45 protein-coding genes (1 of these 45 cut by a window edge) are annotated in these 54,860 nt (G+C 66.8%); 25 read left to right on the top strand and 20 right to left on the bottom strand.

Translation table 11 applies throughout. From position 1 onward, the window contains the following. The 4 genes in view from D7T59_RS08245 to D7T59_RS08260 are tightly spaced (at most 40 nt apart) and all read right to left on the bottom strand, a layout consistent with a single transcriptional unit that may run on beyond the window. Nucleotides 1-1,294, bottom strand: the 5' portion of a protein-coding gene (locus D7T59_RS08245) for an ABC transporter transmembrane domain-containing protein (RefSeq protein ID WP_180851987.1). It extends 479 nt beyond the left edge of the window; 1,294 of the gene's 1,773 nt are visible here — the first part of the coding sequence; its start codon is at nt 1,292-1,294; the stop codon falls past the left edge of the window. Further along, entirely contained in the window at nt 1,287-1,883 is a 597-nt protein-coding gene (locus D7T59_RS08250) for an IMPACT family protein (RefSeq protein WP_180851985.1), read from the bottom strand. Before D7T59_RS08250 ends, D7T59_RS08245 begins: the two co-directional genes overlap by 8 nt. 40 nt (nt 1,884-1,923) lie before the next feature. Continuing rightward, entirely contained in the window at nt 1,924-2,949 is a 1,026-nt protein-coding gene (locus tag D7T59_RS08255) for a hypothetical protein (RefSeq protein ID WP_180851983.1), read from the bottom strand. Next, complete coding sequence (locus D7T59_RS08260) at nt 2,946-3,464, bottom strand: RNA polymerase sigma factor (RefSeq protein ID WP_238378638.1); 519 nt, start codon at nt 3,462-3,464, stop codon at nt 2,946-2,948. Before D7T59_RS08260 ends, D7T59_RS08255 begins: the two co-directional genes overlap by 4 nt. A 247-nt stretch (nt 3,465-3,711) precedes the next feature. Here D7T59_RS08260 and D7T59_RS08265 point away from each other — a divergent pair, with 247 nt between their 5' ends. Beyond that, nucleotides 3,712-6,555 (top strand): bifunctional diguanylate cyclase/phosphodiesterase, encoded by a 2,844-nt coding sequence (locus D7T59_RS08265; protein ID WP_219629798.1) that lies wholly within the window; start codon nt 3,712-3,714, stop codon nt 6,553-6,555. Between the two features lie 19 nt (nt 6,556-6,574). Here D7T59_RS08265 and D7T59_RS08270 read toward each other — a convergent pair whose 3' ends face one another. Together D7T59_RS08270 and D7T59_RS08275 are read right to left on the bottom strand one after the other, a co-directional pair. Then, nucleotides 6,575-7,168 carry an LOG family protein gene (locus tag D7T59_RS08270; protein WP_049428514.1) on the bottom strand — a complete coding sequence of 198 codons (594 nt, stop codon included), beginning with the start codon at nt 7,166-7,168 and terminating at the stop codon, nt 6,575-6,577. A gap of 195 nt (nt 7,169-7,363) precedes the next feature. Continuing rightward, the gene (locus tag D7T59_RS08275) at nt 7,364-8,860 is read right to left on the bottom strand and encodes an aminotransferase class III-fold pyridoxal phosphate-dependent enzyme (protein ID WP_164138997.1); all 1,497 of its coding nucleotides are present in this window, start codon (nt 8,858-8,860) and stop codon (nt 7,364-7,366) included. A 210-nt stretch (nt 8,861-9,070) separates the two neighbouring features. Between D7T59_RS08275 and queA the strand changes: the two genes are divergently transcribed. The 6 genes from queA (at nt 9,071) to fabV (ending at nt 16,758) form a co-directional block, all read left to right on the top strand. Next, the gene (queA, locus tag D7T59_RS08280) at nt 9,071-10,138 is read left to right on the top strand and encodes a tRNA preQ1(34) S-adenosylmethionine ribosyltransferase-isomerase QueA (RefSeq protein ID WP_180851980.1); all 1,068 of its coding nucleotides are present in this window, start codon (nt 9,071-9,073) and stop codon (nt 10,136-10,138) included. Nucleotides 10,139-10,275: 137 nt separating this feature from the next. Next, on the top strand, nt 10,276-11,406 hold the full coding sequence (tgt, locus tag D7T59_RS08285; RefSeq protein ID WP_006434331.1) for a tRNA guanosine(34) transglycosylase Tgt: 1,131 nt from the start codon (nt 10,276-10,278) through the stop codon (nt 11,404-11,406). 134 nt (nt 11,407-11,540) lie between these two features. Next, the gene (gene yajC, locus D7T59_RS08290; protein ID WP_180851978.1) at nt 11,541-11,885 is read left to right on the top strand and encodes a preprotein translocase subunit YajC; all 345 of its coding nucleotides are present in this window, start codon (nt 11,541-11,543) and stop codon (nt 11,883-11,885) included. Between the two features lie 61 nt (nt 11,886-11,946). Then, nucleotides 11,947-13,803: a protein translocase subunit SecD gene (gene secD, locus D7T59_RS08295; RefSeq protein ID WP_180851976.1), complete on the top strand. Its 1,857-nt coding sequence runs from the start codon at nt 11,947-11,949 to the stop codon at nt 13,801-13,803. 16 nt (nt 13,804-13,819) lie between these two features. Continuing rightward, nucleotides 13,820-14,800: a protein translocase subunit SecF gene (gene secF, locus D7T59_RS08300; RefSeq protein ID WP_033834415.1), complete on the top strand. Its 981-nt coding sequence runs from the start codon at nt 13,820-13,822 to the stop codon at nt 14,798-14,800. A gap of 698 nt (nt 14,801-15,498) precedes the next feature. Then, nucleotides 15,499-16,758 (top strand): enoyl-ACP reductase FabV, encoded by a 1,260-nt coding sequence (fabV, locus tag D7T59_RS08305; protein WP_164139171.1) that lies wholly within the window; start codon nt 15,499-15,501, stop codon nt 16,756-16,758. A 60-nt stretch (nt 16,759-16,818) separates the two neighbouring features. On the opposite strand, the gene D7T59_RS08310 is transcribed toward fabV, so the two are convergent. From D7T59_RS08310 to D7T59_RS08320, 3 genes are all read right to left on the bottom strand, one after another. Then, nucleotides 16,819-18,888, bottom strand: coding sequence for an EAL domain-containing response regulator (locus D7T59_RS08310; RefSeq protein WP_164139173.1), 2,070 nt, complete (start codon nt 18,886-18,888; stop codon nt 16,819-16,821). 91 nt (nt 18,889-18,979) lie between these two features. Further along, nucleotides 18,980-20,164: a BaiN/RdsA family NAD(P)/FAD-dependent oxidoreductase gene (locus D7T59_RS08315; protein WP_180851974.1), complete on the bottom strand. Its 1,185-nt coding sequence runs from the start codon at nt 20,162-20,164 to the stop codon at nt 18,980-18,982. After that, nucleotides 20,161-20,709: a YaeQ family protein gene (locus tag D7T59_RS08320; RefSeq protein WP_180851972.1), complete on the bottom strand. Its 549-nt coding sequence runs from the start codon at nt 20,707-20,709 to the stop codon at nt 20,161-20,163. Before D7T59_RS08320 ends, D7T59_RS08315 begins: the two co-directional genes overlap by 4 nt. Before the next feature lie 123 nt (nt 20,710-20,832). On the opposite strand from D7T59_RS08320, the gene D7T59_RS08325 reads away from it, so the two are divergent. Continuing rightward, a complete protein-coding gene (locus D7T59_RS08325) occupies nt 20,833-21,711 on the top strand; it encodes a pseudouridine synthase (RefSeq protein WP_180851970.1) in 879 nt (292 codons plus the stop codon). 6 nt (nt 21,712-21,717) lie between these two features. Here D7T59_RS08325 and D7T59_RS08330 read toward each other — a convergent pair whose 3' ends face one another. Next, entirely contained in the window at nt 21,718-22,206 is a 489-nt protein-coding gene (locus tag D7T59_RS08330; protein ID WP_010484520.1) for a YaiI/YqxD family protein, read from the bottom strand. A gap of 301 nt (nt 22,207-22,507) precedes the next feature. On the opposite strand from D7T59_RS08330, the gene D7T59_RS08335 reads away from it, so the two are divergent. The 4 genes from D7T59_RS08335 to D7T59_RS08350 all read left to right on the top strand — a co-directional run bounded on the left by D7T59_RS08335 (nt 22,508) and on the right by D7T59_RS08350 (nt 26,264). Beyond that, a complete protein-coding gene (locus D7T59_RS08335; RefSeq protein WP_004153307.1) occupies nt 22,508-22,717 on the top strand; it encodes a cold-shock protein in 210 nt (69 codons plus the stop codon). A gap of 140 nt (nt 22,718-22,857) precedes the next feature. Further along, the gene (locus D7T59_RS08340; protein WP_057500523.1) at nt 22,858-23,547 is read left to right on the top strand and encodes a glutathione S-transferase family protein; all 690 of its coding nucleotides are present in this window, start codon (nt 22,858-22,860) and stop codon (nt 23,545-23,547) included. Between the two features lie 32 nt (nt 23,548-23,579). Next, on the top strand, nt 23,580-25,145 hold the full coding sequence (locus tag D7T59_RS08345) for a protein adenylyltransferase SelO (protein ID WP_180851969.1): 1,566 nt from the start codon (nt 23,580-23,582) through the stop codon (nt 25,143-25,145). A 582-nt stretch (nt 25,146-25,727) separates the two neighbouring features. After that, entirely contained in the window at nt 25,728-26,264 is a 537-nt protein-coding gene (locus D7T59_RS08350) for an adenine phosphoribosyltransferase (protein WP_049457836.1), read from the top strand. A 139-nt stretch (nt 26,265-26,403) separates the two neighbouring features. Here the strand turns inward: D7T59_RS08350 and dbpA are convergent, their stop codons facing one another. After that, the gene (gene dbpA / locus D7T59_RS08355; protein ID WP_049448316.1) at nt 26,404-27,780 is read right to left on the bottom strand and encodes an ATP-dependent RNA helicase DbpA; all 1,377 of its coding nucleotides are present in this window, start codon (nt 27,778-27,780) and stop codon (nt 26,404-26,406) included. A 154-nt stretch (nt 27,781-27,934) separates the two neighbouring features. Further along, a complete protein-coding gene (locus tag D7T59_RS08360) occupies nt 27,935-29,014 on the bottom strand; it encodes a YeiH family protein (RefSeq protein ID WP_180851968.1) in 1,080 nt (359 codons plus the stop codon). Between the two features lie 101 nt (nt 29,015-29,115). Between D7T59_RS08360 and D7T59_RS08365 the strand changes: the two genes are divergently transcribed. Both D7T59_RS08365 and D7T59_RS08370 read left to right on the top strand, forming a co-directional pair. Continuing rightward, nucleotides 29,116-29,991 (top strand): LysR family transcriptional regulator, encoded by an 876-nt coding sequence (locus D7T59_RS08365; RefSeq protein ID WP_180851966.1) that lies wholly within the window; start codon nt 29,116-29,118, stop codon nt 29,989-29,991. Between the two features lie 391 nt (nt 29,992-30,382). After that, on the top strand, nt 30,383-32,263 hold the full coding sequence (locus D7T59_RS08370; protein WP_180851964.1) for an ATP-binding cassette domain-containing protein: 1,881 nt from the start codon (nt 30,383-30,385) through the stop codon (nt 32,261-32,263). A 233-nt stretch (nt 32,264-32,496) separates the two neighbouring features. On the opposite strand, the gene D7T59_RS08375 is transcribed toward D7T59_RS08370, so the two are convergent. Together D7T59_RS08375 and D7T59_RS08380 are read right to left on the bottom strand one after the other, a co-directional pair. Then, entirely contained in the window at nt 32,497-32,958 is a 462-nt protein-coding gene (locus tag D7T59_RS08375) for a c-type cytochrome (protein WP_180851962.1), read from the bottom strand. Nucleotides 32,959-32,967: 9 nt separating this feature from the next. After that, a complete protein-coding gene (locus tag D7T59_RS08380) occupies nt 32,968-33,357 on the bottom strand; it encodes a c-type cytochrome (protein ID WP_180851960.1) in 390 nt (129 codons plus the stop codon). 205 nt (nt 33,358-33,562) lie between these two features. Here D7T59_RS08380 and D7T59_RS08385 point away from each other — a divergent pair, with 205 nt between their 5' ends. From D7T59_RS08385 to D7T59_RS08395, 3 genes are read left to right on the top strand one after another with little or no spacing between them, the layout of a single operon-like run. Continuing rightward, nucleotides 33,563-34,714 (top strand): efflux RND transporter periplasmic adaptor subunit, encoded by a 1,152-nt coding sequence (locus D7T59_RS08385; RefSeq protein WP_180851958.1) that lies wholly within the window; start codon nt 33,563-33,565, stop codon nt 34,712-34,714. Continuing rightward, the gene (locus D7T59_RS08390) at nt 34,711-38,232 is read left to right on the top strand and encodes an efflux RND transporter permease subunit (RefSeq protein WP_180851956.1); all 3,522 of its coding nucleotides are present in this window, start codon (nt 34,711-34,713) and stop codon (nt 38,230-38,232) included. The genes D7T59_RS08385 and D7T59_RS08390 overlap by 4 nt, the downstream gene beginning before the upstream one ends. Beyond that, the gene (locus tag D7T59_RS08395; protein ID WP_180851954.1) at nt 38,229-41,315 is read left to right on the top strand and encodes an efflux RND transporter permease subunit; all 3,087 of its coding nucleotides are present in this window, start codon (nt 38,229-38,231) and stop codon (nt 41,313-41,315) included. The genes D7T59_RS08390 and D7T59_RS08395 overlap by 4 nt, the downstream gene beginning before the upstream one ends. 125 nt (nt 41,316-41,440) lie before the next feature. Here the strand turns inward: D7T59_RS08395 and D7T59_RS08400 are convergent, their stop codons facing one another. The 6 genes from D7T59_RS08400 to ykgO all read right to left on the bottom strand — a co-directional run bounded on the left by D7T59_RS08400 (nt 41,441) and on the right by ykgO (nt 45,934). Continuing rightward, complete coding sequence (locus D7T59_RS08400; protein WP_126560901.1) at nt 41,441-42,661, bottom strand: TraB/GumN family protein; 1,221 nt, start codon at nt 42,659-42,661, stop codon at nt 41,441-41,443. A gap of 4 nt (nt 42,662-42,665) precedes the next feature. After that, entirely contained in the window at nt 42,666-43,196 is a 531-nt protein-coding gene (locus D7T59_RS08405; protein ID WP_164138599.1) for a GNAT family N-acetyltransferase, read from the bottom strand. 13 nt (nt 43,197-43,209) lie between these two features. Further along, nucleotides 43,210-44,097, bottom strand: a complete 888-nt coding sequence (locus D7T59_RS08410; protein WP_164138597.1) for a carbon-nitrogen hydrolase — start codon at nt 44,095-44,097, stop codon at nt 43,210-43,212. A 158-nt stretch (nt 44,098-44,255) separates the two neighbouring features. Then, nucleotides 44,256-45,293 carry an agmatine deiminase family protein gene (locus D7T59_RS08415; RefSeq protein ID WP_180853500.1) on the bottom strand — a complete coding sequence of 346 codons (1,038 nt, stop codon included), beginning with the start codon at nt 45,291-45,293 and terminating at the stop codon, nt 44,256-44,258. Nucleotides 45,294-45,332: 39 nt separating this feature from the next. Next, on the bottom strand, nt 45,333-45,662 hold the full coding sequence (locus D7T59_RS08420; RefSeq protein WP_180853499.1) for a hypothetical protein: 330 nt from the start codon (nt 45,660-45,662) through the stop codon (nt 45,333-45,335). A 146-nt stretch (nt 45,663-45,808) separates the two neighbouring features. Further along, nucleotides 45,809-45,934 carry a type B 50S ribosomal protein L36 gene (gene ykgO / locus D7T59_RS08425; protein WP_005409283.1) on the bottom strand — a complete coding sequence of 42 codons (126 nt, stop codon included), beginning with the start codon at nt 45,932-45,934 and terminating at the stop codon, nt 45,809-45,811. Between the two features lie 197 nt (nt 45,935-46,131). On the opposite strand from ykgO, the gene cmk reads away from it, so the two are divergent. The 8 genes from cmk to galU all read left to right on the top strand — a co-directional run bounded on the left by cmk (nt 46,132) and on the right by galU (nt 54,415). After that, on the top strand, nt 46,132-46,809 hold the full coding sequence (cmk, locus tag D7T59_RS08430) for a (d)CMP kinase (RefSeq protein ID WP_008265652.1): 678 nt from the start codon (nt 46,132-46,134) through the stop codon (nt 46,807-46,809). 198 nt (nt 46,810-47,007) lie between these two features. Then, nucleotides 47,008-48,693: a 30S ribosomal protein S1 gene (gene rpsA, locus D7T59_RS08435; RefSeq protein ID WP_005416230.1), complete on the top strand. Its 1,686-nt coding sequence runs from the start codon at nt 47,008-47,010 to the stop codon at nt 48,691-48,693. Between the two features lie 88 nt (nt 48,694-48,781). After that, nucleotides 48,782-49,087 carry an integration host factor subunit beta gene (locus tag D7T59_RS08440; RefSeq protein WP_005409286.1) on the top strand — a complete coding sequence of 102 codons (306 nt, stop codon included), beginning with the start codon at nt 48,782-48,784 and terminating at the stop codon, nt 49,085-49,087. A 76-nt stretch (nt 49,088-49,163) separates the two neighbouring features. Next, nucleotides 49,164-49,445 carry a LapA family protein gene (locus D7T59_RS08445; protein ID WP_180853498.1) on the top strand — a complete coding sequence of 94 codons (282 nt, stop codon included), beginning with the start codon at nt 49,164-49,166 and terminating at the stop codon, nt 49,443-49,445. A gap of 6 nt (nt 49,446-49,451) precedes the next feature. Continuing rightward, entirely contained in the window at nt 49,452-50,630 is a 1,179-nt protein-coding gene (lapB, locus tag D7T59_RS08450) for a lipopolysaccharide assembly protein LapB (RefSeq protein ID WP_049428020.1), read from the top strand. Nucleotides 50,631-50,633: 3 nt separating this feature from the next. Further along, complete coding sequence (locus D7T59_RS08455; protein ID WP_180853497.1) at nt 50,634-51,623, top strand: MraY family glycosyltransferase; 990 nt, start codon at nt 50,634-50,636, stop codon at nt 51,621-51,623. A 3-nt stretch (nt 51,624-51,626) separates the two neighbouring features. Continuing rightward, nucleotides 51,627-53,540, top strand: coding sequence for a polysaccharide biosynthesis protein (locus D7T59_RS08460; protein WP_180853496.1), 1,914 nt, complete (start codon nt 51,627-51,629; stop codon nt 53,538-53,540). Beyond that, nucleotides 53,537-54,415: a UTP--glucose-1-phosphate uridylyltransferase GalU gene (gene galU, locus D7T59_RS08465; protein ID WP_164138586.1), complete on the top strand. Its 879-nt coding sequence runs from the start codon at nt 53,537-53,539 to the stop codon at nt 54,413-54,415. Before D7T59_RS08460 ends, galU begins: the two co-directional genes overlap by 4 nt. Nucleotides 54,416-54,860: the final 445 nt, after the last annotated feature.

A 54,860-nucleotide genomic window follows, 5' to 3' on the forward strand; every position in this document is an offset into this window, starting at 1 on the left:
GCACCAGCGCCAGCTGTCCACGCAGCTCGGCCGGGTCGGCCTGGCGCACGTCGATGCCATCCACGCAGATGCGGCCACCGGCCGGATCGTGGAAGCGCAGCAGCATCGACAGCACCGTGCTCTTGCCCGCGCCTGACGGGCCGACCAGGGCCACGGTCTCGCCCGGGCGCACGTGCAGGTTGAAATGGTCCAGCGCGGCCTGGTCCGGTCGCTGCGGGTAGTGGAACACCACGTCGTCGAACTGGATCTCGCCACGCAGCGGCTGCGGCAGCACGTGCGGCTGCGCCGGCGCGCGGATCTCGATGTCTTCCTGCAGCAGTTCGCCGATGCGGCCCATGCCGCCGGCCGCGCGCTGCAGTTCGTTCCAGACTTCGGCCAGCGCACCGACCGAGCCACCGCCGATCAGTGCATACAGCACGAACTGGCCCAGGGTGCCTGCGCTGAGGCGACCGTCGATGACATCGTGCGCGCCCAGCCACAGCACGCCGACGATGGCGCCGAACACCAGCAGGATGGCGCTGGCGGTGACCAGCGACTGCGCGCCGATGCGGCGCCGCGCGGCCTTGATGGCATCGCCCAGCGCGTGGTCGAAGCGGCCACGCTCGTAGGGCTCGCGTGCATGCGCCTGCACCGTCCGTACGGCGCCCAGGGTCTCGCTGGCCAGGCTGTTGGCATCGGCGATGCGGTCCTGGCTGCTGCGCGCGACGGTGCGCAGCTTGCGTGCACCGATGATGATCGGCAGTACCGCAAGCGGAATGCCCAGCAGCGACCAGGCCGCCAGCCGCGGGCTGGTGACGAACAGCATCGCCAGGCTGCCGACCACCGTGACGCTGCTGCGCAATGCCACCGACATGGTGGAGCCGACCACGCTGCGCAGCAGTTCACTGTCGGCGGTCAGGCGCGAGACCAGTTCACCACTGCGGCTGCGGTCATGGAACCCGGCACCGAGCTGGATCAGGTGCGCGTACAGGCGGCTGCGCAGGTCAGCCACGACCTTTTCGCCCAGCAGCGACACGAAGTAGAAGCGCGCGGCGGTGGCCAAGGCCAGCACCACGGCCACCAGCATCAGCAGGGCGAAGGCGCGGTTGATCTGGCCACCGCTGCTGAAGCCATGGTCGATCATCTGCTTGACCGCCGGCGGCAGGCTCAGCGTAGCCGCCGAAGACACCGCCAGGGCCAGCAGCCACGCGGTGAACAGCCCACTGTGGCGCCGCACGAAAGGCCATAGCGTGCGCAGGCTGCCGAGGCGGCGCAGTGGCGGGGGCGAGGCGGGGGCGCCGTCCTTGTCAGTCATCCTGGTGGTCGTCTTCTATGCGGATACGGTCACGAGTGGCGTCGCGCAGGCGGATTTTCAATGCGTCGACCTGATCGGCCGGCAATTCAACGCGCAGGCACACCCCGTTCGCGTCGAACTGTTCATCGCGCTTCTCCGCGCCGAATGCCGGCAGGGCCGCATGCAGGGTGCCCAGGTCTTCGAAGCCGGCCTGCAGCTGCAGCCGTGCCATGGCGACCAGCGCCAGCCGCGGCGCGGTGCGCAGGCATTCTGCGGCGGCGCCGCCGTAGGCCCGCACCAGGCCGCCGGCACCGAGCTTGATGCCACCGTACCAGCGCGTCACCACCACCATCACCCGGTCGAAGCCCTGTCCGTCGATCGCGGCCAGGATCGGCCGCCCGGCGGTGCCTGCCGGCTCGCCATCATCGCTGGAGCGGTAGTCCTGGCCATGCCGGTAGGCCCAGCAGTTGTGCGTGGCGTCGGCCACGCCAACCTGTTGCAGGAACGCCAACGCTGCGGGGGCGCCGTCGATCGGCGCGGCATGGGCGATGAAGCGGCTGTGTTTGACTTCCAGCGTGTGGCTGACGGGCTGGGCGAGAGTATCGAGCATTCCCCCCATTCTACGGTGTTGCCGGGGAGCCCCGTCCGTTTCAGTCGTACAGCAGCGGGCGCAGGTCGCGCGGCAGGCGCGCTTCCGGATACTGCTGGATGTAGCGTTCCAGGCTGGCGCGGGCGAGGTCGCGCTGGCCCTGGTCACGGCGCTCGCGGATCTTCTGCAGCCATTGCCGGCGTGGCAGGCGTGCGTCTGCGTCTACTTCGGCCTGCACCGTGTCCGCACTCAGTCCGGCTTCGCTGCCGCGGCGCATGACGCCGGGTGCCGAGCGGTTGGCGCTGACGCGCTTGCTCGAAGTGACCTGGACCCGATCGAGTGCCGGCGCCGGCTCGGCATCGGCTGTGCTGGCTGCAACTGGCGCAGCGCTGCGCTCCTGCATGGCGCCGACCGGAGCCGGTGCGGATGCTGGAGCGGGCGCGGCGTAGGCGACCGGTACCGGTGGCGCGGGTGCCGGCGGCGGAGGGGGCAACGCCGCGAAGGCGGTATCGGCGACAGGCTCTGCGACGCGTGCGCGTGCCACCTCCGCCTTCGCCGAGGCGGGGGCTGGCGCTTCAGCAGGCGCTGCCGGGGCTGGCACCGGGGCACGGGCGAGGGCGGGTGCCGGAGCGGCGGCGGGCGCCGCCTGGGAAGCGGTGGGGGGCACCGTCTGAGGTGCGGCGAGTGGCGCCGCCTCTGGCGCGGGCGGAGCGGGAGCCATCGCAGTCTCGGCAGCATTGCCTTGGGCGGTCTGGTCGGCCACGGCGTCGTCAGCGGCAGGCGCGGCGGCGACCTGCGCTTCACTGGCCGGAATCGGCGGCGGCTCCGGGCGCAGCTGCCAGGCGATGCCGATGGCGAACACCATCGAGGCGGCGATGCCGAACACTGCCGGCCAGCGTGGGCGTGCTTGCCGTGCGCGCGGTGCGTCCGCAGAGGCAGCGGCGCCAGCGGCCGGAGCATCCACGGCGGCACGCGCCGCGGCCAGGATGGCAGCATCCAGCGCGGGCGGCGGTGCCTGCTCGGCGCGGCGGCCAAGCAGGCGCGCCAGCTCGCGTTCTTCCGGCGTCAGCGGTTCGTCTCGGTTCATGCGTTCAGTCCCGCACGCAGCTTGTCCATCGCATAGCGCAGCCGCGATTTCACGGTTTCCCGGCCTACGCCGGTGATCTGGCCGATCTCCTCCAGGCTCAGTTCCTGATCCAGCCGCAGCTGCAGCACTTCGCGCTGCTCGGGCGGCAGTTGCTCCATCGCCAGCTGGATGCGGCGACGTTGTTCGAATTCAGAGAGCTCCGCTTCCGGGGTCTGCCCATCCTCGATCGCCGCCAGGCGCAGATCGGCGTCGGCCGGTGCAGCCGGGCGATGGCGGGCCGCGCGCCAATGGTCGTTCAGGCGGTTGTGGGCGATGCGGAACAGCCAGGTGCTGAACGCCGCCTCGGGTTGCCAGCCGGCACGCGCGCTGATCACCCGCTGCCACACGTCCTGGAAGATCTCTTCGGCCAGCGCGGTGTCGCGCAGCTGCCGCAGCAGGAAGCCGAACAGGCGCTTGCGATGGCGCGCATACAGGCTTTCGAACGCGCGCAGGTCGCCACCGGCCCAGGCCAGCATCAAGGCTTCATCGGTTGGCAGTGCGCTGGCTTCCACGGCGTACAGGGTAAGGCCTGCAGGCGGTGGCGCATAGCCGGTGACAGGGACGGGCAGGGCGAGGTTCATGGCATGGAAGCGGCTACGGACAGCACGAAAAACGTACGGGCGCACGATTCGGGGTTTACGGGCTTCCATTGCCCCCCGGGTGGCGCGCTATGCTCGGCGGCTCAGGGGAGGCGACGCACAGACGGCGCCAAGAGATTGTCATTTGTCCACGCATGCTGAATCGGCGGAAGAGCCATCACACGAGGCCGTGTTGAGCACGGCGCTGGTGCGCGCGTTGCATGCGCTGTTGCCGGAGACGGCGATGGTCCGCGTCGGTTGGGACGACCCGCAGCTGGGATGTGGCCAGGGGGGCTGGCCCTTGCTTGCGAGGGACAGCGCTGCATCCATGGAGCCCGGCACCGGCCATGGCCAGCACGGCTGGGAGTATGACGGTGCGCGGCTGCTGCTGTCGGTTGCAGGCGCGGCGCCTTCACCCGCGTGGTGGGGGCTGGCCCGGCAGGCGATGGAGCTGGCCCTGCAGCGCGGCCGCCAGGCCGGCCAGATCAAGGCACTGGAAGAAGCCGAGCGGCTCCAGCAGGCGCTGTTCCAGATCGCCGACCTGGCCGGTGCCGACCTGGAGATGGGCGAGATGCTGCGCCACGTGCACGGTGTGCTGGGCACGCTGATGTACGCGGAGAACTGCTACATCGTCGAGTACGACGATGTGCGTGAACAGATCCGCTTCCTGTACTTCGCCGACCAGGTGGATGACTTCGTTGCTGATCCGTCGCAGAGCCATGACGCCAACGAGATGCCGCGCAGCCTGACCGTGGCGCTGCTGCGCCATGGCAAGCCGCTCAGTGGCCCGTCGCGCGAACTGCTGGCGCGGGTGGTTGAACAGGAGCATGACCCGCAGCGCGGTCCGGAAAGCCTTGACTGGCTGGGCGTGCCGATGCTGCGCGATGGCCGTGTCTGCGGCGCCATCGTGGTGCAGAGCTACGAGCATGCCGCCCGCTATGGCGAGGCGGAGCGGGCCCTGCTGGGCTTCGTTGCCCAGCACGTCCAGACTGCGATGGACCGGCGCCAGGCGCAGGTGCGGCTGGAACAGCAGGTGGAGCGGCGCACGCTCGAGCTGCAGCGCGCCAACCGCAGCCTGCAGGATGAGGTGGCCGAGCGTCGCCGCGCCGAACAGCTGCAGACCGCGCTGTACAACATCGCCGAGATGGCGATGTCGGCCGACAGCCTGGCCCAGTTCTACGGCCAGGTGCACGGTGTGGTCGGGCGCCTGCTCGATGCCCGCAATTTCTACATCGCGCTGGTCAACCCGGCTGGCAACGGGCTGGACTTCGTCTATTCGGTGGACGAGCACAATGCCAGCCGCGCGCCACGGCCGTTCAGCCGCGGCCTGACCGAGTACGTGGTGCGCAACCGGCGCCCGCTGCTGGCGTCACGCGCGCAGATCGATGCGCTGCTGGCCAGTGGTGAAGTGCGCGAGTCCGGCGCGCGCTCGCATTGCTGGCTGGGCGTGCCGCTGCTGCGCGACGATGAGGTGGTGGGTGCGATCGTGGTGCAGAGCTACAGCGAGAACAGCACGTTCAGCGTGCATGACCAGCGCCTGCTGATCTTTGTCGCGCAGAACATCGGCACCGGGCTGGCCCGGCAGCGCGACCAGCAACGGCTGCGTTCGGCGCATGCCGAGCTGGAAAAGCGCGTGGAAGAGCGTACCCGCGAGCTGGCCGAAGTGAACGAGAAGCTGCTCGGCCAGATCGGCGAGCGCCTGCGCGCCGAGCAGCGCCTGACCCACCAGGCCATGCACGATGCGCTGACCGGCCTGCCCAACCGCCTGCACCTGCTGGATCGCCTGCAGGATGCCCTGGCATTGGCCAGGCGCGAGGGCGGGCCGGTATTTGCCGTTCTGTTCCTCGACCTTGATCGCTTCAAGCTGGTCAACGACAGCATCGGCCACGCCGCCGGTGACCGCATGCTGGTGGAAGTGGCCAAGCGCATCGTGTCGATGGCCGGTACCGAAGATGTGGTGGCACGGCTCGGCGGTGATGAGTTTGCCGTGCTGCTGCAGTGCCCGCAGGGCCTGGCGCAGGCACTGGATTTCGGCCAGCGGCTGCTGCTGGCGTTGCAGGAATCGATGTGGATCGCCGGGCGCGAACTGTTTCCGTCCGGCAGCCTGGGCATTGCCCTGTGGAATCCACGCTACCGCACCGGTGAAGAGTTGCTGCGTGATGCGGACGCAGCGATGTACCGGGCCAAGGCGCAGGGTCATGACCGTTGTGCGATCTTCGACGAGGACATGCGCGAAGAAGCCATGCGCAGCCTGGACCTGGAAGCCGATCTGCGCCGTGCGATCAACAACCGCGACTTCCTGCCGTTCTACCAGCCGATCGTGCGCTTGTCCGACGGCGAAGTGGTCGGGCACGAGGCGCTGCTTCGCTGGCAGCATGAGCGTCGTGGCCTGCTGCTGCCCGGCGCGTTCCTGGAACTGGGCGAAGAGAGCGGCCTGATCGAACAGGTGGACTGGCTGATCTACGAGCAGGTCATCGCGGGGCTGGCACGGGGGGGCGAAGGCTACGTCTCGGTGAACGTGTCGCCCCGGCATTTCCGCTCGGCGGAGTTCAGTGATCGCCTGTTCGGCCTGCTCGACAGCTGCGGTGCCGATCCGCGCCGGCTGCGCCTGGAAATCACCGAGGTGGCGTTGCTGGACGACGGTCCGCACACGCTGCGCATCCTGCAGGGCCTGCGCGAGCGCGGCATCCAGGTGCAGCTGGATGATTTCGGCACCGGCTTCTCCGCGTTGTCCTACCTGCATCGCTTCCCGATCAGTACGCTGAAGATCGACCAGAGCTTCATCGCCGGCCTGCATGGCCCGGAAGTGCAGAGTACGCGCGCGCTGGTCGAGGGCGTGCTGTCGCTGGCGCGCACGCTGGGCATCGAAACCATCGGCGAAGGCATCGAGACCGACGCGCAGCGGCAGACCCTGCGTGAACTGGGCTGCGACTACGGCCAGGGCTACCTGTTGGGGCGGCCCGCCCCGTGGGCGCACGCGGCGGCCTGAGCCACCGCGTGCAGCTGGATCATCGCAGGGCGGCGCGGCGCTTCTCGTCGATCCACTTCGAGGCCTGCGCCGGCTGGTAGTTCTTCATCCACTCCAGCATCTCTTCGATGTCCGAGCCGTACCACAGGTCCTGGCGCTGGTCCGGGTGCAGGAAGCGCTCTTCCACCATGCGGTCGATCATGCCGATCAACGGGGCGTAGAAACCTTCCACGTCGAGGAACGCGCATGGCTTGTTGCCGATGCCCAGCTGGCGCCAGGTCAGCATCTCGAAGATCTCTTCCATGGTGCCGAAGCCGCCGGGCAGGGTGACGAAGCCGTCGGCGAGGTCGAACATGCGTGACTTGCGTTCATGCATCGAACCGACGATTTCCAGTTCGGTCAGGCCACGGTGGGCCACTTCCCAATCGGCCAGCTGGCGCGGGATCACGCCGGTCACCTCGCCGCCGGCGGCGAGCACGGCATTGGCCACGGTTCCCATCAGGCCGACGTTGCCGCCGCCATACACCAGGCGCAGGCCATCGCGGGCGATGCGGTCACCCAGGGCAATGGCGCGTTCGGTGTAGGCCGGCTTGCTGCCAGCGTTGGAACCGCAGTACACACAGATCGATTTCATGGATCTTCCTGTCTCTTGGCCGGAAACGAAAACGCCCCATCGCCGACCGCAGAGCGGTCAGGGACGGGGTGTCGTTGGATTATGGACCTTCGTTGTTGCCGTCTGTAGAGCCGAGCCATGCTCGGCTGATCTTCGTTCAGATCGCGGCAAGCCCTGAGTCGAGCATGGCTCGACTCTACAGAGGGCAAGCCAGGCTTACGCCGCCGCGGCCTGCTCGCGGCGCGGGCCTTCACGCAGGGCGCGGCCGACCATGCCCACCAGCAGGTCCAGCTCCTCGCTGTCCATGCCGAAGTGCGGGGTGAAGCGCAGCGAGTTCTCGCCACCGTGGATCACGTTGATGCCGTGCTGGCGCAGCCATTCCTCGGTGGAGTTGGCGCCGTAGCACTTGAACTGCGGGGCCAGCTCGCAGGAGAACAGCAGGCCAGTGCCCTGCACCTTGGTGATCAGGCCACCCAGCTCACCCTTGAGCTGCTCCAGCTTGCGCACGGCCTCGGCACCGCGCTCGGCGATGTTGGCACGCACCTGCGGGGTCAGCTGGGCCAGGGTGGCGCAGGCCACGTCCAGCGCGCGCGGGTTGCTGGTCATGGTGTTGCCGTAGATGCCCTTGCGGTACAGCTGCGCGGCATGCTCGGTCACCGCCAGCACCGACAGCGGGTACTGCGCCGCGTTGAGCGCCTTGGAGTAGGTCTCCATGTCCGGCGGGTCCAGGCCTTCGAAGCCAGGGTAATCGACCACCGACAGCACGCCATGCGCGCGCAGGCCGGCCTGGATCGAGTCCAGCAGCAACAGGCTGCCATGCGCACGGGTCAGCTCGCGCGCAACGGCATAGAACGACGGCGGCACCGAGCGGCCGGGGTCGCCTTCGCCCATCACCGGCTCCAGGAACACCGCCTCGATGAACCACTGGTTGCGCGCGGCATCCTCGAACACCTTGCGCAGGCCGGCCTCGTCATAAGGCGCCACGGTGATCACCGAATCCTCGCCACGGTAGCTGGCCAGGTGCTGCATGTAGCTCTTGCGGCTGGAATCGGAGTACAGCGCCGGGCGGTCGGTGCGACCATGGAAGCTGCCCTTGACCACCACGCGCTTGATCGCGGCACCGGCGTGTCGGGCACCCGGGTCGGTCTGCAGCTTGGCGTTGACGTCGGCGATGCGGGCGGCCAGGCCGACCGCTTCGGAGCCGGAATTCAGGCACATGAAACGGGTGAACGGGCAGCCGCCACGACGGTGGCCGATCTCGGCGCGCAGGGCAGTGATGAAGCGCTGCTGCGACAGGCTCGGGGTCATGATGTTGGCCATCACCTGCGGGCGGGCCATCGCTTCCAGCACGGCGTCCGGGGTATGCCCGAAACCGAGCATGCCGTAACCGCCGGCGTCGTACAGCACGGCGCCCTTCAGCGTGACCACCCACGGGCCGCGCGCGGCCAGTGCCACATACGGGGTCACCGCGTCATCGGCATAGAAATTGACGAAACCGTCCTGCATCGCGTCGATCTGCGCCTGTTCGTCCTGCGCCAGCAGCGGCCCCAGGTCGGCCTGCACGCGCGCGAATTCCTCGGCGGCGGCGTCCACCGCGGCGACCAGCTGCGGGTGGCGGGCGGACAGGGCGGTCAGGGTGGCATCGTCCAGGCCGGTGGTGAGGCGGGTGCCGGGCTGGCTGCGCAGGGGGGCGAGGCGTTCGATGAAGCTCATTGCAGATCTCCTGAAACAATGGGTCGCACGGGTCTTCAAAAGCAAAACGCGCGTCATCACGCGCGCTTGGGGCAGGCTCGTGCAGCGGACTTCCGGCTCGATGCTAGCACTTGTTTTTTTGCGCGATAACCCCGCAGAAACCTGCTGCATAGCAGCATTTTGCGCGACGTTCGCCGCGAAGCGCGCCGGCTCGCAGACGCTGGACGTACAATGCGCGCCATTGTCGACCTGTTGCCGCCCACTGCCTTGAAGAAGTCCGATTTCCATTACGACCTGCCCGCTGAACTGATCGCGCAGGCTCCTCTGGCCGAGCGCTCCGCCAGCCGCTTGATGCTGGTGCCGCCGGCGCCTGCAGACTTCACCGATGTGCAGGTGCGCGACCTGCCGTCGCTGCTGCAGCCGGGCGACCTGCTGGTGTTCAACGACACCCGGGTGATCCCGGCGCGCCTGTTCGGGCAGAAGGCCAGTGGTGGCCGCGTGGAGATCCTGATCGAGCGCTTGCTTGGTGGCCAGCAGGCCCGCGCACAGGTCGGTGCCAGCAAGTCGCCGAAGGCGGGCAGCCGCATCGCGCTGGATGCCGGCGGTGAAGCGGAAGTGCTGGGCCGTGACGGCGAGTTCTACGTGCTGCAGTTCCATGTACCCGAGTCGCTGGAGCAGTGGCTGCTGCACGCCGGCCGCCTGCCGCTGCCGCCCTACATCCAGCGCGAGCCGGGCGTGGACGACCGCGAGCGCTACCAGACGGTCTTCGCACGCGAAGTGGGTGCGGTGGCCGCGCCGACCGCCGGCCTGCATTTCGACGAACCGCTGCTGACGGCGCTGAAGGACAAGGGCGTGGACTTCGGCCACGTCACCCTGCACGTGGGCGCGGGCACCTTCCAGCCGGTGCGTGCCGATGACCTGAAGGACCACGTGATGCACCGCGAGTGGCTGAACGTGGGCGCCGAACTGGTGCAGCAGGTGCGGCGCACGCGCGCCGCCGGCGGCCGCGTGATCGGCGTCGGCACCACCGTGGTGCGCGCGCTGGAAAGCGCGATGCGCGATGGCGAATTGTTGCCGTTCGCCGGCGAGACGCAGATCTTCATCACCCCCGGATACCGCATCCGCAGCGTCGACGCGATGGTGACCAACTTCCACCTGCCGGAAAGCACGCTGCTGATGATGATCTCGGCCTTTGCCGGCAAGGAGCGCGTGTTCGAGGCCTACCGGCACGCGATCGAACAGCGCTACCGCTTCTTCAGCTACGGCGACGCGATGCTGCTGTTCCCGCAGGCGGGCTGACCACGAATCCGGTAGCGCCGGGCCATGCCCGGCGAGGCGACGTTGCCGGTCATCCGCCGGGCATGGCCCGGCGCCACCGGAGCAGGGAAGGCGGTTTTGGGAGACAATAGGCGACTATTTGCCTGAATGACCGCTCCATGTCCCGACTGCAGTTCCAGCTCAAGACCCGCGACGGCCGTGCCCGCCGTGGCCGCCTGACCTTCCCGCGCGGCACGGTGGAAACGCCGGCCTTCATGCCGGTGGGGACCTATGGCTCGGTCAAGGGCATCCTGCCGGACCAGGTGCGTGCGCTGGGCGCCGAGATCATCCTCGGCAATACCTTCCACCTGTACCTGCGCCCGGGCCTGGACATCATCGCCGACCACGGCGGGCTGCACGGCTTCTGCCGCTGGGACGGCCCGATCCTGACCGACTCCGGCGGCTTCCAGGTGTTCTCGCTGGCCCATCGCCGCAAGATCACCGAGCAGGGCGTGACCTTCGCCTCGCCCACCGACGGCGCCCGCGTCTTCCTGGGGCCGGAGGAGAGCATGAAGATCCAGAAGGTGCTCGATTCGGACGTGGTGATGATCTTCGACGAGTGCACACCGTACCCGGCCACCGAGGACGTCGCCCGCCGTTCGATGGAACTGAGCCTGCGCTGGGCCCAGCGCAGCCGCAACGCGCATGACGAGCTGGGCAACGACGCGGCCCTGTTCGGCATCGTCCAGGGCGGCGTGCACACCGACCTGCGCAGCCGCTCGGCCGAGGCCCTGCAGGCCATCGGCTTTGACGGCTATGCCATCGGCGGCCTGGCTGTGGGCGAGCCCGAGCACGAGCGCAATGCCATGCTCGACCACCTGGACCCCGAGCTGCCCGGCGACCGCCCGCGCTACCTGATGGGCGTGGGCCGGCCGGAAGACCTGGTCGAGGGTGTCGCACGTGGCGTGGACATGTTCGATTGCGTGATGCCGACCCGCAATGCCCGCAACGGCCATTATTTCACCTCGTTCGGCACCGTCCGCATCCGAAACTCGCAGTACGCGCGGGACATGGACCCGATCGAGCCGGGCTGCGGCTGCGTGGCCTGCACCGGCGGATACACCCGGTCCTACCTGCGCCACCTGGACCGCTGCAACGAGATGCTGGCGCCGATGCTGGGCACCCTGCACAACCTGTTCTATTACGAAAAGCTGATGGCCGACATCCGCGCGGCGATCGAGGCGGGAACCTTCCTGGCCTTCCGTGAGTCTTTCTACGCGGCACGCGGGGCGGTCGCGCCGCCCCTGTAACCCGGACGCCCCCTGCCAAACGGCCCAAGGACGAACGCCCGGGGCCGTGGCATACTTCAAGGCTGACCCAGATCCGCGGTCGACACGCCGTGCCCGTGAAAGGGCCGGAGCGCCGCCCAACCAAAGGACCAACGATGAACCTGCTTGCCTTCCTGATTCCCGCCGCCCACGCCCAGGCCGCCGGCGGCCAACCGCAGGGCATGAGCCTGACCACCCTGCTGTTCCCGGTCATCCTGATCGCCATCATGTACTTCCTGATGATCCGCCCGCAGATGAAGCGGCAGAAGGAGCACAAGGCCATGCTGGAGAAGATCAAGCGCGGCGACGAAGTGCTGACCAACGGCGGCATCGCCGGCATCGTCACCGACATCGGCGACAACTTCATCACCATCGAAGTGGCTGACAACGTGCGCATCCGCGTGCAGAAGGGCGCTGTCGGCAACGTGCTGCCGGCCGGTACCCTGAAGTCGGCCCAGTAAGCCACTCCCTTTCCGATGCACAACCGCGGCGCCGGGGATGGCGCCGCGCGGGACCCAAGCAATGCTCGAATTTCCACGCTGGAAGTACGTCGTCATCCTGATCGTACTGGCGCTCAGCGCGCTGTACGCGCTGCCCAACATCTACCAGAAGGACCCGGCCGTCCAGATCACCGCCAACCGTGGCGGGCAGGTCGACGACGCGCTGCGCGACCGTGTGCTGGCCGACCTGAAGAAGGCCGGCGTGGACACCCTCGGTGCCGAGAAGGAAGGGGAAAGCCTGATCGTCCGCCTGCCGGACCTGAAGGCGCAGTCCGCCGCCAGCGACGCCCTGCGTGACACCGTCGGCGAGAAGTACACCGTGGCCCTGAACCTGGCCTCGACCGTGCCGGACTGGCTGGCCAACCTCGGCGGTCGTCCGATGGTGCTGGGCCTGGACCTGCAGGGTGGTGTGCACTTCGTGCTGCAGGTCGACCAGAAGGCCGCCCTGGACAAGCGCCTGGACGCCTATACCGAAGACGTGCGCAGCACCCTGCGTGACGCGCGCATTGCGTACCAGTCGGTGGAGCGCCGCGCGGACAACAGCATCGTGGCCAACCTGAGCCCGTCCGCCGGTGATGACGCCGCGCAGCGTGCCCGTACGGCCCTGGTCAAGGCGCAGCCGACGCTCGGCTACGACGTCAGCGGCAACCGCATCACGGTCACCGTGCCGGAGACCGAGATCGCGCAGATCGCCAATGGCGCCATCGAGCAGAACATCAACACCCTGCGCAACCGCGTGAACCAGCTCGGCGTGGCCGAGCCGATCATCCAGCGCCAGGGTGCCGACCGCGTGGTCGTGCAGCTGCCCGGCGTGCAGGACACTGCCGAAGCCAAGCGCATGATCGGCGCCACCGCCACCCTGGAATACCGTGCGGTGGTCGAGGGCAACGCGCAGGACGCGATCAACTCCGGTCGCATCCCGCCGGAAGCGAAGGTCTACCAGCGCCGTGACGGCGGTGGTCCGATCCTGCTGAACAAGCGCGTGATCGTCACCGGCGACCAGATGGTCGGCGCGCAGGCGGTGACCGACTCCAACAGCGGTGCGCCGGCGGTCAGCGTGACGCTGAACAACGTCGGCGGCCAGCGCATGTTCGACTTCACCAGCGCCAACGTGAACAAGCCGATGGCGGTGGTGTACACCGAACGCGTGCCGACCGTGACCGTTGTTGACGGCCAGGAAGTGCGTGGCTTCAAGGTCAACGAGGAAGTGATCTCGGTGGCCAACATCAACGGCGTGTTCGGCAAGAACTTCCAGACCACCGGCCTGCAGAAGAAGGAAGCCGACGACCTGGCCAAGCTGCTGAAGTCCGGCTCGCTGGCCGCGCCGATGGACTTCGTTGAAGAGCGCGTGGTCGGCCCGAGCCTGGGCGCCGAGAACGTCAAGAACGGCATGCGCGCGGTGGTGTTCGCGTTCCTGTTCACCCTGGTGTTCTTCAGCGTGTACTACCGCATGTTCGGTGTGATCACCTCGGCAGCGATGCTGTTCAACCTGCTGATCGTAGTGGCGGTGATGTCGCTGTTCGGTGCCACCATGACCCTGCCGGGCTTTGCCGGCCTGGCGTTGTCGGTGGGCCTGTCGGTGGACGCCAACGTGCTGATCAACGAGCGTATCCGTGAAGAGCTGCGTGCCGGCGTGCCGGGCAAGACCGCGATCGTGACCGGTTACGAGCGTGCCTCTGGCACCATCCTGGACGCCAACCTGACCGGCCTGATCGTCGGTGTGGCGCTGTTCGCATTCGGTACCGGTCCGCTGAAGGGCTTCGCGCTGACCATGATCATCGGTATTTTCGCCTCCATGTTCACCGCGATCACTGTGTCGCGTGCGCTGGCGACGCTGATCTACGGCCGCCGCAAGAAGCTCCAGAACGTGGCCATCTGACGGGACGACACGCACAATGAAACTGTTTCCGCTGCACATCCTCCCGAACGACACCAAGATCGACTTCATGCGTTGGCGCCATGTCGCCATGGCAGTCACCATCGTGGTGTTCCTGGCCTCGATCGCCATCATCGGCATCAAGGGCTTCAACTACGCGCTGGACTTCACCGGCGGCACCCTGATCGAAGCCCGCTTCGACAAAGCGGTGGACGTCGAGCAGGTCCGCAACAAGCTCGAGCAGAATGGCTTCGAAGGCGCCCAGGTGCAGAGCGTCGGTGGCAACACCGACCTGCTGATCCGCCTGGCCCCGCACGGTGAGCATGCGCCGGGTACCGGTGACGCCGCCGCCGAGGACAAGGCCACTGCTGCCGCAGTGGTGAAGGCGCTGTCTTCGGCCGACAACCAGGCTACCGTGCTGCGCAACGAGTTTGTGGGTCCGCAGATCGGCAAGGACCTGGCGATGAATGGCCTGTACGCCACCATCTTCATGCTGGCCGGCTTCCTGATCTACATCGCGGTGCGCTTCGAATGGAAGTTCGCGGTTACCGCCAGCATCGTGGCGATGTTCGACCTGATCGTGACGGTGGCTTACGTGTCCCTGCTGGGCCGTGAGTTCGACCTGACCGTGCTGGCCGGCCTGCTGTCGGTGATGGGCTTTGCGATCAACGACATCATCGTGGTCTTCGATCGCGTCCGCGAGAACTTCCGCAGCCTGCGCGTGGACTCGATGGAAGTGCTGAACCGTTCGATCAACCAGACGCTGTCGCGTACGGTGATCACCGCGGTGATGTTCTTCCTGTCGGCACTGGCGCTGTACATGTACGGCGGCAGCTCGATGGAAGGCCTGGCCGAGACGCACATGATCGGTGCGGTGATCGTGGTGCTGTCCTCGATCCTGGTGGCGGTGCCGATGCTGACGATCGGCTTCCTGCGCGTGAGCAAGCAGGATCTGCTGCCGAAGGCGAAGGACGTCGAGGCCCTGGCCCGTCGCCCGTAACCGCCCGCTGCACGCAGCACACAGAGAACCCCGCGCAAGCGGGGTTTTTTGTGTGCAGGGCTTGCAGCCCTGCACCCGCGGTAGTGCCGGCCGCTGGCCGGCAACAGCAATAGCAACAGCGGGCATTCCGCGGAATGGTGGGGCCATGTGGATTGGCAGGACACGCCGTAAACCCGTCCTTGGGGGCTCGATGGCGCCATCCATGGCGCCAACGGTCCTGCCAACCCACATGGCCCCACCTCTGACAGATTCCGGCGGCTGTTGGTAGGTGTCGACCTTGGTCGACACATCTGTCAGATATTGAACAATCAAGATTGGGTCAGATCCGTTTTCCTTCGGAAAACGGATCTGACCCCCAAGAACTGCCCTGACAGATCGCGGAAATCTGTCGAAGGCGGGGTGGGTCCGGTTGCGGGGGCGTGAGCGCCATGGATGGCGCGACCGAGCCTCCAGGGACGGATTCACGGCGTCCCCCGCAACCGGACCCACCCCGCCATCTCACAGGAACCCAGCTTCTGACGTTGCTCCGGCCTCTGCAGGTGCAGGGCGCAGCCCTGCAAAAAGAAACACCACCCTACGCCAGCGTCGGTTGTGCATTCGGCCCCCGCGCACTACGATCCTGCGGTTCGCGCGCGCAGGCGCGCGCCCATGTTCCTGCTGAGCGCCCCGTGCGCCGCATCTGCCAACCCGAGGTATCCATGGTCATCAAACCGCGCGTCCGCGGCTTCATCTGCGTCACCACCCACCCGACCGGCTGCGAAGCCGCGGTCAAGCAGCAGATCGACTACATCCGCGCGCGCCCGCCGATCCAGAACGGCCCCAAGCGCGTGCTGGTCATTGGTGCCTCCACCGGCTACGGCCTGGCTGCACGCATCACCGCCGCCTTCGGCAGCGGTGCCGCCACCCTCGGCATCTTCTTCGAGCGCCCGGGCACCGAATCCAAGCCGGGCACGGCCGGCTGGTACAACTCGGCCGCGTTCCACAAGTACGCAGACGAAGCCGGCCTGTACGCCAAGAGCATCAACGGCGATGCCTTCTCCGATGAAGTGAAGGCCAGGACCATCGAGATGATCAAGGCCGATCTGGGCCAGGTCGACCAGGTCGTCTACAGCCTGGCCGCGCCGCGCCGCAAGCATCCGAAGACCGGCGAGATCATCAGCTCCACGTTGAAGCCGATCGGTGAGCCGATCACCCTGCGTGGCCTGGATACCGACAAGGAAGTGCTGACCGAGACCCACCTGCAGCCGGCCACCCCGGAAGAAATCGCCGGTACCGTTGCGGTGATGGGCGGTGAGGACTGGCAGATGTGGATCGATGCGCTGGCCGATGCCGGCGTGCTGGCCAACGGCTGCACCACCACCGCCTTCACCTACGTGGGCGAAGAGATCACCCAGGCGATCTACTGGAACGGCTCCATCGGCGCCGCCAAGAAGGACCTGGACACCAAGGTGCTGGGCCTGCGCGAAAAGCTGGCGAAAATTGGCGGCGACGCGCGCGTGTCGGTGCTGAAGGCGGTAGTCACCCAGGCCAGCTCGGCCATTCCGACCATGCCGCTGTACCTGTCGCTGCTGTTCAAGGTGATGAAGGAAAAGGGCACCCACGAAGGCTGCATCGAACAGCTCGACGTACTGTACGACATCCTCTACGGCGGCAAGGCCGACGGCGTGGCGATCGATCGCCTGCGCCACGATCTGGTCGATGGCGATGGCCACACCGTTGCGCTGGTCGATGAGGAAGGCCGCCTGCGTGCCGATTACAAGGAAATGGCGGCGGACGTGCAGGGCAAGGTGGTCGCGCTGTGGCCGCAGGTGACCAACGAGAACCTGTACGAGATCAGTGACCTGGCCGGCTACAAGGCCGACTTCCTGCGCCTGTTCGGCTTTGGGGTGGAAGGTGTCGACTACGAGGCCGACGTCAATCCGGACGTGAAGATCGATAACCTGGTCGACATGACCTGATCAATGAAAAGGCCGGCGAAAGCCGGCCTTTTCGCATGGGCCATGCCCGGCGACGCCGTGTCACCCGAACTCGAACCCCATCTCCGGCAGCGCCGGGCCGACGAAGTCGCCCTGCACGTAGTCCACGCCGGCACTGAACAGCAGCGTCATCGAATTGGCATCGCTGACAAACTCGGCGATGGTGCGGATGCCGGCTTCCTGCGCGCGCGCGGTGATCTGGCTGATGCGGTCGATGTTCTCGCGGGTAGCCGCCAGATCGCTGGTGAAACCACGGTCCAGCTTGAGGAACTGCGGCTGGAAGTGGGCCAGCAGCTGGAACGAATCCAATCCCGAGCCAAACTGCTCCAGGCCGATGCGGCAGCCCAGCGGCGCCACCTCGGCGAGGAACTGCTGCGCACTGCGCAGGTGGGTGAACACCTTCGCTTCCGGCGCATGCAGCCACAGTCGTTCGCCGGGCACGCCCTGTGCCTGCAGTTCGCGGCGCAGTGTGGCGATCATCTGCGGGTCGTCGAACGATTCCGGCGTCACCTTTACCAGCATCTGCGTGGCATGGCCCTGGCGGGCGCGCTGGCCCAGTACGGCGATGGCCTGTGAAACCACCCAGCGGTTGATCTCCGCCAGCAGGCCGTACTCCTCGGCGATGCCCAGGAACGCGGTCGGGCTCAGTAGTTCGCCGTTGTGCTCCAGGCGCAGGTAGGCCTCGTACAGCTCCAGTGGCTCGCCCTGCAGGTTCAGCACCGGCTGGTAATGCAGCTGGAAGCCATCACCGGCCAGCGCTTCACGGATGCGGGTGACCCAGCGCAGCACGCGTTCTTCCTCCACGCGGTCGGCCGCGGCCGGGTCGAAGATGCGGCAGGTATTGCCCAGTTCGGCGGCGGCCTGCGTGCACTCGCTGGCGCGTGCCAGTACCTGGCCGATGCTGGCGATCTTCTCGCCCACCTGCACGCCACCGATGCTGACCGTTACCGTGGCCGAACGCGCGCCGATGCTGAAGACGTGCGCGGCGTAGGCTTCGCGGATGCGCTCGGCCAGCGCCACGGTCTGTGCGTAGGGCCCGGCCTGCAGTACGGCGAAATTGTGTTCGCCGAAGCGGGCCAGCTGCGCGTCCTCGCCAACCACCTCAGCCAGCAGGCCGGCGAGGGCGCCGATCAGTGTGTCGGCCGAGGCCAGGCCGATGTCCGGCAGCAGGCGTGCGTAGTGGTCCGGCTCGATCAGCAGCAGGCCGAACTGGCCTTCGCTGCGCCCGGCCTGGGCCACCGCGCTCTCCAGCTGCAGCATGAAGGTCGGGCGATTGAGCAGGCCGGTGACCTGGTCGCGCTGGCGCAGGTCCTCGACCTCGCGCGCCAGCTCGGGATCGAACTCCATGCGGCGGCGGAGCACCACCTGCAGGCAGGATTCGCCCTCGTAGGTGGCGGCGGTGAATTCCATCGTCGCTGGGAACGCACTGCCGTCCTCGTGGCGCGCGTCGAGCTGGTACTGCGGCGGCGGCGCTTCGCCACGGCTGAGGCCCTTCAGCAGCTGCTTGAAGCCCTCCACGTGCTGGGCGGCGACCATGTCCAGCAGCGAGATGCCTTCGATGTCGTCGAACTGTTCGTAACCAAACATTTCCAGATAGGCATCGTTGGCGCGGATGTGCATGCCTTCATGCACGTAGGCGATGGGGTCGCGCGAGGAGGCGATCAGCGCATCGCAGCGGCGCTCGGTCTCGCGCATCTGCGCCTCGATGCGGCGCAGGCCACGACGTGCCTGCAGGTCCACCCACTGATCGCGGACCACGGCCAACAGGTGTTCGGAGCGCTGGCGCAGGGCGAGGGCACGGATGCCGTGGCTGCTGGCCTGCACCAGCTCGTCCTCGTCGATGCGTTCGGCCAGCAGCACCAGCGGGATGTCCTTGCCGCTGGCGGCAATGTGCTGGGCCACCAGCGGCAGCGGGATGCCCTGCGAGGGCGAGGCCAGCACCAGATCGATGGCCTGGCTGGCCAGCACCTGGGACAGCTCGGCCGCATCCTGCGGGCGCCACGGTCGCACCGCGATGCCGCTGTTGCGCAGGGTGCTGACAATGGCTTCGGCGTTTTCGCCGCTGTCATCGACGATCAGCAGGCGGATGGTGATGTCGTTCGCGTTCTGCATGCACTGCTCCCCAATCTGCGAATCTAGATACACGATGCGCGGCGAACCGTCCATGCGCGCACCCCTTGCGCGCATCGAACGGCGATCTGGTTCACACCACGCCACCGGCCGCGTGGCCGCTGGCCCAGGCCCATTGGAAGTTGTAGCCGCCCAGCCAGCCTGTCACATCCAGCACCTCGCCAACGAAATGCAGGCCGGGCACGCGCTTGGATTCCATCGTCGAGGACGACACCTCAGCGGTATCCACGCCGCCCAGGGTGACTTCGGCGGTGCGATAGCCCTCGGTGCCGCTGGCCACCAGCGGGAACGCGCCCAGCAGCTGCGCGGCCTGGCGCAGCACCGGCTCGTCCAGCTGGCGCACGGGCCGGTCGGGCAGCCAGTGTTCGCACAGGCGCTGCGCCAGTCGCTTGGGCAGCACCTCGCCCAGTACCGTGCGCAGCTCGGCGGCCGGACGCTCGCGCTTCATCTGGCGCAGCCACTCGCCGGCATCCTGGCCGGGCAGCAGGTCCAGCTCCAGCGCATCGCCGGGTTGCCAGAACGAGGAGATCTGCAGGATCGCCGGGCCGCTCACGCCGCGATGGGTCAGCAGCATGAAGTTCTGGAAGCTCTTGCCGTTGCAACGTGCCTCGATCGGCAGGGCGACGCCGCTGAGATCGGCTAGCCGTTCCTGGTGCTTGCCGCTGAGGGTCAGCGGCACCAGGCCTGCGCGGGTCGGCAGCACCTGGTGGCCGAACTGTCGGGCCACTTCATAGCCGAAGCCGGTGGCGCCCATGCTGGGAATGGACAGGCCGCCGGTGGCCACTACCAGCGAGGCGCAATGGAACAGTCCCTGCGTGGTGTGCACGCGGAAACCGTCGCTGCCATGCTCGATGCGCTGCACGCTGCAGTCGGTACGCACCTGCACGCCTGCCGCCTGGCATTCGTCCACCAGCATCTTCACGATCTGCTTGGACGAGATGTCGCAGAACAGCTGGCCCAGTTCCTTCTCGTGATAGGCGATGCCGTGCTTGCTGACCAGCTCGATGAAGTGCCAGGGCGTGTAGCGCGCCAGCGCCGATTTGCAGAAGTGCGGGTTGGCCGACAGGAAGTTGGCCGGGGTGGTGCCGGTGTTGGTGAAGTTGCAGCGGCCACCACCGGACATCAGGATCTTCTTGCCGACCTTGTTGGCATGATCGATCACCTGCACCAGGCGACCGCGCTGGCCAGCCGTGATCGCGGTCATCAGCCCGGCCGCGCCGGCGCCGATGACCACCACGTCGCAGCGGATCGTGCTCATGCCTTGGCGCGCTTGCGCCAGTCCGGGATCACGTCGAGCTGCATCTGATCGTTGAGCAGCTGCACTTCACCGTCCTGGATCAGCACGCTCCAGCGCATCGCGCGCTGGATCTGCTGGCCCCACAGCTCTACGAAGGCACCATCAAGATCGACCACCGACAGGTTGTCGAAGCGCGCCAGGCCCTTGCCCTGCTTGCCCCACCAGATTTCCGAGGCGTTGCCGCCGTAGTTGATCACCTGCACCTGGCGGCTGCGGTTGCAGGCCTTGCGGATGCGCGATTCGTCGGGATGGCCCAGGTCGATCCACTGCAGGATGTCGCCGGTGTAGTCGTGTTCCCACAGGTCCGGCTCATCGTCGGTGCTCAGGCCGCGGCCGAACTCCAGGCGGTCACCCGCGTTGAGGGCGAAGGCGAGCAGGCGCACCATCAATCGTTCGTCGGTCTCGGACGGGTGCTGGGCCAGGGTCAGGTTGTGGGTCGCGTAGTAGCCGCGATCCATGTCGCTGATCTGCAGTTCGGCCTTGCGGATGGTGGCGGTAAGAGCCATGGGGGATCCGTGGACTAAAGACGACAATGATAGAGGTTTGCTCCAGGGGTGTCCGTTGCCGGGCTGTCTGCGGGCCGTCAACGTGGCACGCTTGCACGCTTTCCCGCCACAGGAATGGACCCGATGACCCTGCCCAGCCGGCTGCAGCTGCCGCCCGGCCACTGGCCCAACCTGCTCGAAGGCCTGTGCGCACGTTTCCCGCGCATCGACCGTGCACAGTGGCAGGACCGTTTCGCGCGTGGCCGCGTGCAGGACGTAAAGGGCAGGGCGCTGGCGCCGGACATGCCCTGGCAGGTGGGGCTGGAGATCCAGTACTTCCGCGAGGTGGCCGACGAACCGGTGATTCCCTTCGCCGAGACCATCCTGCATCTGGATGCGCACCTGCTGGTGGCCGACAAGCCGCACTTCCTGCCGGTGACGCCGGCCGGTGGTTATGTGCGCCAGACCCTGCTGGCGCGCTTGGTCGCACGCACCGGCAACGCCGATCTGGTTCCGTTGCATCGGCTGGACCGGCTGACGGCCGGGCTGGTGCTGTTCTCGACACAGCCGGCCTCCCGCGATGCCTACCAGCGGCTGTTCCGCGAGCGCCGCATCGAGAAGACCTATGAGGCGCTGGCACCGGCGCTGCCCGGGCTGGAGTTCCCGCTGCAGCGGCACAGCCGGCTGGCGCCGGGGGAGCCGTTCTTCCGCATGGCCGAAGTGCCGGGCGAGCCCAATGCGCACAGCCGCATCGAGCTGATCGAGGCCGAGGGGCCGGTCTGGCGCTACCGGCTGACGCCGGAAACCGGCCGCAAGCACCAGCTGCGCGTGCATATGGCGATGCTGGGCGCCCCCATCGAGGGCGATGACCTGTATCCGCAGCTGAGGCCGCGCCCGGATGAAACGGTCGAGTCGCCCCTGCAGCTGCTGGCGCGGGGGCTGGCCTTCGACGATCCATTGAGTGGGGAGCGCAGGCGGTTCAGCAGCCAGCGTCGCCTGTGCCTGCCCGGCCAGGGCGGGTAGGGCCGTTCAGCGAACCGGGCGCCGCGCCAGCCAGCGGTCCAGCTCGGCGGCGAACAGCTGCCGGTCGCGCGGCCCCAGCGGGGGCGGTCCCCCGGTCTGCACCCCGGCGCCGCGCAGCTCCTCCATGAAATTGCGCATCGACAGCCGCTCGGCCATGTTGTTCGGGGTGTATAGCTGGCCGCGTGGGTTCAGCGCCACCGCCTTCTTCTCCAGCACCAGTGCGGCCAGCGGGATGTCCTGGGTGACCACCAGGTCGCCGGCGGCAACCCGTTCGACGATGGCACTGTCGGCCACGTCCAGGCCCTGGGGAACCTGGATCGAGCGCAGCCAGCGTGAGGGCGGGGTGCGGATCCACTGGTTGGCGACCAGGGTCAGCTCGATCCCGACCCGTTCAGCGGCCCGGAACAGGATGTCGCGAATGACGGTGGGACAGGCATCCGCGTCTACCCAGATGCGGGGGAGGGCGGGTTCAGCTTGGGTTTCAGCTTCAGTCATTTACCCAGTGTAGGGTAGGAAAATCCTGAATGGGGACTCGGGGTTAGCCTCGATCGGCTGCCAGCCCTTGTCACGTCTAGCGGGCGGGGCCTGCCCATGAACGTCCGGGCTATCGCTTTTTGCAGAAAACACGCGTATCGTTCGTCCCACTGTGTTTGCTAGAGTCACCGTGAATCGTGGCCTGGTGCAGTTGATCTCACGATCCGCTCATCGATCCGCTTTACCAACGCCTGCAACTCAGTCTCGGCCCCGATACCCGGTGGCTGCGATTTTTTCAACATGTGTTTCAGGAGTTAGTCAAATGTCTGATCGTCAGACCGGCACCGTCAAGTGGTTCAACGACGCCAAGGGCTTCGGCTTCATCACCCCGGAAAGCGGCCCGGACCTGTTTGTGCACTTCCGTGCCATCCAGGGCACCGGCTTCAAGACCCTGCAGGAAGGCCAGAAGGTTACCTTCATCGCCGTCCAGGGTCAGAAGGGTATGCAGGCTGACCAGGTGCAGGCGGTCTAATCCGTCTGCTACCGTTTGGTAGCCAGAACGCCGGAAGCGAAAGCTTCCGGCGTTTTTTGTTGCCCGTCCTTTTGTAGCGTCGAGCCATGGGGCATGCAGCCATCACGGTAGGATGTGGGCTTCCCCCAAGGATCGTCCCCATGCGCATCGTCCATCACCTGGAAAACTCCCGTTCGCTGCGCGTGCTGTGGATGCTGGAGGAGCTGGGGCTGGACTACGAGCTGCGCCGCTATCCGCGCGATCCAAAGACGCTGCTGGCACCGCCGGAGCTTCGCAACGTGCATCCACTCGGCAAGTCGCCGGTGCTGCAGGATGGCGAACTGGTGCTGGCCGAGTCCGGTGCCATCCTCGACTACCTCGCGGACCGCTATGACACCCAACGCCAGCTGTCGCCGTCACCGATGCCGGCCGATGGCGCCGAGCGCATCGCCTATCGCTATTGGCTGCACTACGCCGAAGGCTCGGCGATGCCGCCGCTGCTGCTGACCCTGGTGATGGGCCGCATCCGCAACGCGCCGATGCCGTTCTTCGCGCGCCCGATCGCGCGCAGCATCGCCGACAAGGCCGAGCGCGGCTTCATCGGTCCACAGCGGCGCCTGCACCTGGACTGGATGGAGCGTCGCCTGGCTGAAAGCCCGTGGTTTGCCGGCGAACGCTTCAGCGCAGCCGACATCCAGATGAGCTTCCCGATCCAGGCTGCGGCCGCACGGGGTGGCGGCCTCGACGACAAGCCGGCGCTGCGTGGCTTCCTCAAGCGGATCAGCGAGCGCCCGGCCTACCAGCGCGCCGAAGCTCACGGCGGGCATCTGCAGGCGCTCAGCGGCAATTGAGGCGGGCGGCGGTCGCCCCCATCTTCAACCCCATGGATACCGACAGCCCCCGTTTCGACAATCGCCTGCTGAATGCCCTGCCGGGCGACCCTGAATCCGGCCCGCGCCGCCGCGAAGTGCTGGGCGCGGCCTGGTCGCCGGTGATGCCGACGCCGGTGGCCGCCCCCACGCTGCTGGCCTGGGCGCCGGACGTCGCCGCGATGCTCGGCTTCGATACCACTGAGGTCGAAAGCGAAGGCTTCGCGCGTGTGTTCGGCGGCAATGCGCTGTACGCCGGCATGCAGCCGTGGGCGGCCAACTATGGTGGCCATCAGTTCGGCCACTGGGCGGGCCAGCTCGGCGACGGCCGCGCGATCTCGCTGGGCGAACTGGTCGCACCCGATGGGCGTCACTGGGAGCTGCAGCTGAAGGGTGCCGGACCGACACCGTATTCGCGCGGCGCCGATGGCCGCGCGGTGCTGCGCTCGTCCATCCGCGAATTCCTGTGCAGCGAGGCCATGTACCACCTGGGTGTGCCAACTACCCGCGCGTTGTCGCTGGTCGGCACCGGCGACGACGTGGTGCGTGACATGTTCTACGACGGCCACCCGCGCGCGGAGCCGGGTGCCATCGTATGCCGGGTATCGCCGTCGTTCCTGCGCTTTGGTTCCTTCGAACTGCCGGCCTCGCGTGGCGAAACCGCGTTGCTGCAGCAGTTGGTCGACGCCTGCATCGCCCGCGACTTTCCGGAGCTCGAAGGGCAGGGCGAGGCGCTGTATGGCGACTGGTTCGCGCAGATCGCCGTGCGCACCGCCGAGATGATCGCGCACTGGATGCGCGTCGGCTTCGTGCATGGCGTGATGAACACCGACAACCTGTCCGTGCTCGGACTGACGTTGGACTACGGCCCCTATGGCTGGGTTGAGGACTTCGATCCGGACTGGACGCCGAACACCACCGATGCCCAAGGCCGACGTTACCGCTTTGGTACCCAGCCGCAGGTGGCGTACTGGAACCTGAGCCGGCTGGCGCAGGCGTTGTCGCCGTTGTTTGCCGATGTTGAACCGTTGCAGGCAGGATTGGCCGCATACCAGTCCACGTTCGTTGCCTGCACCCGTCGCGATGCCGCAGCCAAACTCGGCCTGGCCGCCGCCGACGATGACGACCTGCAGCTCTACCTGCGCTGGCAGCAGTTGATGCAGGACGGTGCCATGGACATGACCCTGGCTTGGCGCGCGCTGATGCGCGTTGATCCAGCGGCGCCCGATGTGGGCGTGCTGGACGCGGTGTACTACGACCAGGCGCGCCAGCAATCGGTGCAGGCAGCGTTGCAGCAGTGGCTGCAGGATTACGCGGCGCGGTTGCAGGCTGATCCGCTGTCGGCCAGCGAGCGCACCGCGAAGATGGCCGCGGCCAATCCACTGTACGTGCTGCGCAACTGGCTGGCACAGGAGGCCATCGACCGCGCGGAGCAGGGCGACCTCGGCGGTGTTCATGTGTTGCAGGACGTACTGCGCGATCCATACACCGAGCGTGCCGGGCTCGAACACTTTGCGGGCAAGCGCCCGGCCTGGGCCGACAACCGCGCCGGCTGCTCGATGCTGTCCTGCAGTTCCTGAGGGTGGGTTTCGGCAGGGCTGCGCCCWGCACCCGCAGAGGCCACCGCGCAAGCAAAGGCCAAAGCCAAAGCGGCTCTGGATTGCTGATGGTCTGGCGGGGCGGTGTGGGACTGCAGGACACGCCGTAAACCCGTCCTTGGGGGCTCGTTGGCGCCATCCATGGCGCCAACGGTCCTGCAGCCCCACACCGCCCCACCTCCGACAGATTCCCGCTGCTGTGGGTAGGTGTCGACCTTGGTCGACACGGTAGATCCACGCCATGCGTGGATGAATCTCTCTCAGATATCGAAATCAATCTGACCCCAAGAGCCATTCCGACAGATCGCAGAAATCTGTCGAAGGCGGGATGGGTCCGGTGGCGGGAGTGTCCGCGGCATGGATGCCGCGGCCAAGCCCCCATGGACGGGTTCACGGCGTCTCCTGCTACCGGACCCACCCCGCCATCCCACAGGAAACCCGCTGTTGCCGTTGCCTTGGCTTGAAGCCTCTGCAGGTGCCGGGCGCAGCCCGGCCGAACACCCCCAACAGGCAGGCGGCGCCCGGAACAGGTACCCTATGCCGCCATCAGATAGCCAACGTGACATGACCGACGCCCTCGTCGCTCCGCAGTGGGCCTCCCGCCTGCGCGACATCGCCGACTTCCCCAAGCCCGGCATCCTCTTCAAGGACATCATGCCGCTGCTCGCCCACGGCGAGGACTTCCGCGGCGCGATCACCGCGATGGCCGACCGTTGGCGCGACCAGAAGCTGGACGCCGTGGTGGGCATCGAATCGCGTGGCTTCATCCTCGGCGCCGCGATGGCGCTGGAACTGGGCGTGGGCTTCGTGCCGGTGCGCAAGCCGGGCAAGCTGCCGGGCCAGGTGCTGCGCGAGGAATACACGCTGGAATACCGCAGCGACTGCATCGAAGTGCACGCCGATGCGCTGCCGGCCGGCGCGCGCGTGGCGATCATCGATGACGTGCTGGCCACCGGCGGTACGCTGGTTGCGGCGCTGTCGCTGGTGCGCCGCCTGGGCGTTGACGTGGTCGGTGCCGGTGTACTGGTCGAGCTGGACGGCCTTGGCGGCCGTGCGCGCTGGGAAGCGGACCTGCCGCTGCACACCGAACTGGTGTTCTGATCAGGCGGGCATCTGCGAACCGGTAGTTGCCAACCTTGGTTGGCATCGCCTTTCGCGACTGGCGCCATGGACGGGCCAACCAAGGTTGGCCACTGCCAGGTCAGATCGTTGCCAACCCTGGTTGGCAACGCTGCTTCAATCACATCATCCGCACGCGGAAGCGACGGCCCTTGATCTTGCCGGCTTCCAGCTTGGCCACGGCCTTGTTGGCCTGCTCACGCGCGATCGCCACGTAGGAGCGGGTCGGGAAGATCGCAATCTTGCCGATGAACTTGCTCGACAGGCCGGCATCACCGGTCAGCGCACCGAGGATGTCGCCCGGGCGCAGCTTGTCGGTCTTGCCGCCGTCGATGCGCAGGGTGCGCATCGCCGCCTGCGGCAGCTCGGCCGGGCGCGAGGTCGCCAGCGGCGTCTTCTGCCAGTCCAGCGGCTGCCCCATCTGCGCTTCGATGGCTTCGGCACGGGTCTTCTCGCGACCGGCCACCAGGCTGATCGCAAGGCCACTGGCACCGGCACGGCCGGTACGGCCGACGCGGTGCTGGTAGCTCTCCACGTCGGTCGGCAGTTCGTAGTTGATCACCGCCGCCAGTTCTTCCACGTCCAGGCCGCGTGCGGCGACGTCGCTGGCCACCAGCACGTTGCAGCTGCGGTTGGCCAGCAGCAACAGCACTTCCTCGCGGTCGCGCTGTTCCATGTCGCCATGCAGGGCGAGGGCGGAGAAGCCGAACTGCTGCAGGGAATTCGCAACCTCGTCCACGTCCTTGCGGGTGTTGCAGAACACCACCGCCGATTCCGGCGTGTACTTCAGCAGCAGGCCGGCCAGTGCCTTCTGGCGATGCGCCGGCTCCACCTCGCAGAACAGGTGGCGGATGGCCGGGGCCTGGTCGGCGCCTTCCACGGTCACTTCCACTGCGTCGCGCAGCAGGTCACGCGCCATGGCGCGGATGCTGTCGGGGAAGGTGGCGGAGAACAGCAGGCTCTGGCGGTCCCTGTGGGTGCGGCCGGCGATCTCGCGGATCGGCTCCTCGAAGCCCATGTCGAGCATGCGGTCGGCTTCGTCCAGCACCAGCGTGCGCACCGCGCCCAGGTTCAGCGCGCGCTTGCGTGCCAGCTCCTGCACGCGGCCGGGCGTGCCGACCACCACGTGCGGGTCGTGGCCTTCCAGCGATGCCAGCTGCGGTCCCAGCGGCACACCACCGACCAGCAGCAACAGCTTCAGGTTGGGGATGCCGGTGGCCAGCTTTCGGATCTGCTTGCCGACCTGGTCGGCCAGTTCGCGGGTCGGGCACAGCACCAGCGCCTGCACGCGGATCAGGCTGGGGTCGATGGACTGCAGCAGGCCCAGGCCGAAGGCGGCGGTCTTGCCGCTGCCGGTCGGCGCCTGTGCGATCACATCGCGGCCATCGAGGATGGCCGGCAGGCTCTGCGCCTGCACGGGGGTGAGGGTGGTGTAGCCGAGGGCATCCAGGCCGGGCTGCAGGGCCGGGCTCAGCGGCAGGGTCGAGAAGTCAGTCATGGCGCATTGTACCTGTCTGCGCGGCAGCTCCCGCCTAATTGGGTGGGGTCGGATCCCTTTCCGCAGGAAAGGGCTCTGACCCCCAATTGGAGCCGCCATCCACGCATGGCGTGGATCTACTGATGGGTGCCGACCTTGATCGGCACGCCCTTGCTCAGCCCAGCACCGCCAACACGCCCTGATGAATCGCCAGGCCGCCGAACAGCAGCCACGCGAACAGGATCAACGCCAGCAGCAGCGGCTTCAGGCCCGCCTGGCGCAGCGCCGAGACGTGGGTGGTCAGGCCCAGCGCGGCCATCGCCATCGCCAGCAGCACGGTATCCAGCTGCACCAGCCCCGCCTGCAGGCCAGCCGGCAGCAGGTGCAGCGAGTTGAAACCGGCCACCGCCACGAAACCGAAGGCGAACCACGGCACCACGATGCGCGCCTTGCTGCCATCGGCGCTGGCCTTGCCGCCACGCGCCAGCCACAGCGACAGTGCGACCAGGAACGGCGCCAGCAGCATCACCCGCACCATCTTGGTGATCACCGCGGTATCGGCGGCGGCTTCGTTCACCGCGCGGCCTGCCGCCACCACCTGTGCCACTTCGTGCACCGTCGCACCGGTGAACAGACCGTACTGTCGTGCGTCCATCGCCAGCCAGCCATGCGACTGCATCAGTGCATACAGCGCGGGGTACAGGAACATCGCCAGCGTGCCGAACACCACCACTGTAGAGACGGCGACCGTGACCTGTGCCGCGCGGCCGCGCACCACCGGTTCGGCGGCCATCACTGCTGCCGCGCCGCAGATCGCGCTGCCGGCACCGATCAGCATCGCCGCCTCGCGTTCCATCCTGAACACGCGCACGCCCAGCCAGCAGGCCAGGCCGAAGGTGCTGGCGACCACCAGCACGTCCATCAGCACGCCGCTGACGCCGACGTGGCCGATGTCCTGGAAGGTCAGGCGCAAGCCGTACAGCACGATGCCGGCGCGCAGCAGCCAGTGCTTGGAGAAGCCCACGCCGGCCGCGCTGCTCGGCGCCAGCCGCGGATAGAAGGTGTTGCCGACCACGATGCCGGCGACGATGGCCACGGTCAGTGCGCTCAGGCCATGCGCCTGCAGCCAGGGAAGCTCGGCCAGATACAGCGACGCCGCCGCGATCAGGCCCACCAGCAGTAGGCCGGGCAGGCGCGGCTGCCAGCGCTGGCGCAGGGCGGGCAGGGACCAGGGGGAGAGAGCAGGGGCGTTCATGGCAGGGCTGGGCTGGAGTGATGGGGCAAGCGTGCGCCTCTGTCTCTGACCTGTAAAACGAATAATATGGGTGAAACCTACCTATCAAGCGGGTAAATGCCATGCGCCTGACCTTGCGCCAGCTGCAGGTCTTCGTCGCCATCGCCGACCATGGCAGCACCACCGCTGCCGGCCAGGCCATCGCCCTGTCGCAGTCGGCCAGCAGTGCCGCCCTGCAGGAGCTGGAGGCACACTTCGGCACCCCGCTGTTCGACCGCATCGGCCGCCGCCTGGCCCTGAACGGCCACGGCCGCGCGCTGCTGGAGCCGGCGCGCACGTTGCTGGTCAACGCCGCCGACCTGGAGCGGCAGCTGGCTGCCGGCGGCGACCCTTCGCAGGGTGCACCGCTGCGGCTGGTGCTGGCCGCCAGCACCACCATCGGCAACTACCTGCTGCCACCGCGCATCGCCGAACTGCTGCGGCAGGCGCCGCAGGCCGAAGTCGACCTGCGCATCGACAACAGTGCCGGTGTGGTCGCCGCCGTGCAGCGCCTGGATGTGGACGCTGGCCTGATCGAAGGCCCCTGCCACGAGCGCGGCCTGCAGGTCACGGCCTGGCAGCAGGATCCGCTGGTGATCGTCGGCGCCGCCGATGCTCCTGCGCGCTGGACGCTGGACGAACTGCGTCGCGCGCGCTGGCTGCTGCGCGAGCCCGGCTCGGGCACCCGCGAGGCGGTGGAACAGGCACTGCTGCCGCATCTGCGCGGTTTCGCCCAGACCCTGCAGCTGGGCAATACCGAAGCGATCAAGCAGGCCGCCATCGCCGGTCTTGGTCTGGCCTGCCTCTCCCGTCATGCCCTGGAAGAACCCTTGGCCCTCGGCCGCCTGCGCGTGCTGCAGACCCCGCTGCCTGCCCTGCAGCGCACCCTGTGGCTGGTGCGCCACCCGGGCAAGCAATGGTTGCCCGGGTTGCAGGCGTTGCTGGGGGAAGTGCAGTAGCAGGGATCGGTCTTACACTGCGCGAATTCCACGAAGGGGTCAGAGCCCGTTGCGAAGCAACGGGATCCGACCCCGACAGATCGACAGGCCTTGCAGCGCTCATCCACGCAGGGCGTGGATCTACCGTGCCGACCAAGGTCGACACCCACCAGAGCAGAATGTAGTTCCGACAGATCGCGAGAAACTGTCAGTGGTGGGGCGGTGTGGGGCTGCAGGACCGTTGGCGCCATGGATGGCGCCATCGAGCCCCCATGGATGGGTTCACGGCGTGTCCTGCAGCCCCACACCGACCCGCCTGCCACCGTAAGCCGCTTTGGCTGTTGCTGCGGCCGTTGCCTCCGCGGGTGCCGGGTGCAACCCGGCCGACGCCCCCAACCCGTACAATATCCGGATGCCTCTGATTACTCTGCAGAACGTCGACTTCAGCGTCGGCGGCCCGTTGTTGCTGGAAAAGGCCGAACTGTCGATCGAGCCGGGCGAACGCATCGCCCTGATCGGCCGCAACGGCGCCGGCAAATCCACCCTGCTCAAGCTGCTGTCCGGCGACCACAAGCCCGATGACGGCGAAGTCCGCGTGCAGCAGGGCGTGCGTGTCACCCGCCTGGAGCAGGAAGTGCCACACGGCGCCGCCGGCTCGGTGTTCGACGTCGTGGCCGACGGCCTCGGCGAACTGGGCCAGTGGCTGGCCGAATTCCACCACCTCAGCCATGCCGAGGTCTTCGACGGCGAAGCCCTCGGCAACGTGCAGGCCAAGATCGACGCCGCCAACGGCTGGGGCCTGGACCAGCGCGTCAGTGAAACCCTGACCAAGCTCGACCTGGACGGCGAGGCCGAGTTCGGCCGCCTGTCCGGCGGCATGAAGCGCCGCGTGCTGCTGGCGCGTGCGCTGGTGTCCAGCCCGGATGTGTTGCTGCTGGACGAACCGACCAACCACCTGGACATCGAAGCCATCGATTGGCTGGAAGCGTTCCTGAAGGGCTGGAGCGGCAGCGTGGTGTTCGTCACCCATGACCGTCGCTTCCTGCGTGCACTGGCCACCCGCATCGTCGAGATCGACCGCGGCCAGGTCACCAGCTGGCCGGGCGACTGGGCCAACTACGAGCGCCGCCGCGAGGAACGCCTCAACGCGCAGGCGCAGGAAAACGCGCGCTTCGACAAGCTGCTGGCGCAGGAAGAAGTCTGGATCCGCCAGGGCATCAAGGCGCGCCGTACCCGCGACGAAGGCCGCGTACGCCGCCTGAAGGCGATGCGCACCGAGCGTTCGCAGCGCCGTGATCTCAGCGGCAACGTCAAGATGGAAGCCGCACAGGGCGTCAGCTCCGGCAAGAAGGTCATCGACGTCAAGGACATTTCGTTCGCCTTCGGCGAGCGCACCATGGTCCGCGACTTCACCACCACCATCCTGCGTGGCGACCGCATCGGCCTGATCGGTCCCAACGGCAGCGGCAAGACCACGCTGCTGAAGCTGCTGCTGGGCGAACTGCAGCCGGCCAAGGGCGAGGTCAACGCCGGTACCAACCTGCAGATCGCCTATTTCGACCAGTACCGCGCGGTGCTGCGCGAAGACTGGAGCGCGATCGAGAACGTGGCCGAAGGCCGTGATTTCCTCGAGTTCAACGGCAAGCGCAAGCACGTGCATGCCTACCTGCAGGACTTCATGTTCACCCCGGAACGCGCGCGTGCGCCGATCACCCGCCTGTCCGGTGGCGAGCGCAACCGCCTGCTGCTGGCCAAGCTGTTCGCGCAGCCGTCCAACCTGCTGGTGATGGACGAACCGACCAACGACCTCGACGTAGAAACCCTGGAGCTGCTGGAAGAGCTGCTGGGCGAGTACACCGGCACCCTGCTGCTGGTCAGCCACGACCGTGATTTCATCGACAACGTGGTGACCTCCACGCTGGTGATGGAAGGCGACGGCGTGATCGGTGAGTACGTCGGTGGCTACAGCGACTGGCAGCGCTACGCGGCCAGCATCGCTGCACCTGCCGCGGCCCCGGCAGCCAAGCCGATGGCAGCTGCACCGGCCGCCACGGCTGCTGCTCCCGCAGCGCCCAAGCGCAAGCTGGCCTACAAGGAAGCGCGCGAACTGGAACTGCTGCCGAAGACCATCGAGAAGCTGGAAGGCGACGTCGAAGGGCTGACCTCGGCGATGAACGACCCGTCGTTCTACACCCGCAGCAGTGCCGAAGTGACCGCGCACACCCAGCAGCTGGCCAAGGTCCAGGCCGAGCTGGATGCCGCGTACGCGCGCTGGGAAGAGCTGGAAGGCTGAGTATCGGTCGACGCCAGCAGTGCGCCGATTGATGTAGAGCCGAGCCTACGCTCGGCTCATCGCGATCTGGTCACAAAGCAGCCGAGCATGGGCTCGGCTCTACACAGGCGAGGGCGCCACACGTGCGGATGGTTGTAGAGCCGAGCCTACGCTCGGCTCAACGGGATCTGGCCGCAAAGCAGCCGAGCGCAGGCTCGGCTCTACAGGTGCGAGGGCACGACGGTGCCCTGGACCTATTTAACCCCGTGCAGATCCCGCAGCTGGCTCGGCCGGCTGCCGAAATACGCGGCCAGATCGGCGATGTCCTGATCGCTCAGGTCCTTCGCCTGCGGCGTCATCAGCATGTGCTGGCGGTCGCCGGCGCGGTAGGCCTGCAGCGCATGTGCCAGGTAGTCGCCGTACTGCCCGCCCAGCTTGGGGTAGGTCGGATCGATCGGCGCATTGCCGTCGGCCCCGTGGCAGTCGATGCAGCTCTGGTTGGTGGCCTTGCCCTTCACCTTGGCGCGGGCTTCACCGGCGGCCTCGCGGCCTGCAGGCAGGCCGGCCGAAGAAGAAGAACCGTGTTCGCCGCTGGCATGGCCCGGGTCGGAGGCGGATTTCTCGCTGTTTTCCACCTGCGACTGCGAACAGGCGGCCAGCAGCAGGGCAACGGACAGGGCGATGGCATGACGCATCGGATGCGCGGCTTTCGACATGGGCGGGCCTTACTTGACGGTGGACAGGTAAACAGAGAGATCGGCGATCTCCTGTTCGCTGAAGCTCATCGACTGCGCCTGCATCGTTGGATGCCGGCGCTTGCCCTGGCGGTACTCGGTCAGGGCCTGGGCCAGGTACTGCTGGGTCTGGCCGCCGATCTTCGGCACCCGGTAGCTGGGGTAGGCGTTCTTGTAGCCAGTGATGCCGTGGCACCCCTGGCAGGTGTAGGCCAGCACGCGGCCATTGTCGAAGTTGCCGGTGGGCGCGGCAGGCGCCGGCGCGGCGGCAGGAGCCGGGGCCGGAGCGGGTGTGGCAGGAGCAGAAGCGGGCTGTGCGGCGGCCCCAAGGGGCAGGAGGACGGCCAGAGCGAGACAAGCGGCGAGCGGCTGCGGGCGCATGGTGTCGTTTCCGGGGATTCGGGTCTGGTCGTTCCGGCGTGGGGTACGGAACGACCCGAGTATAGCCTCAGGTTTCATCTAGCTGAAATGGGGTCGGTCCGACCGGTGGCGTGAAGGCACCATGACCTTTGGGATATGGTGTGGCCGTGAAGTGGTGCATTACTTTGCTACCACACCTGTCCACGCATCCTCCAGGGACCTGACGATGTCGCACCCAACCTTCCTGTCCGGCCGTCGCAGCGGAATCTGTGCCGCCGCGCTGCTGATCTCCACCTCCCTGCTGCTGGGCGGTTGCGCCGCAGGGCCCAATTCCGAAGCCAAGGCTGCCGAGACCAAGGAGGAGAAGAAGGTCGATGCGGTGCCGGTCGAGGTGGCGGTGGCCAGCCACCGTGCGGTCGCGGCCAGCTACACCGGAACCGCTGCGCTGGAGCCGCGCGCCGAATCGCAGGTGGTCGCCAAGACCTCCGGCGTGGCACTGGCGGTGCTGGTCGAGGAAGGCCAGCGGGTGACCGCTGGCCAGCCGCTGGTGCGCCTGGACCCGGACCGCGCACGCCTGGCCGTTGCCCAGAGCGAGGCGCAGATGCGCAAGCTGGAAAACAACTACCAGCGCGCCCAGAAACTGGTTGGCCAGCAGATGGTCAGTGCCGCCGATGTCGACCAGCTGCGCTTTGATCTGGAAAACGTCCGTGCGCAGTACCGCCTGGCCACGCTGGAGTTGTCCTACACCACGGTGGTGGCACCGATCTCCGGCGTGATCGCTTCGCGCTCGATCAAGACCGGCAACTTCGTGCAGATCAACACGCCGATCTTCCGCATTGTCGACAACTCGCGACTGGAAGCCACCCTCAACGTGCCCGAACGCGAACTGGCCACGCTGCGCGCCGGCCAGCCGGTCACGTTGGCCGCCGATGCGCTGCCGGGCCAGAGCTTCACCGGTACCGTCGATCGCATCGCGCCGGTGGTGGATTCGGGCAGCGGCACGTTTCGCGTGGTCAGCGCCTTCGATGGCGCCGCACATGCGCTGCAGCCCGGCATGTTCGGGCGCATCCGCATCGATTACGACCAGCGTGCCGATGCGCTTGTGGTGCCGCGCCTGGCGCTGCTCGACGACGGTGAGCCGGCGGTGTTCCGGGTGCGCGAAGGCAAGGTCGCACGCGTTCCGGTCAAGCTGGGTTACGCCGAAGGCCCGTGGGTGGAGATCCGTGATGGCCTGGCGGCCGGTGATCAGGTGGTCACCGCCGGCAAGGTCGCGCTGCGCGACGGTACCGCGGTGCAGGTGATCGCCGATCCGAAGGCAAAGGCGAAGACGGTCGCAACGGCCGCCAAGCCGGCAGACAAGGCCGGGAGCAAGCAATGACCGCCCCGGGCCACGACCACGGTGCCTCGCCGGCGAGCGACGGCGCCGCCGCCGGCATGCGCGGCGGCCTGGTGGAATTCGCCACCCGCCGCCGCGTGACCATCGCCATGTGCACGGTCACCCTGCTGCTGTTCGGCCTGATCGCGCTGGGCAACCTCAAGGTCAACCTGCTGCCCGACCTGAGCTACCCGACGCTGACCGTGCGCACCGAGTACACCGGTTCGGCGCCGACCGAAATCGAAACCCTGATCACCCAGCCGGTCGAAGAAGCGGTGGGCGTGGTCAAGAACCTGCGCAAGCTGAAGTCGGTCTCGCGCACCGGCCAGAGTGATGTGGTGCTGGAGTTCGCCTGGGGCACCAACATGGACCAGGCCAGCCTGGAGGTGCGCGACAAGATGGAAGCGCTGAACCTGCCACTGGAGGCCAAGGCCCCGGTGCTGCTGCGCTTCAATCCGTCCACCGAGCCGATCATGCGCCTGGTGCTGTCGAACAAGGTGGCGCCAACCAGCGATGCCGATGCGGTCCGCGAGCTGACCGGCCTGCGCCGCTATGCCGATGAAGACCTGAAGAAGAAGCTGGAGCCGGTCACCGGCGTCGCAGCGGTCAAGGTCGGCGGTGGCCTGGAAGACGAGATCCAGGTCGACATCGACCAGCAGAAGCTGGCCCAGCTGAACCTGCCGATCGACACCGTCATCAAGCGCCTGAAGGACGAGAACATCAACATCTCCGGCGGTCGCCTGGAGGAGGGTTCGCAGCGCTTCCTGGTGCGCACCGTGAACCAGTTCGCCGACCTGGAGGAAATCCGCAACCTGCTGGTCACCACCCAGGCCTCCAACGGCAGTGCCGCTGATTCGGCGTTGCAGCAGATGTTCAACATCGCCGCGTCGACCGGTTCGGCGGCCGCCATCGCGGCGGCGTCGGCGGCGCAGAGCGCGTCGTCCGGCGGTGGCTCCAGCGTGGTCGCCAACGGTGTGCCGGTGCGCCTGAAGGACGTGGCCACCGTGCGCCAGGGGTACAAGGAGCGCGAAGCGGTGATCCGCCTGGGCGGCAAGGAATCGGTGGAGCTGGCGATCTACAAGGAGGGTGACGCCAACACCGTGTCCACCGCCGAAGCGCTGCGCAAGCGCCTGGAGCAGATCAAGGGCACGTTCCCGTCCGACGTTGAGATGACCACCATCGAGGACCAGTCGCGCTTCATCGAGCACGCCATTGCCGACGTCAAGAAGGATGCGGTGATCGGCGGCCTGCTGGCGATCCTGATCATCTTCCTGTTCCTGCGTGATGGCTGGAGCACGTTCGTGATCAGCCTGTCGCTGCCGGTCTCGATCATCGCCACGTTCTTCTTCATGGGCCAGCTTGGCCTGAGCCTGAACGTGATGTCGCTGGGTGGCCTGGCCCTGGCCACCGGCCTGGTGGTGGATGATTCGATCGTGGTGCTGGAGAGCATCGCCAAGGCCCGCGAGCGCGGCCTGGGCATCCTGCAGGCCGCGATTGCCGGTACCCGCGAAGTGAGCATGGCGGTGGTCGCCTCGACCCTGACCACCATCGCCGTGTTCCTGCCGCTGGTGTTCGTCGATGGCATCGCCGGCCAGCTGTTCCGCGACCAGGCACTGACCGTGGCGATTGCCATCGCGATCTCGCTGCTGGTGTCGATGACACTGATCCCGATGCTCAGCTCGCTGAAGGGGCCGCCGCCGCTGGCGTTCCCGGAAGAGGCACCGAACGAACCGTGGCAGCCGCAGAACCGCTGGCAGAAGCCGGTGGCACTGGGCCGTCGTGGTGCAGTCGCAACCGCGCGCTGGAGCTTCTATGCGCTGGCCTGGCTGGTCGTGCGTGCGTGGCGTGGCGTGGTGGCCGTGGTCGGCCCGGTGATGCGCAGGGCCAGCGACCTGGCAATGAAGCCCTACGCCGGCGCCGAGCGCGGTTACCTGCGCCTGCTGCCGAGCGCGCTGGCCCATCCGGGCAAGGTGCTGGGCGTGGCCACGATCATCTTCGTGGCGACCATGGCGCTGGTACCGATGCTCGGTGCCGACCTGATCCCGCAGCTGGCACAGGACCGTTTCGAAATGACGGTGAAGCTGCCGGCCGGCACGCCGCTGAAGCAGACCGATGCGCTGGTGCGCGAGCTGCAGCTGGCCCACGGCAAAGGCGAGGGCGTGGCCTCGCTGTACGGCGTCAGTGGCAGCGGCACCCGCCTGGATGCCAGCCCGACCGAGAGCGGCGAGAACATCGGCAAGCTGACCGTGGTGATGGAAGGCGGTGGCAGCGCGCGTACCGAAGCGGAGATCACCGAGCGCCTGCGTGACACTATGGGCCAGCATCCGGGCGCACAGGTCGACTTCGCACGGCCGGCGTTGTTCAGCTTCTCCACGCCGCTGGAAATCGAGCTGCGCGGGCAGGACATGGCGACGCTGGAAGTGGCTGGCCAGCGCCTGGCGGCGATGCTGCGTGGCAACGCGCACTACGCCGACGTGAAGTCCACGGTGGAAGAGGGCTTCCCGGAAATCCAGATCCGCTTCGACCAGGAGCGCGCCGGTGCACTGGGCCTGACCACCCGCCAGATCGCCGATGTGGTGGTGAAGAAGGTACGCGGCGACGTAGCCACCCGCTACAGTTTCCGCGACCGCAAGATCGACGTGCTGGTGCGTGCCCAGGAGGGCGACCGTGCCAGCGTGGAGAGCATCCGCCGGTTGATCGTCAATCCGGGCAGCACCCGCCCGGTCACGCTGGACGCAGTAGCCGATGTGGTCGCCACCACCGGCCCCAGCGAGATCCATCGCGCCGACCAGACCCGGGTGGCCGTGGTCTCGGCCAACCTGCGCGATATCGATCTGGGTGCCGCCATGCGCGAAGTGCAGCAGATGGTGGCCGAACAGCCACTGGGCGCGGGCGTCGGCCTGCACATCGGCGGCCAGGGTGAGGAGCTGGCGCAGGCGGCGAAGTCGCTGATCTTCGCCTTCGGCCTGGCGATCTTCCTGGTCTACCTGGTGATGGCCTCGCAGTTCGAGTCGCTGCTGCATCCGTTCGTGATCCTGTTCACCATCCCGCTGGCGCTGGTCGGCGCGATCCTGGCGTTGATGCTGACCGGCAAGCCCATCTCGGTGGTGGTGTTCATCGGCTTGATCCTGCTGGTCGGCCTGGTCACCAAGAACGCGATCATCCTGATCGACAAGGTCAACCAGCTGCGCGAGGCCGGCGTGGCCAAGCACGAAGCACTGGTGGAAGGCGCGCGCTCGCGCCTGCGGCCGATCATCATGACCACGCTGTGCACGCTGTTCGGCTTCCTGCCGCTGGCGGTGGCGATGGGCGAGGGCGCCGAAGTACGCGCGCCGATGGCGATCACCGTAATCGGTGGCCTGCTGGTGTCGACCCTGCTGACCCTGCTGGTGATCCCGGTGGTGTACGACCTGATGGATCGCCGCGGTGATGCCTATTACCGCGAGCGCGGCCGCAAGCACGCCGGTGAGATCGAGCCCGGTGCCGCCGGCAACGCGGCGGGTACGGAGGAACCGGCATGAGTGTTGCCGAGTTCTCCATCCGCCGCCCGGTCACCACCATCATGTGTTTCGTGTCGCTGGTGGTGATCGGCCTGATCGCCTCGTTCCGGTTGCCGCTGGAGGCGCTGCCGGACATCTCCGCGCCGTTCCTGTTCGTGCAGATTCCGTACACCGGCTCCACCCCGGAGGAAGTGGAACGGACCATCATCCGTCCGGTCGAGGAATCGCTGGCGACGATGACCGGCATCAAGCGCATGCGCTCGTCGGCCACCTCCGAAGCGGCGCTGATCTTCATCGAGTTCAGCGACTGGGACCGCGACATCGCCATCGCCGCCTCCGATGCACGCGAGCGCATCGACGCGATCCGCAGCGACCTGCCCGACGACCTGCAGCGCTACAACGTGTTCAAGTGGTCCAGCAGCGACCAGCCGGTGTTGAAGGTGCGCCTGGCCAGCACCACCGACCTGACCACCGCGTACGACATGCTCGACCGCGAGTTCAAGCGGCGCATCGAGCGTATCCCCGGCGTGGCCCGTGTCGACATCACCGGCGCGCCGCCGAACGAAGTCGAGATCGCCATCGATCCGAACCGGCTCAACGCGCATGGGCTGAGCATCAATGAGCTGAGCGAGCGCCTGCGCACGCTGAACTTCTCGATCTCGGCCGGGCAGATCGACGACAACGGCCAGCGGGTGCGCGTGCAGCCGGTGGGCGAGATCACCGACCTGCAGGAAATGCGCGACCTGGTGATCAATGCCAAGGGGCTGCGCCTGGGCGACATCGCCGACGTGCGCCTGAAGCCGGCGCGGATGAACTACGGGCGCCGCCTGGACGGCAACCCGGCGGTGGGCCTGGACATCTTCAAGGAGCGCAGCGCCAACCTGGTGGAGGTGTCGCGCGCGGCGCTGGCCGAGGTTGAATCGATCCGTGCCGAAGCATCGATGCGCGACGTGCAGATCAAGGTGATCGACAACCAGGGCAAGGCGGTGACCTCCTCGCTGCTGGAGCTGGCCGAAGCCGGTGCGGTCGGCCTGATCCTGTCGATCACGGTGCTGTTCTTCTTCCTGCGCCATTGGCCGTCCACGTTGATGGTGACCCTGGCCATTCCGATCTGCTTCACCATCACCCTGGGGTTCATGTACTTCGTCGGGGTGACGCTGAACATCCTGACCATGATGGGCCTGTTGCTGGCTGTGGGCATGCTGGTCGACAACGCCGTGGTGGTGGTGGAGAGCATCTACCAGGAGCGCGAGCGCATGCCCGGGCAGCCACGGCTGGCCTCGATCATCGGCACCCGCAACGTGGCCATCGCGCTCAGTGCCGGTACGTTGTGCCACTGCATCGTGTTCGTGCCGAACCTGTTCGGCGAGACCAACAACATCAGCATCTTCATGGCGCAGATCGCGATCACCATCTCGGTCTCGCTGCTGGCCTCTTGGCTGGTCGCGGTCAGCCTGATCCCGATGCTGTCCGCGCGTATGGCCACGCCCAAGCTGGTGCACTCGCAGACCGGCCTGATCGCGCGCCTGCAGCGCCGCTACGCGCAACTGCTGGACTGGTCGCTGCACCATCGCGGCTGGAGCCTGCTCGGCATCGTGCTGGTGGTGCTGGTCAGCCTGGTGCCGATGAAGCTGACCAAGGTCGACATGTTCGGCGGGGATGGCGGCAAGGACATCTTCATCGGCTACATGTGGAAGGGCGCCTACACCTACCGGCAGATGTCCGAGGAAGTGGCGCGTGTGGAGAACTGGATAGACGCCAACCGCGAGCGCCTGCACGTGAAGCAGGTGTATTCCTGGTACAGCGAGCAGGAAGGCAGCTCGACCGTGGTCACCCTGGACGAGAAGTACGCCAAGGACATCAAGGCGCTGCAGGAAGAGCTGCGCAAGGGGCTGCCGAAGTCGGCGCGTACCGATTACTTCGTCGGCAACCAGGGCGGTGATGGCGGCGGTGGCGGCAACCAGGGCGTGCAGGTGCAGCTGGTCGGCGATTCCAGTTCGATGCTGCAGGAGATCGGCCAGGAAGTAGTGCCTCTGCTGGCCCAGCGCGCCGAGCTGCGCGACGTGCGCATCGACAACGGCGAGAAGGGCGGCGAACTGAAGGTGCGCGTCGACCGCGAGCGTGCGGCGGCGTTCGGCTTCAACGCCGAGCAGGTGGCCAGCTTCGTCGGCCTGGCGCTGCGCGGTGCACCGATGCGCGAGTTCCGCCGTGGCGACAACGAAGTGCCGGTGTGGGTGCGTTTCGCCGGCGCCGAGCAGAGCAGCCCGGAAGACCTGGCCGGTTTCAGCGTACGCACCGGCGATGGCCGCAGCGTGCCGCTGTTGAGCCTGGTCACGGTCGACGTTGGTTCTTCGGCTACCCAGATCGGCCGCACCAATCGCCAGACCACCTTGACCATCAAGGCCAACCTGGCCGAGAAGGTCACCGCGCCGGATGGCCGCAAGGCGATGGAATCGGTGCTCAAGCCGATGAACTTCCCGGCCGGCTATGGCTTCACCTTCGATGGCGGCGACTACGGCAACGACGACGAAGCGATGCAGCAGATGGTGTTCAACCTGCTGATCGCGCTGGTGATGATCTACGTGGTGATGGCGGCGGTGTTCGAGTCGCTGCTGTTCCCGGCGGCGATCATGAGTGGCGTGCTGTTCTCGATCTTCGGCGTGTTCTGGCTGTTCTGGATCACCGGCACCTCGTTCGGGATCATGTCCTTCATCGGCATCCTGGTGCTGATGGGCGTGGTGGTGAACAACGGCATCGTGATGATCGAGCACATCAACAACCTGCGGCGCGGCGGCATGGGCCGTACCCAGGCATTGGTGGAGGGTTCACGCGAGCGCCTGCGCCCGATCATGATGACCATGGGCACGGCGATCCTGGCGATGGTACCGATCTCGTTGACCAATACGCAGATGTTCGGCAACGGCCCGGAGTACGCGCCGATGGCGCGCGCGATTGCCGGCGGCCTGGCGTTCTCGACCGTGGTCAGCCTGCTGTTCCTGCCGACGATCTATGCGGTGCTCGATGACCTGCGCAATGCCGTGACGCGGCTGATCCGTCGCGCGCGCGGTGTGGAGATGGTAGAGCCGGGCGCTGCCCGGCTGTAATGCACGACAACGTGTTGTGGTGTGGGGGAGGCCGGTCGTAGTGGGGTGGCCTCCCCCTTTTTTTCCGGGCACCACCCATCACCGCATCGCGGTAGCGCCGGGCCATGCCCGGCGGGGTGTTGTAATCAACCGGCGACCTTGCCCCATACCTTGAACGTGGTCAGCCACAGGCCGAGCATGCTGCCGAGGTTGGTCAGCATGAAGGTCAATACCACGCGGGTGACGCGGTTGCGGTACCAGCCCTTCAGGCTCTGCGCATCGTCACGCAGTTTCAGGAAGTCCTCGTAGGCCGGCTTGCGCAGGCGCGCTTCCACCAGCGCCGAGAACGCACCGGTGGGGATGCTCAGGCGGAAAGGCTTGAACGGGGCCACCGCGATCGCGGTGAGGATGCTCAGCGGATGGCCGCCGGCCAGCAGGCAGCCCAGGCCCGCCAGGCCGCCGGTATACATCGCCCAGGTCGCCAGCAGTTCCGTGCCCACGCCGAGGCCACCGCGGTAGAAGCCCACGCCGATGCCGGTCGCCACGATGGCCAGGATGCCCAGCGTGAACCACGGAATGTTGCGCTTCTTCGGCACCGCTTCCAGCTCGGCACGCAGCGGCGCCGGTGCTTCGGTGTCGGTTTCCAGGTAGCGCGCCAGGCCTGCAAGGTGACCCGCACCGACAACCGCCAGCACTTCACGCTGCTGGGGGTTGTGTTCCTCGCGCAGGCGCGTGGCCATGTAGCGGTCGCGCTCGCCGATGATGGTCTCGTACAGCGCCGGGCTCTCGCTGGCGAACTCGCCGAAGCTCGACTCCAGCATGTCGCCCTGCTTGAGCTTCTCGATCTCGTTCTCGCCCACTTCCTCGGACGAGAACAGGCCGGCGCCAAGCCCGGCAACCAGCTTCAGCTTGCCGAAGAAGCCCAGCCGTTGCGAGGCACGGCGGAAGGTCAGGCCGACTTCACGGTCGATCAGGTGCACCGGCAGGTCGCGTTCGCGCGCCAGTTCCACCGCGCGCTTCAGTTCGGCGCCCGGCTCGATGTCCAGCTGTTCGGCCAGGCGGCGCTGGTAGGCGGACAGCGCCAGGTTGGCGGCGAACAGGGCAACGCGACCCTTGCGGATTACCTCGACCAGGTCAAGCTTGGCCAGCGTGTCCGGATCACTCAGCGCCTGCAGGCGCTGCGGGTCCAGCTCGACGGCCACCGCATCGAAACGGCCACTGTCGATGGCTTTCTCCACCGCCTCGACGCTGGCGCGCGAAACGTGGGCAGTGCCCAGCAGGGTGTAGCGCACGCCGTCGCGTTCAACGACGCGCACGGGCTGGCCGGCGAACAGGTCGTCGCCGGTCTCGGGAAGGGTTTCGGTCATGGGTTCATTCATTGGAAGGTGCGGTGTCGGCGCCATCGCCGAGCGCGCGCTGCATCTGCACGGTGTCCAGCCAGCGGCCGTGCTTGCGGCCGAGGCCACGGAACACGCCCACCAGCTCGAAGCCGAAGCGTTCGTGCAGCTTGATTGAAGCGGTATTGGTCGGTTCGCCGATCACCGCCACCATCTGCCGGTAGCCACGCGCCACGCAGGCGTCGATCAGCGCCTGCAGCAGGCCGGTGCCGACGCCCCTGCCCTGGAAGCCGGCATCGACGTAGACCGAGTTTTCCACGGTCCACTGGTAGGCGACGCGGGTGCGGTAGGTGTTGGCATAGGCATAGCCGGCCACCTGGCCGTCGATCTCGGCGACCAGGTAGGGGAAGCCGCGATCGATGATGTCGCGCATGCGGCGCAGCATCTCGGTCGCGTCCGGGATGTCGTACTCGTAGGTGTTGACGAAGTCGGTCACTTCCACCGCGTAGATCGCGGTGATCGCGTCGATGTCGGCCGGGCCGGCATCACGGATGAGGACGGCCATGCGCGGCTCCGGCTCAGTCGATGTAGCGCTTGAGCAGGTCACCGTACGCGTCGATGCGACGGTCGCGCAGGAACGGCCAGATGCGGCGCACGTGTTCGCTGCGCTGCAGGTCGACATCGCACAGCAGAACCGTGGCATCGGTGCCGGCTTCGGCCAGGAACTCGCCCTGCGGGCCGAGCACGTGGCTGTTGCCCCAGAACTGGATGCCCGATGCGCCCAGCGGCGAGGCTTCGTGGCCGACGCGGTTGCAGCTCAGCACCGGCAGGCCGTTGGCCACGGCATGGCCGCGGTGGCTCAGCACCCAGGCGTCGCGCTGGCGGGTCTTCTCGTCCTGCACGTCGTCCGGGTCCCAGCCGATCGCGGTCGGGTACAGCAGCAGCTCGGCACCGGCCAGCGCCATCAGGCGCGCCGCTTCCGGGTACCACTGGTCCCAGCACACCAGCACGCCAAGGCGGCCCACCGAGGTGTCGATCGGCTTGAAGCCGATGTCGCCCGGGGTGAAGTAGAACTTCTCGTAGAAGCCCGGATCGTCCGGGATGTGCATCTTGCGGTACTTGCCGAGCAGGGTGCCGTCCTTCTCGAACACCACGGCGGTGTTGTGGTACAGGCCGGCAGCGCGGCGCTCGAACAGCGAACCGACCAGTACCACGCCATGCTTCCTGGCCAGCGCGCCGAGGCGCTCGGTGCTCGGGCCCGGGATCGGCTCGGCCAGGTCGAACTCGTCCACCGACTCGTGCTGGCAGAAGTACGGACCGTTGTGCAGTTCCTGCAGCAGCACCAGTTTCGCGCCCTGCGCAGCCGCCTCGGCCACGCGTGCTTCGATCACCGCCAGGTTGGCGGCGGCATCACCGTGGTTGCGCTCCTGGATCAGGGCGACGGTAAGGGGGCTGCGCGAGTTCATGCGGGGCGTTCCTGCGGGGGAAAACCTGCATGTTAGCGCGGATGGGCGGCGACGGCGTGTCGCGCGCTGAATGGGTGCTGGTAGTGCCGGCCGCTGGCCGGCAACCCCATCAATCCATCAGGCATTGCATGGTTGCCGGCCAGCGGCCGGCACTACCGTCATGCCTTCAACAGCCCTTCCGGCAGCTGCATGGTGATGCAGTGCAGGCTGCCGTTCTGCCAGATCAGCGAGCGGCAGGGCACCTGCACGATCTCGCGGCCCGGGTGCGCCTGGGCCAGCACGTCGCGGGCCAGGTCGTCGGCCGGATCGCCATAGGCCGGCATCAGCACCGCGCCATTGACGATCAGGTAGTTGGCGTACGACGCAGCCAGGCGGCGGCCTTCGTCGATCACCGGCTGTGCCCACGGCAGCGGGAACAGGCGGTAAGGCTGCCCATCCTTGGTGCGCAGCGCGGCCAGCTCATTGCCCATCGCCTGCAGTTCGGCGTAGTGCGAGTCGTTCTCGTCGTCGCAGGCCTGGTAGACGATGCTGTCAGCCGAAGCGAAGCGGGCGAGGGTGTCGATGTGCGCGTCGGTGTCGTCGCCTTCCAGGTAGCCGTGGTCCAGCCACAGCACGCGGTCCTGCTGCAGCCAGTCGGCCAGGTCGGCGCTCAGGCTGGCGCGGTCGCGGTCCGGGTGGCGCTCGTGCAGGCACTTCCAGGTGGTCAGCAGGGTGCCTTCACCATCGGTCTCGATGCCGCCGCCTTCCAGCGCGAACGGGATGCTGCGCACCGGCGCGTCGTTGAACACGCCGGCCTGGTCCAGCACGCCCACCAGCTGGTCATCCAGGGTGGCGTCGAACTTGCCGCCCCAGCCGGTGAAGCGGAAATCCAGCAGCTGGAAGCCGCCATCGGCGCGGCGCAGGGTGATCGGGCCGGAGTCGCGCAGCCAGGTATCGTCGTAGGCGGCCGTGGTGAAGTGGACCTTGTCCATGTCGATGCGATTGGAGCGCAGCCGCATTTCGGCATAGGTCTCCACATCGTCGTCGGCCACGCAGATCAGCACCGGCTGGAAGCGGGTGATGGCCGCGACCAGGGCGATGTAGGTCTCTTCCACCTGGCCCAGGCGGTCGGCCCAGTCGGTGTCGGCGGTGGGCCAGGCAATCAGGACGCCGCTCTGGGCTTCCCACTCGGCAGGAAAACGAAGGGTCTGGTTCATGGTCTCGCTACACAGGCCCGCCCACGGCGGGTAAAGGGATCAACGGATCGGCGGTTTCGGGCCGATTTCGTTCGGGTCCGCCTGGTTGGCTACCACGTCGATCACCTTCTGCTTCTCGAAGTAGACGGTGAACTGCGGGTACACCCAGCGGTTGATGGTCGGCCATTGCCGCTTCTGCCCGCCACGCGGCTGCAGCTGTTCGCTCGGCGCGCCGAACTGCGCCTGCACCTGCTGCATGCTCTGGCCGCGCACGGGCAGGGCACCGGCCGGCTTCTCGCGGGCACGGTCGACAAGCAGGGTGTCGGCCATCGCCGGCGTGGCGACGGCCAGGGTGGCCATCACGGCCAGGGCGGACAGGTAACGCTTCATCTCGATCTACTCCCCAGTGGTCAAGAAAGGCGATTACAGCAAAAACGGCAGGAAAAAGCCGCATAAACAAAAAACCGCCCGAAGGCGGTTTCTTGCATCGGGTCGGCCCCGCGTAGGGCCAGCCGCAGCCGCGAGGGCTGTTGGGCTTAGCGCTGACGCGCCTTGAAACGCGGGTTCGACTTGCAGATGACGAAGATCTTGCCGCGACGACGGACGACCTTGCAGTCGCGGTGACGGGCCTTCGCCGACTTCAGGGAGGACAGGACTTTCATGGCATACCTCGGCGTAAACAGTAGTTGTTCGGGTGGAGCGTGGCCGCGATATGCGAAAGACAATCGGCAGTTGACGCTCGTTCAAGCCCGCCATTCTACCGGGCTTTTTGTCGATGTTTCAAGTGGTTGCGCGAAAGTCGCCGCGCGGGGCCCCGGGCAGGGGCTAGAATGACCCCTTCACACGCTCTGGGAACCCCATGAATCCACTCGCCCCCGTCCTGACCATCGACGGCCCTTCCGGGGCCGGCAAGGGTACCATCAGCCGCATCATCGCGCGCCGGATGGGCTGGCATTACCTGGATTCGGGCGCGCTGTACCGCGCCGTGGGCGTGGCCGCGAGCTGGGCAGACATCGACACCTCCGACGCCTCGGCGCTGGTGCGCTGCACCTTCGACACCCATGTTCAGTTTGTTGAACAGGGCGAGTCGATGCGGGTCATGGTCAATGGCACCGATGCCACCGACGAACTGCGCCTGGAGACCACCGGTGCGCTGGCCTCGGCCATTGCCGCCATTCCCGAGGTCCGCGCCGCCCTGAAGGAGCGCCAGCGCGCATTCAGGGAGCTGCCCGGCCTGGTCGCCGACGGCCGTGACATGGGCACGGTGATCTTCCCGGACGCCTCCTACAAGGTGTTCCTGACCGCCAGTGCCGAGGAGCGCGCCGAGCGCCGGCATAAGCAGTTGAAAGACAAGGGGGTTTCTGTTAACTTTGATGACCTCCTGCGCGAGATCATGGCCCGCGACGCCCGTGATGCTCAGCGTACCGTGGCGCCCCTGAAGCCGGCAGACGATGCTGTCCTCATCGACACCACAGGCATCGGCATCGCAGATGTCGTTGCCAGAGTGATGGATCTGCTTCCGGTTCCGGCTGCCTGATCCGTTCGCGCGGGAGCACTGCCAGCAACATCGGTGGTGGTCGCGCAAAGCAGTGCTGTACCAGCTCCGCCGCGCAATGATGCGTGGCGGTTTTCCTACTACACACGACCTGCGTTTCCGGGGTCGACCAACAGGCGGGCGGTCGCCATTCCCCTGAAGGGGACGCCACCGACCCATGTGTCCAACAGAGTAAATCTAATGACCGAATCATTTGCCGAACTGTTTGAAGCCAGCCAGGCCAACCTGGCCAAGCTGAAGCCGGGCGCCATCGTCAGCGGTACCGTTGTTGAAGTCCGCGGCGACGTCGTGGTGATCAACGCTGGCCTGAAGTCCGAAGGCATCGTGCCGATCGAACAGTTCCGTAACGACGCTGGCGAAATCGACGTCGCCGAAGGCGACATCGTCAAGGTCGCCCTCGACTCGATCGAGAACGGCTTCGGCGAAACCGTCCTGTCGCGCGAGAAGGCCAAGCGCGCGATGGTGTGGGACGAGCTGGAAGAAGCGTTGGAAAAGAACGAAACCATCACCGGCCGCATCAGCGGCAAGGTCAAGGGTGGTTTCACCGTGGACATCAAGGATGTCCGCGCCTTCCTGCCGGGTTCCCTGGTCGATGTGCGCCCGGTGCGCGATCCGGCCTACCTGGAAGGCAAGGAACTCGAGTTCAAGCTCATCAAGCTGGACCGCAAGCGTAACAACGTCGTGGTTTCGCGCCGCGCTGTCGTCGAAAGCGAGCACTCGGAAGAGCGCGAGCAGCTGATGGACAAGCTGCAGGAAGGCGCGATCCTGAAGGGTGTCGTCAAGAACCTGACCGATTACGGCGCGTTCGTGGACCTGGGCGGTATCGACGGCCTGCTGCACATCACCGACATGGCGTGGAAGCGCGTGCGTCACCCGTCGGAAGTCGTGAACGTCGGCGACGAGCTGGACGTCCGCGTGCTGAAGTTCGACCGCGAGCGCAACCGCGTTTCGCTGGGCCTGAAGCAGCTGGGCGAGGATCCGTGGGACAACATCGGCCGTCGTTACCCGGCCAACAGCCGCGTCTTCGGCAAGGTCTCCAACGTCACCGATTACGGTGCGTTCGTTGAGATCGAGCCGGGCGTCGAAGGCCTGGTGCACGTCTCCGAGATGGATTGGACCAACAAGAACGTCAACCCGTCCAAGGTTGTCCAGGTTGGTGATGAAGTCGAAGTGATGGTGCTGGACGTCGATGAAGAGCGTCGCCGTATCTCGCTGGGCATGAAGCAGGTTGCCGCCAATCCGTGGGAAACCTTCGCTGCCACCCACAAGAAGGGTGACAAGGTGTCGGGCCAGATCAAGTCGATCACCGACTTCGGCATCTTCATCGGCCTGGACGGCGGCATCGACGGCCTGGTCCACCTGTCCGACATCAGCTGGAACACCACCGGCGAAGACGTCGTTCGCAACTTCAAGAAGGGCGATACCCTGGACGCCGTCGTCCTGGCTGTCGATCCGGAGCGCGAGCGCATCTCCCTGGGCGTGAAGCAGCTGGAGCAGGATCCGTTCGGCCAGTACATGGCTGCCAATCCGAAGGGCTCCAAGGTCGAAGGCGTGGTGAAGGAAGTCGACGCCAAGGGCGCGATCATCGAGCTGGCTGACGGCATCGAGGGTTACGTTTCGGCTCGCGACATCGCCAACGAGCGCGTTGACGACGCCACCCAGCACCTGAAGGTCGGCGACAAGGTCGAAGCCAAGTTCGTGGGCATGGACCGCAAGGGCCGTACCCTGCAGCTGTCGATCAAGGCCAAGGACGACGCGGAAATGCGCGAAGTGCTGGAGGAATACCAGTCCTCTTCGGCTTCCAGCGGCACCACCCAGCTGGGCGCGCTGCTGCGTGCACAGCTGAACGGCAACAAGTCCGAGTAATCGGCCTTACGCTGTTTGTTGTTTCCTGGACGGCCCGGGCTTCTGCCCGGGCCGTTTCAGGCTGAGATGCCCCTGATGTGAGCCGGTAATGACCAAATCCGAACTGATCGAAATCCTTGCGCGCCGCCAGGCGCACCTGAAGGCCGATGATGTCGATCTGGCGGTGAAGTCGTTGCTGGAAATGATGGGCGGTTCGCTGTCCGCCGGGGATCGCATCGAAATCCGTGGTTTTGGCAGCTTCTCGCTGCACTATCGTCCGCCGCGCCTGGGTCGCAACCCGAAGACCGGCGAATCGGTTGCCCTGCCGGGCAAGCACGTCCCCCATTTCAAGCCGGGCAAGGAACTGCGCGAGCGGGTCAGCAGTGTGCTGCCGCTGGACGCCGATCCGGCCTGAGCCTCCGTCGCGCCACCGCGTGCGAATCCAGCCGCGGGTCGGATAAGCTACGGACTCCTGCCACTGGAGCTGTCGCATGAAGGTCTTTCGTCTGCTGGTCCTGCTGGCGGTCCTGATCCTTGGGCTGATCATTGGTGCGGTCAACATGACCGCGATGTCGATCAACCTGCTGTTTACCCAGTTGAATACCTCTGTCGGCGTGGCGCTGATCGCTGCCCTGCTGATCGGTGTCATCGTCGGTGCCGGCCTGGTACTGGTGAGCGTGGTCATTCCGCTCTACGGCCAGCTGCGCCGTGCCAACAAGTCCGCCGCCACGCCGGCCGCGGGTGTTTCCCCCCAATCTTTTGATGGACGCTGATCGAAGATGGATTTCGTCACCGAATGGCTGTGGTTTTTCCTGTTCGTTCCGCTGGCCGCACTGGCCGGGTGGGTGATCGGCCGGCGTGGTGGCCAGCGCCACGGTGACAACCAGGTCAGCCGCCTGTCCAGCACCTACTTCCGTGGCCTGAACTACCTGCTCAACGAGCAGCCGGACAAGGCCATCGAGCTGTTCCTGCACATCGCCGAGCTGGACAAGGAAACCTTCGAGACCCAGGTCGCGCTGGGCCACCTGTTCCGGCGCCGCGGTGAAGTCGACCGCGCCATCCGCCTGCACCAGGGGCTGGTCAACCGCCATGACCTGAGCGACGCGCAGCGCGTGCAGGCCCTGCTGGCGCTGGGCGAGGACTACATGAAGTCCGGCCTGCTGGACCGTGCAGAGACTGTGTTCACCGAGCTGGCACAACTGGACCAGCGCGCCCCGCAGGCGCTCAAGCACCTGATCGGCATCTATCAGGCCGAGCGTGACTGGGAAAAGGCGATCGACAACGCCACCCGCTTCGAAGACGTCACCGGCGAGCCGATGGGCAAGCTGATCGGGCAGTTCGAATGCGAACTGGCCGAACGCTTCCGCGGTGCCGGCAAGCTGGAAGAGGCGAGGGCGGCGATCGCCCGCGCCTACCAGGCCGACGCCATGTCGGTGCGCGCCGGCATCATCGAAGGTCGCCTCGAGACCGATGCGGGCAACGCTGAAGCCGCCGTGCGCGCATTCGAACGTGCCGCGCGCAACGACCCGGAATACCTGCCCGAGCTGCTGCCGGCGTTGATGGAAAACTATCGCAAGGTCGGCGATCTGGGGGGCGCGCGTGCGTTCCTGTCGGAAATGACCGAACACTACCGTGGCATCGCCCCGGTGCTGGCCCTGACCCGGCTGATGGAAGAGCAGGAGGGTGTGGCTCCGGCCCGAGCCTACCTGGGCCGCCAGCTCAAGGATCGTCCGTCGGTGCGTGGCGAATCCGCGCTGATCGACCTGACCCTGGCCGAGGGCGCCGATTCCACTGCGACCCTGCATGACCTCAAGCACATCACCGACCAGCTGCTGGTGCGCAATCCCGCTTACCGCTGCACCCGTTGCGGGTTCGGTGCGCGCACCCACCATTGGCAGTGCCCGAGCTGCAAGGAATGGGGCACGGTCAAGCCACTGCTGAACTACGCGGTGCTCTGATCCATGCCGTGGCTCGTGATGGGCGCGCTGCTGGGGCTGGCCCTGCTGAGTGCGGGGTTGACCTGGGCGGCACGGGGTTATGCCCTGCGCCAGCAACTGCTGGATCAGCCTGGCGAGCGTCGCAGCCATAGCGTGGCAACGCCGCGCGGTGGCGGTATCGCCATCGTCATCAGCCTGTTGGTCACCGCCGGTGCAGCGATGTGGGTCTGGCCTGAATCGACACCGAGCCTGCTGGTGGCCAGCCTGGGCCTGGTACTGGTGGCGGGCATCGGCTGGTGGGACGACCACCGGCCGCTGCCGGCCATGCGCCGCCTGCTGGTGCACTTTATTGCCGCCGCGCTGCTGGCCGCCCTGGTCAAGGTGCACGGTGGAAGCTGGTTGCTGGCCGGGCTGGTGCTGGTATTCACCGCCTCGTTGATCAACATCTGGAACTTCATGGATGGCATCAACGGTATTGCCGCCAGCCAGGCCATTGTTGTCGCACTGGGCCTGGCGCCGGTGCTGCCCTGGCCGTATTCGCTGGCGGCGGTGGCGCTGGGCCTGGCCTGCCTGGGTTTCCTGCCGTTCAATTTCCCGCGGGCCCGTATCTTCATGGGTGATGTCGGAAGTGGCGCGCTGGGCTATGCAGTCGCCGTCGTCCTGGCCATCGCCGCAGTGCGTACCGATATCAACTGGATCCTGCTGCTTGTGCCGGCTTCGGCCTTCCTTGTGGACGCAGGCTTCACACTGGCGGCGCGCATCATTTCCGGACAACGCTGGATGGAACCCCATACCCAGCATGTCTACCAGCGGGCGGTGCAGGCAGGAGCCAGCCACGCCCAGGTGACAGGGATGTACTTTGCTTTGGGCCTGTTCAGTATTACAGTGCTTAATGTCTGCTCCAATTTGCAGCCGAGGTGGGAGGCTGTCCTGGCGGTCGCGTGGTTTCTCGCGCTGAGCGTCCTCTGGCTCCTCCTGCGCAATGGATTGCGTCACCGACAAGGAAATACCTGACTTATGGCTTCACCCTGGCGGGACAGAATTCTCGGCCTGATGCCGCGTTCGGCCATCGTCTGCCACGACCTGTTCATGGTCTGGGCATGCTGGCAGCTGCTCCACGCCGGGCGGTACTCGATCCTCCCCAACGCGCCCGCGCTTCCGCTCTGGAATGTCGACACCACGCTGGTGCTGCTGCTGCAGGGCCTGGTGTTCTGGCGCGTAGGCCTGTATCGCGGGCTGTGGCGCTTTGCCAGCGTCAGTGACCTGCTGAACATCTTCAAGGCCAGCTTCATCGGCCTGGTCGGCATCGTGCTGGTGCTGATGTGGAAGCGTTTCGACGGCGTGCCGATGTCGGTGCTGGTGATCTATCCGTTCGCGCTGTCGGCGCTGCTGGGTGCGCCGCGCCTGCTGTACCGGGCATGGAAGGACTACCAGGCACTGCAGTCGGATTCGAGCGCGCGCCGCGTGCTGATCCTCGGCGCCGGTCAGGCCGCCGAGACCCTGGTCCGCGATCTGCGCCGCTCCGGCAACTTCGAGCCGGTCGGCCTGCTGGACGACGCACCGCACCTGCGCGGCGCCAAGCTGCAGGGCCTGCCGATCCTGGGCAGCCTGGATGATGCCCCGGCCGTGGTCCGCGAGACCGCGGCCAAGCTGCTGGTGATCGCCATGCCCTCGTTGGATGCCGCGGGCATGCAGCGGGTGGTCGCCATCTGTGAAAGCACCGGCGTGCCGTTCCGTACCGTGCCCAAGCTGAGCGACATCCTGCAGGGCCAGTCGCTGCCCGGCCAGCTGAAGGAAGTGGCCATCGAGGATCTGCTCGGCCGCAAGCCGATCACCCCGGACTGGAACCTGATCCGCGGCTGGTTGGGTGGGCGCACCGTGATGGTTACCGGTGCCGGCGGCTCGATCGGCTCGGAACTGTGCCGCCAGTGCGCGCGCCACGGCGCCGGTCGCATCATTCTGCTGGAGATCAGCGAGCTGCTGCTGCTGACCATTGAAGGTGAGCTGCGCCGCAGCTTCCCCGATATCGAGATCGAAGCGGTGCTGGGCGATTGTGGCGATCCTGCGGTGATCCGCCATGCGCTGTCGCTGCATCCGGTCGACACCGCGTTCCATGCTGCCGCTTACAAGCATGTGCCGGTGCTGGAACGGCAGTTGCGCGAAGCCGTGCGCAACAACATCCTGGCGACCGAGAACGTGGCCCGTGCCTGCCTGGAGGCCCGCGTCGAGCATTTCGTGTTCATCTCCACCGACAAGGCGGTTGACCCGGTCAACGCGCTGGGTGCCAGCAAGCGCTATGCCGAGATGATCTGCCAGAGCCTGGACCAGAAGTCCACGCATACCCGTTTCGTTACCGTGCGCTTCGGCAACGTGCTGGCCTCGGCCGGCAGCGTGGTGCCGCTGTTCCGCGAGCAGATCCTGCGTGGTGGGCCGGTCACGGTCACCGACCCGGAAGTCAGCCGCTACTTCATGACCATCCCCGAGGCCTGCCAGTTGATCCTGCAGGCGGCCGCCTCGGCTTCGCATGGCGCGATCTACACGCTCGACATGGGCGAGCCGGTGCCGATCCGGCTGCTGGCCGAGCAGATGATCCGTCTGGCGGGCAAGCAGCCGTACAAGGACATCCCGATCATCTACACCGGCCTGCGTCCGGGCGAGAAGCTGCACGAGACGCTGTTCTATTCGGACGAGGACTATCGTTCCACCGCGCACCCGAAGATCCTCGAGGCCGGTGTCCGCATGTTCTCGCGCGATCTGGTGCTGGGCAACGTTCCGCGCCTGCGCGAGGCGGTTGGCAGCTACGACACCGACACCATCAAGGAAGTCCTGTTCGCGACGATGCCGGAGTTCTCTCCAATCGAACAGGATGCTTACATTTCATCCGCTAAAGTCGTGCCCTTTCCGGCACGCGAGGCCAACAGGCACCAATGAGCAAGCGAATTCGCAAAGCAGTTTTCCCCGTAGCGGGCCTGGGGACGCGTTTTTTGCCAGCAACCAAGACCGTACCGAAGGAGATGCTGCCGATCATTGATCGGCCGCTGATCCAGTACGCGGTGGATGAAGCAATCGAGGCGGGCTGTGACACGCTGGTGTTCATCACCAACCGTTACAAGCATGCGGTCGCCGACTATTTCGACAAGGCCTACGAGCTGGAGCAGAAGCTCGAGCGCGCTGGCAAGCAGGAGCAGCTGGAACTGATCCGTCACGTGCTGCCCAATGGCGTGCGCGCGATCTTCGTGACCCAGGCCGAGGCGCTGGGCCTGGGCCATGCGGTGCTGTGTGCCAAGGCCGTGATCGGTGACGAGCCGTTCGCGGTGCTGCTGCCGGACGACCTGATCTGGAACCGCGGCGACGGTGCGCTGAAGCAGATGGCCGATCTCAACGAAGCCAGTGGCGCCAGCGTCATTGCCGTGGAAGACGTGCCGCACGAGAACACCGCCAGCTATGGCATCGTCGCCACCGAGGCGTTTGATGGCCGCAAGGGCCGTATCTCGCAGATCGTGGAGAAGCCGAAGCCGGAGGATGCACCGAGCGACCTGGCCGTGGTCGGCCGCTACGTGCTGAGCCCGAAGATCTTCGAACTTCTGGAATCCACCGGCACCGGTGCGGGCGGCGAGATCCAGCTGACCGATGCGATCGCGCAGCTGCTGAAGACCGACGAGGTCGATGCCTATCGTTTCGAAGGCACCCGTTTCGACTGTGGCACCCATCTGGGGCTGGTCGAGGCGACGATCCGCTTTGCGCTGGACAACCCGAAGCTGGCCGGCCCGGCGCGGGAGAAGCTGACGGCGATGTTGGCGGAATAAGGGTTTTATCAAGCGCTCCGTCAGCGCCTTGATTGATACGTGATGGGCGGGACGGGTGGGCCTTTGCAGGACACGCCGTAAACCCGTCCATGGGGGCTCGGTCGCCGCATCCATGCGGCGAACGGTCCTGCAAAGGCCCACCCGTCCCGCCTGCCAGGTTTCCTGCGGGCGCGGACGGGAAGGGCGGAATCAATGGCAGAAGCACAAGCAAAAAAGGCAGCCGATGGCTGCCTTTTTGCTTGTTGGGGTCGGATCCCTTTGCGCAGCAAAGGGCTCTGACCCCTGCCTTTGCTCACCCCTCCGCCGCGCGGAATGTTGGATGGCACGGGTGGGTGAGGCTGACCGGGACTGTCAGCGGCATGGATGCCGCTGCCAAGCCTTATCTGATCGGAATCTGGCAGCGTAGGTGCCGAGAGCCGGCGTGGGCCGCCGTGTAAGCCTGGAT

Origin of the sequence: Stenotrophomonas maltophilia, assembly GCF_013464915.1 — a bacterium.
In the GTDB taxonomy this organism is placed as follows: domain Bacteria; phylum Pseudomonadota; class Gammaproteobacteria; order Xanthomonadales; family Xanthomonadaceae; genus Stenotrophomonas; species Stenotrophomonas maltophilia_AT.

Coding starts and splice junctions, on each gene's coding strand:
- D7T59_RS08250 (WP_180851985.1), bottom strand. CDS start 1,883: ATGCTCGATACTCTCGCCCAGCCCGTCAGCCACACGCTGGAAGTCAAA.
- D7T59_RS08255 (WP_180851983.1), bottom strand. CDS start 2,949: ATGAACCGAGACGAACCGCTGACGCCGGAAGAACGCGAGCTGGCGCGC.
- D7T59_RS08260 (WP_238378638.1), bottom strand. CDS start 3,464: ATGCTGGCCTGGGCCGGTGGCGACCTGCGCGCGTTCGAAAGCCTGTAT.
- D7T59_RS08270 (WP_049428514.1), bottom strand. CDS start 7,168: ATGAAATCGATCTGTGTGTACTGCGGTTCCAACGCTGGCAGCAAGCCG.
- D7T59_RS08275 (WP_164138997.1), bottom strand. CDS start 8,860: ATGAGCTTCATCGAACGCCTCGCCCCCCTGCGCAGCCAGCCCGGCACC.
- queA (WP_180851980.1), top strand. CDS start 9,071: ATGCGCGCCATTGTCGACCTGTTGCCGCCCACTGCCTTGAAGAAGTCC.
- tgt (WP_006434331.1), top strand. CDS start 10,276: ATGTCCCGACTGCAGTTCCAGCTCAAGACCCGCGACGGCCGTGCCCGC.
- yajC (WP_180851978.1), top strand. CDS start 11,541: ATGAACCTGCTTGCCTTCCTGATTCCCGCCGCCCACGCCCAGGCCGCC.
- secD (WP_180851976.1), top strand. CDS start 11,947: ATGCTCGAATTTCCACGCTGGAAGTACGTCGTCATCCTGATCGTACTG.
- secF (WP_033834415.1), top strand. CDS start 13,820: ATGAAACTGTTTCCGCTGCACATCCTCCCGAACGACACCAAGATCGAC.
- fabV (WP_164139171.1), top strand. CDS start 15,499: ATGGTCATCAAACCGCGCGTCCGCGGCTTCATCTGCGTCACCACCCAC.
- D7T59_RS08310 (WP_164139173.1), bottom strand. CDS start 18,888: ATGCAGAACGCGAACGACATCACCATCCGCCTGCTGATCGTCGATGAC.
- D7T59_RS08315 (WP_180851974.1), bottom strand. CDS start 20,164: ATGAGCACGATCCGCTGCGACGTGGTGGTCATCGGCGCCGGCGCGGCC.
- D7T59_RS08320 (WP_180851972.1), bottom strand. CDS start 20,709: ATGGCTCTTACCGCCACCATCCGCAAGGCCGAACTGCAGATCAGCGAC.
- D7T59_RS08325 (WP_180851970.1), top strand. CDS start 20,833: ATGACCCTGCCCAGCCGGCTGCAGCTGCCGCCCGGCCACTGGCCCAAC.
- D7T59_RS08330 (WP_010484520.1), bottom strand. CDS start 22,206: ATGACTGAAGCTGAAACCCAAGCTGAACCCGCCCTCCCCCGCATCTGG.
- D7T59_RS08335 (WP_004153307.1), top strand. CDS start 22,508: ATGTCTGATCGTCAGACCGGCACCGTCAAGTGGTTCAACGACGCCAAG.
- D7T59_RS08340 (WP_057500523.1), top strand. CDS start 22,858: ATGCGCATCGTCCATCACCTGGAAAACTCCCGTTCGCTGCGCGTGCTG.
- D7T59_RS08345 (WP_180851969.1), top strand. CDS start 23,580: ATGGATACCGACAGCCCCCGTTTCGACAATCGCCTGCTGAATGCCCTG.
- D7T59_RS08350 (WP_049457836.1), top strand. CDS start 25,728: ATGACCGACGCCCTCGTCGCTCCGCAGTGGGCCTCCCGCCTGCGCGAC.
- dbpA (WP_049448316.1), bottom strand. CDS start 27,780: ATGACTGACTTCTCGACCCTGCCGCTGAGCCCGGCCCTGCAGCCCGGC.
- D7T59_RS08360 (WP_180851968.1), bottom strand. CDS start 29,014: ATGAACGCCCCTGCTCTCTCCCCCTGGTCCCTGCCCGCCCTGCGCCAG.
- D7T59_RS08365 (WP_180851966.1), top strand. CDS start 29,116: ATGCGCCTGACCTTGCGCCAGCTGCAGGTCTTCGTCGCCATCGCCGAC.
- D7T59_RS08370 (WP_180851964.1), top strand. CDS start 30,383: ATGCCTCTGATTACTCTGCAGAACGTCGACTTCAGCGTCGGCGGCCCG.
- D7T59_RS08375 (WP_180851962.1), bottom strand. CDS start 32,958: ATGTCGAAAGCCGCGCATCCGATGCGTCATGCCATCGCCCTGTCCGTT.
- D7T59_RS08380 (WP_180851960.1), bottom strand. CDS start 33,357: ATGCGCCCGCAGCCGCTCGCCGCTTGTCTCGCTCTGGCCGTCCTCCTG.
- D7T59_RS08385 (WP_180851958.1), top strand. CDS start 33,563: ATGTCGCACCCAACCTTCCTGTCCGGCCGTCGCAGCGGAATCTGTGCC.
- D7T59_RS08390 (WP_180851956.1), top strand. CDS start 34,711: ATGACCGCCCCGGGCCACGACCACGGTGCCTCGCCGGCGAGCGACGGC.
- D7T59_RS08395 (WP_180851954.1), top strand. CDS start 38,229: ATGAGTGTTGCCGAGTTCTCCATCCGCCGCCCGGTCACCACCATCATG.
- D7T59_RS08400 (WP_126560901.1), bottom strand. CDS start 42,661: ATGACCGAAACCCTTCCCGAGACCGGCGACGACCTGTTCGCCGGCCAG.
- D7T59_RS08405 (WP_164138599.1), bottom strand. CDS start 43,196: ATGGCCGTCCTCATCCGTGATGCCGGCCCGGCCGACATCGACGCGATC.
- D7T59_RS08410 (WP_164138597.1), bottom strand. CDS start 44,097: ATGAACTCGCGCAGCCCCCTTACCGTCGCCCTGATCCAGGAGCGCAAC.
- D7T59_RS08415 (WP_180853500.1), bottom strand. CDS start 45,293: ATGAACCAGACCCTTCGTTTTCCTGCCGAGTGGGAAGCCCAGAGCGGC.
- D7T59_RS08420 (WP_180853499.1), bottom strand. CDS start 45,662: ATGAAGCGTTACCTGTCCGCCCTGGCCGTGATGGCCACCCTGGCCGTC.
- ykgO (WP_005409283.1), bottom strand. CDS start 45,934: ATGAAAGTCCTGTCCTCCCTGAAGTCGGCGAAGGCCCGTCACCGCGAC.
- cmk (WP_008265652.1), top strand. CDS start 46,132: ATGAATCCACTCGCCCCCGTCCTGACCATCGACGGCCCTTCCGGGGCC.
- rpsA (WP_005416230.1), top strand. CDS start 47,008: ATGACCGAATCATTTGCCGAACTGTTTGAAGCCAGCCAGGCCAACCTG.
- D7T59_RS08440 (WP_005409286.1), top strand. CDS start 48,782: ATGACCAAATCCGAACTGATCGAAATCCTTGCGCGCCGCCAGGCGCAC.
- D7T59_RS08445 (WP_180853498.1), top strand. CDS start 49,164: ATGAAGGTCTTTCGTCTGCTGGTCCTGCTGGCGGTCCTGATCCTTGGG.
- lapB (WP_049428020.1), top strand. CDS start 49,452: ATGGATTTCGTCACCGAATGGCTGTGGTTTTTCCTGTTCGTTCCGCTG.
- D7T59_RS08455 (WP_180853497.1), top strand. CDS start 50,634: ATGCCGTGGCTCGTGATGGGCGCGCTGCTGGGGCTGGCCCTGCTGAGT.
- D7T59_RS08460 (WP_180853496.1), top strand. CDS start 51,627: ATGGCTTCACCCTGGCGGGACAGAATTCTCGGCCTGATGCCGCGTTCG.
- galU (WP_164138586.1), top strand. CDS start 53,537: ATGAGCAAGCGAATTCGCAAAGCAGTTTTCCCCGTAGCGGGCCTGGGG.